Below are 56,086 nucleotides of genomic sequence, written 5' to 3' on the forward strand. Positions count from 1 at the left end.
GGTCGACGAGCGTCGCGACGACCTGATTACCCTGAGCAATGGCTGCGTGTGCTGCAGCCTGCAGGGCGAGCTCTCCGCTTCCATCGAATCGATGATCAAGCGACGCGGAGGGCAGCTCGATCATCTGCTGATCGAATGCAGCGGCGTGTCGGATCCGGAGCGGGTGGTGAACGTACTCCATTATCCGCGCATTCGGGCCAGGGCCCGGCTGGAGGCCGTCATCACCCTGGTCGATGCGGCACTCGATCCTGCCGACCTGAGCCCGGCGCTGCGGCACCTGGTGGCCTCCCAGGTCGACAATGCCGATCTGGTGGTCATCAACAAGACCGACCTAGTGGATGACCCAACCATTGCCCAGCTCGAGCAGGCCATCCTGCTGCCCGGCTCCCGTCACGTGAGAACCACCCAGGCAGCCCTCCCGCCGGAATTCGTCTTCTGGCCGGCAGCGAGCGAGACGCCGATGTTCCGCCGCGTGCGTTCGGGGCCTTCCCCGGCGACCAGCATCGAAGCCCTGGGGCTCGAGACGCTCAGCTGGAAGCGCGAAGGAGCCGTGGACATGAATGAGCTGAGTGCTCTGCTGCATGACATGCCCAGACAGATCCTGCGCTTCAAGGGCGTCGTTCGCCTGGACGACGGTCGTGTGCTGGCGCTGCAGCGGGCAGCGGGGCGATTGACCAGCCGGGAGCTGGAGCACTGGATGAAAGACGAGAGCCAGCTGGTTTTTATCGGCGAGGACTCGCCGGCGCTCTGGGAGTGGCTGACTCAAAGACTGGATAGGTTGTAATCCAGAGCGGTCAGGGGTTCAACCAAGAAACATCAGTAGTGCGCCCCAGGTTAAAGTTAGCCTGGGGCTTTAATCCTATTGCTGCCGAATGGCAATGTCCTTGTTTACAATATCGCCATTGATCAATACGGGGTTGTCGTCGAGAAAAAGAGAGCAATTTCTCATGGGGATGTCGAGATGACAGGCGGTGTCATTTGTTCCGCCAAGCTCATTGTTGGGGCCAGTTGAGAACATGACATTCCCATAAAAGCTTCTGGGTTCCATGCCCATGCCGCCAGGAAACTCTCCTGGAACCATTCTATGCCATTTGGCATCACGGTTCATTCCCCAGCCGACGTGACTCATGCCAAATCCACGTTCATCATTGAAATCTTTCATGTATGATTTGACGATATCGGCATCAAGTCCTCCTCGAATGTCTGTAATCCATCCTTTTTCTATCGTGTAAGTGATCGGCTCGCGGACATAGATGTTTTGTGGCAGCAGGACATCACCGGGAGCTACGACGATCTGTCCATCAACGCCGTCGTCGTCCCCGCCCGTAAAAACGAACCCCGACGGCCAATGATCCCATCGTCCCGGCTCGTCCGTGCAGGCGTACTCTGTGACGGTAGGATAAGTGTTTAGCTTGTATGTGACATCCGTGCCATGAGCCGAGGTGATTCGCATCACCTTTGCTTTAGAAAGGAGCTCGCCGGCAATCTCGACCTTCTCCTTTAGCTCTTGGTTGGGTAGCATTCTGGCCAGAAGCTCCGGAGGCTCTACGACAGTGAGTATGCGCGTCCCCGCTGCCTGTATGGCCATTTGCTCTGGTGAAAAAAGAAGAAATATACAGTCTATCAGCATGTCGCACTGTTTTAGTGCCTCAACTGCATCAGGCATGCTTGATAAGCTGTTTACGCCGACATTCCAGCCTCCAGAAGGTAGTGGGGCGGGCAAGCGCATGTGATACATTTTAGCGCCAATTCTCTGTCCTGCCGCCATGAATGCGTCAGCGTAGTCGATTCTTTCATTTCCCTGTGTTAGAACGATCACTTTTTCGCCTTCATGAACGCCCGACATTTTAAGCTGATGAAGGCAAATTTCTGTAAAGCTCGCCTGATCCATGATGTTCTCCGCTTCAAGTAGGTAGTTGAGGCTCAAGGCTTGGGATACGTCGTGCGAATCTGACTTGAATGAGATTGGTTTTTGGCATTCCTGCCTTTGATCAATGAGCGCTCTAGGAGAGGGGGCAATTTTGCCCCCTGTTGAGTGCTAGTTATGTCACTGTTTTTTGCGTAGTGTGTCCGTGTTGCTACTGGACTTTACTCTGAAGTGAAGGAGGAAATTCCGTCTCGCTTTTATTGGGCTTCAGTGACTTTTTCGAAAGCTCTTCCTTGATGGCTTCCATAAAACTGTCGGCAGAAGATTGGCAAGGTTGGGTAGCAAGGCTTACGCCAACGAATAGCGCGCTGGAGACGATGATCCCCCATACCCCAGCGGGGAGTCCCAGGAAGGAGTTGCCGATGGCATAGACGAACAGAACGAAGGCGCCGGTACCCACCACGCTCACCAGAGCGCCGGCGGCGGTGCCGCGTTTCCAGTAGAAGGCGCCGATGATCGCCGGCACCATGGCCACCAGCCCGGAGGAGGCCGCCACCGACAGTACCGCGATCAGATCGAGCTGTAGCTCGGCGAAGCCCAGCGCCATGAGCGCGATTACCGGAATGACGATCTTGCCGACTAGCAGCTGACGCTTCTCGCTGGCATCCGGTTTGACATTGGCATAGACGTCACGCGCCAGCATCGAGGAGAGGGTCAGCATGATCGAGTCGATAGTGGAGACTGCCGCCGCCATGATGCCAATCATCACGATGACACCCAGCACCGGCGGCACGAACTCGGACGCCAGCAGCGATGGCGTGGCCAGGTCAGCGCCTTCCAGGCTCGGGAAGGCGGCGAGGGCTGAGAAGCCCCAGAGCACTGACACCAGGGTATAGATGAAGCCGAAGACCAGGAAGCCGATCAGCATCTGCCGCATGGAGCGCAGCGAAGAAGGCATGAACAGCCGCTGGCTGACCTGGGGATTGGACAGGCTGAAGAAGAACCAGGGAATGGTCAGGCCGAGGAAGGTGATGAAACTGAATAGGCCGGAGCCCGGTACCGTCAGCGATTGGGGATGCTCGGTGGCCAGGGTATCGAACAGAGCGTCGAAGCCGCCGAGGCCTTGGATGACCAGGAAGGCGACCAGGGTCGAGGCGACGATCATCATGATCGCCTGCAGTGAGTCGGTCCACATGACCGAGCGAATGCCTGCCACATAGGAAAAGAAGATTGCGATCGCCGTGGCCAGCATCACCCCAGTGGTGAAGGGAATAGCGCCGTTGGTGGTGCCTTGCAGCAGGTAGCCGACCCCGGCTAGTTGCACTGCCGCATAAGGTATCAGGAAGATGCAGCTGGCGATCGACACCGCCATGGCGACTCGCTTGCTGTTGTAGCGATGCCCCAGCATCTCGCTCGGGGTCACGAAGTTGAACTTCTTGCCGACGGCCCAGAACTTCGGCCCGAAGATGGCCACCAGCGACACACCCGCGAAGTAGATGATCTCGAAGCCCAAGGCGCCAACGCCACCGGCGTAGGTGAGCCCGGCGAGCCCGACCATCATGAAGGCACTATAGGTCGTCGCACTATAGCTCAACGCCGACACGAATCCGTTCATTTGCCGGTTACCCAGGAAGTAGCCCGACATGCTTTCCGACTTGCCTTGGCGCGACAGGATGGCGATGCCGATGGCAATCAAGAGATAGATAGCGATCGACCACCAGATAAGTGACTCAGTCATTGCTGTGCTCCTCGAAGTCCTTGGTGATGAAGAGGTTCAGAGCGATGACCGCGAGACCGGCAATCGTCCAGAACAGGAAGCTGCCATACCATGCCTGCACATCGTTCAACAGCGTGTAAGGAACCAGGTAGCAGAGCAGGACCACTGCCCAGACCAGCCATATCCACTTACTTCTTTTCATGATCAACCTCGTCTTGTTGTTGCTTCAGGGGTGTAGGAAGGGTTGTTGTTATGCTGGCGAATCGTCGTCACGCGCGACTCGATGTTTCGCCAGGGGGCTTGATCGGGCGCAAAACGCGCCCGTAGATAGGCCGTCAGGGTGACGACCTGGGAGTCGCTGAAACTGTCGGCAAAACCGGGCATATTGCCGAGGCCGGGTACATGGTCGGCATGCACGCCACCCAGAATCGACTGGATGACGTTGTCGGGATGCTGGCTATGTAGGTTGGTATTCAATGCAAGCGCGGTCTGGGCGCTGGTGAAGGAAGGCGCGCCACTATTCATGTGGCAGCCGGCGCAGGCCCCTTCGAATAGACGTTCTCCCTCCTCCATGTCGATGGGGCCGCTTTGAGCTGTGGCGATACGCGCTGCAGCGTCGGCTCGTACGGTTTCGCTATCGCCTGCCGGTGCGCCCATCTGGACCGCCACATAGTGAGCCAGGGCGCGTACGTCATACTCGGGCAGCTCGCCCAGGCCGGCCACCACCGGTGCCATGGGGCCTGAGGCTGCTCCATGCAGTGACGACGCGCCGTGGCGCAGGTAGTCGTAGAGGGAGGCCTCGCTCCAGGGAATCGGCGAGCTTGATAGCCGATTGAGCGGCGGGGCCTCCCAGCCGTCCACCATGGCACCGGCCAGGCTGTGTTCCCCCTTCCGCTCCGCTCCCATGATGTTGCGTGGCGTATGACAGGCGCTGCAATGCCCCAGGCCCTCGGCGAGGTAGGCGCCGCGATTGTAGAGATCGCTCTGGCCAGGATCGGGCTCGAAGGAGCTGGGGGCGTGGTAGAGAGCGTTCCAGCCGGCCATCAGTGGCCGGAAGTTGAACGGAAAGTTGAGAGCATTGGCCGGTCTCTCGGCGCTCACTGCGGGCTGCGCCATCAGGTAGGCATACAGTGCCTGCATGTCGGCATCGCTGATCTTGGCGAAGGCCGTGTAAGGGAAGGCCGGATAAAGATGCTTACCATCGCGGCTGATGCCGTGACGCATGGCACGCTCGAAGGCGGCATAGGACCAGCGCCCGATCCCGGTTCTCTCGTCGGGCGTCAGATTGGTGCTGTAAAGGGTTCCGAAGGGCGTCTCGAAGGCACGTCCACCGGCATTCTCCCGACCTCCCTCGGCGGTATGGCAGGCCGCACAGTCGCCGGCCGCGGCCACCAGGCGTCCGCGTTCGATGGTCTCGGCGGAATAGAGGTTGGCCGCGGGGCGGTTGATCGGAGCAATAGCCCCCTTCCAGGGCCAGGCCATGACCGCTGTGCCGGCCACCGCGGTCAGGGCTGCCGCCTTGAGCCAGCGGCGTCGGGGGCGTTTGGTCGGTCTGCCGGGTGCCTCTTCCTGGAAGGGATTGGCTTGGTCCTGGAGAGCTTGACGTACGCGACCGGCGGTGAAGGGTGGCTGGCGGAAGCGTACTCCGGTGGCATCGAACAGCGCATTGGCGATCACCGCCACGCCGGGGGCAAGATTCACGTCGTCGAGTGTCTGTGGCAGCGAAGTCGTCGCCTCGCCGTATGCGTTCTCCTTGGTTGGCATGTCGGTGCGGGTCGCCAGCGCACCGCCAGTCGTCGAGTCGACATGCCGAGCATCATCGCGGCCATCGCCCCATTCGTCGAAGGCCGGGCCGCGTCCCAGCAGTGGGCGAGCGCTACCCAGAACCCGGGTCTGCAGGGTCTGCTGCAGGCGCTCCGTATCTACCTCGGGGCCGGCGTCCTGGCCGACCACCAGCCGAGTCAGAGTCACGTCGCCGGTAATACGGTTCACCTCTACGTCGGCGATCCAGGCCGAGCGCACGCCTTCGGGGATGCGTTCATGCCGGTCGGGCAGCTGTGAATAGGCGAAGCCGCGACCGCGCATCCGTTCCGGCGATTTGGCGACAGCGGAAGGCAGCGCTTCGCCCCACCGGGCACGCTGCGACACCGAGGCGATCAGCTCGACGCCACGGGCATCGTCGAGGTGACGTAGCCGCAGCGCCAGGGGGTCCTGGCCACTGTCGTGGGCCACCTCGTCCAGGAAGGATTCCCGGGCAAAGGCCTGCTGGATCTCGGCGAGGTTCTCGCTGTGCCGACCGGTGCCATGATCGTCGCGACGGGTGGTCACTTGGGCGTTACTGAAGGCATAAGGCGAGAAGGGTGGTGTTCCGCCACCCTCGGTCCGCCTGGCGGGCGGCCTGCCGCAGAGCCACAGGCCCACGGCGGCGATATCGCCCGAGGCATGGCTCTGATGGTAGCGGTAGTCGGCGATATCGCCGCTCTTCGCCAGATCGGCGCTCAGGGTGATGCGTTGTGCCTGGGCCAGGGCATGCACATCACGGATGTAGGCGGCATCCAGCCATACCGCCACGGGGCAACCCAGATGCCAGGACATCACTGCAGCATCCACGGCGGCATCGTCACCGCAGTGACGCCCCAGGCCGGAGACCCGCGCCGGGGTGGTTCCGTATAGCTCGATCCGCTCGGCCGGTAGGCCGGTGAGCGTCATCAGGTCTTGGATCAAGGCCTCGGGAGTGATCGTTTCCCCCCACAGCCTGAGGCGTTGATCGGAACAATCGGCCACCACCCAGCCGGGGGTATCGCCCCAGCGCAGGCGGCTCGGCCAGCCATAGTCATGGCGATGGACCGAGGCCGCCTCGGCATGTCCAGCCGCCAGCTCCCGGGACGCCGCCTCGGTTGTCGCGGGAAGCGGGGCGGCGTCACCTTGACCAGCAGCGGAGGGAGCCCGCCATTCGAGCTGCAGGTGACGCGCGGCGTCTTTCGCTGCGGAAAGACTGTCGGCTACCACGCCCACGAAATCGCCCTCGTTGACGATTTCAACACAGCCCGGCAGGCCCTCCACACTGGTCCGATCCACGGCTACCAGCCGATCGCTGATGAAGTGTTCGCCGTTCCAGCCATAGTGGGGCGGCCTTACCGCTACGCCGAAGCGCCTGGGCGACGCCAGCGGAGCGGGGAGCTCCATGGGGGTGGAGAGTTGCCGTTCACTCATGGGGTGCCTCCGGCGACTCGGCGGCGTTGATTGCCACGGCGCGATTCGCCGCCTCGAGGATCTCCACGTGAGTGCCGCAGCGACAGAGGTTGTACTCCAGAGCGGCCTGCAATTGGGCCGATGAGGGTCGAGGGGTGTGATTGAGCAGGGCACGCACGCTGATGATCATGCCATTGAGGCAGTAGCCGCATTGGGCGGCCTGGGCCTCGATGAAGGCGCGCTGGACGGGGTCGAGGCGGCCCTCGCTGGCCAGGCCCTCGAGGGTAAGAATCTCATGCCCGACCGCGACCGAAACCGGCAGCACACAGGCCCGGGCGGCCATGCCGTCGATCAGCACGCTGCAGGCCCCGCACTCGCCCAGGCCGCAGCCGTACTTGGGGCCATTGAGCTCCAGGTCATTGCGCAGGACGGTCAGCAGAGGGGTGTCCGGCGGTATTGCCAGCTCGTACGAGCGGCCATTCACAGTCAGGGAGATCGCTTCGGTCATAGGGACTCGTCGTTATTCTTGGCGCTATCCACATTTATCGACTCCTGAAGGAGCCAGTTCAGGCATCACCCTGCGCTTCCCTTTGCGGATCCGGATGTGCTGATTGATTGCAGTGTATACGCTATTAATTTTAGGTTTCTACACATATAGCACCTTGCGTCCTATCTCTGCAAGCTATGATCTGCGTCATGCTTACCCTTCAAAAAATTACCGTTTCATGGGCGTTGATCAAGGTTCTTCTCTTTTTCCCCTGATGTGGGTGCTTGGCGAGACGATCAGGTAAACGGTGCTTGACGTAAAAATAAATGGTGTATACGTTGTAGTTGAGCCTCGTTTTACCCCGGCGTGTGCCCCATGCTGGAGCGCCCCCCGACGAAGAGTCGCTCTGCGCATGCCCTCTGCCCATTGGGCATCGAGGAAGATCAATAAAATCAAATAGGTGGAGTTAATGACCAAGAATCGAAAAATTGCCGTTATTGGTGCAGGTCTCGGAGGCGCTGCAGCGGGTGCGCTCCTGCAGCAGGCTGGCTACGACACCAGGGTCTACGAGCAGGCACCGGCCTTTTCCCGGCTGGGTGCCGGTATTCATCTCGGTCCCAACGTCATGAAGGTGATGCGTCGCATCGGCATCGAGGACAAGCTCAACGCCATGGGCTCCCACCCGACGCACTGGTTCAGTCGCGATGGCAAGAGCGGTGAGTACCTGTCCCGCATCCCGCTCGGCGCTTTCGCCCGCGAAGAGTATGGTGCGGCCTATATCACCGTGCACCGTGGTGACCTGCATGAGTTGATGGTAAGCACCCTGGATCAGGAGCGGCTCTACTTCGACAAGCGGTTGGTGGACGTCGACGACAGCGGCGACAAGGTGGTCATGACCTTCGCCGATGGCACTACCGACGAGGCCGACCTGGTAATCGGCGCCGATGGGGTCAATTCACGCATTCGCGAGAAGCTGCTGGGGCCCGAGGCGCCTATCTACAGTGGCTGGGTCGCCCATCGCGCGATCATCTCGGCAGAGAAGCTCAAGGCCTATGACCTCGACTTCGAGGCGTGCGTGAAGTGGTGGTCGGAGGATCGCCACATGATGGTCTACTTCGTGACCGGCGATGAGAAAGAGTACTACTACGTCACCGGAGTGCCCGAGCCGGAGTGGAATCACGGTACCTCATTCGTGGATAGCTCCCGCGATGAGATGCGCAAGGCCTTCGAGGGTTATCACCCTACGGTCCAGGCACTGATCGACTGCACCGAGACGGTCACCAAGTGGCCGCTGCTCGAGCGCAACCCTTTGCCACTGTGGCATGACAACCGCCTGGTGTTGCTTGGCGATGCTTGCCATCCGATGAAGCCCCACATGGCCCAGGGCGCCGCCATGGCCATCGAGGATGCCGCCATGCTGGTGCGCTGCCTGGATGAGGTCGGCGCCGACCGTTATCGGGACGCCTTCGAGCTGTACCGTACCAACCGCTTCGAGCGCGCCTCCCGCGTGCAGAAGGTCTCCCACGACAACACCTGGCTGCGCCGGGACGAAGATCCCGCCTGGGTATTCGGCTATGACGTCTACGAGGTGCCGCTCAGGCAGCTTCAGCACACCGACGAGGAGAGTCCGGCATGAGCAGCACCTTCCTGTACGGCGCCAACGTCCAGGCCAATGGCATTCGACAGCACTACCTGCGCTATGGCGGTGAGGCATCGTCCACCCGTCAGCCGCTGGTGCTGATCCCCGGTATCACCAGCCCGGCCGTGACCTGGGGCTTCGTGGCCGAGCGCCTCGGTCGTCACTTCGATACCTATGTGCTCGACGTGCGCGGTCGTGGCCTCTCCTCCAGCGGACCCGAGCTCGCCTACGACACCGATACCTGTGCCGATGACGTGAGCGCTTTCATCGCGGCGCTGGGGCTGGAACGTGTCATTCTTGCCGGCCACTCCATGGGCGCCCGCTTCGCCTTGCGTGCCCTGTCCCGGGGCGCTCGGAACATCGACAAGCTGGTGCTGATCGACCCACCGGTCTCCGGACCGGGGCGCCGCGAGTACCCCAGCAAACTGCCTTGGTACGTGGATTCGATCCGCGACTGCACCCGGGGGGCTGATCTCGAGACCATGCGTGGTTACTGCCCGAGCTGGAGCGAGGATCAGCTGCGCCTGCGTGCCGAGTGGCTGCATACCTGCTACGAGCCAGCCATCGTCCAGGCCTTCGAGGAGTTCCACAGCGTGGATATCCACCAGGACCTTCCCGGTGTGACGGTGCCAGCGCTGTTGATCTGCGCCGGCAAGGGAGGGGTGATTCAGGACCAAGATCGTGCCGAGATCCGCGACCTATTGCCATCGATTCGCATCACCACTGCCGAGCGGGCGGGACACATGATTCCTTGGGATGACTACGAGGGCTTCTTCGCCGCCTTCGAGGATTTCCTGGGCACTGAACTCTGAGGGAGGCCTTGCGCCATGACCAAGACATACCGTATCGGCCAGATCGTACCCAGCTCCAATATCACCATGGAGACGGAAATTCCCGCGATGCTGACCGCGAGGCAACTGATTCGCCCCGAGCGTTTCACTTTCCACTCCAGTCGCATGCGCATGAAGACCGTGAGCAAGGATGAGCTGGCTGCCATGGACGCCGAGTCCGACCGCTGTGCGCTGGAGCTCTCCGACGCGGCAGTGGACGTGATGGGCTATGCCTGCCTGGTGGCGATCATGTCCATGGGGCCGGGTTACCACCGCGAATCCCAGCGGCGCCTGCGCAGCCGCACCGAGGAGAACAGCTGCGATACCCCGGTGGTGACCAGCGCCGGCGCCCTGGTGGATGCCCTGGGCGTAATGAAAGCCAAGCGCGTGGTGGTGGTTGCGCCCTACATGAAGCCGCTCACCGAGATGGTAGTGGATTACATCCGTGAGGAGGGCGTCGAGGTGGTCGACTACCGCGCGCTGGAGATTCCCAACAACCTCGACGTGGCCCGCCACGATCCCGCCAATCTGCCGGAAATCGTCGCCGGCCTCGACTACAGCGACGTGGATGCCATCGTGCTCTCTGCTTGTGTGCAGATGCCCTCGCTGGCCGCCGTCTCTAAGGTAGAAGCGATCACTGGCAAGCCGGTGGTCACCGCGGCCATCGCCACTACCTATGCCATGCTCAAGGCCCTCGATCTCGAACCGGTGGTGCCGGGAGCCGGCGCCCTGCTGTCGGGCGCCTACTGAGGAGACCGTCATGACGCAACATGCTCAAGAGGCCAGCGACAACTACAAGGGCGTCTGGGATGGCCGGATCGGTTTCGGCGACAAGGCCGCGCTGTTGGTTGTCGACTTCATGCAGGGCTACACCACGCCGGGCTCGCCGCTCTACGCGCCGGGTGTGGTAGAGGCTGTAGCCAGGATGCCGCGGCTGTTGGCGGCGGCTCGCGAGGCCCGGGTGCCGGTCATCCATACCAATATCCTTTACCAGGCGCCGGATCAACGTGACGGCGGTATCTGGGTCAAGAAGGCACCGGTAATGCGTGCCATGGTGCCGGGCAACCCCTATGCCACATTCTGCGAGGAGGTGGTCCCGTCTGACGATGAGCTGGTGATCACCAAGCAGTACGCCAGCGCTTTCTTTGGTACCTCGCTGGCCTCGACGCTGGTAGCCATGGGAGTGGATACCCTGATCCTGACCGGCTGTTCGACCAGCGGCTGCATTCGTGCCACCGCCGTGGACGGCCTGCAGCATGGCTTCCGCGTGATGGTGGTGCGCGATTGCGTCGGTGATCGCCACCCCGCGCCCCACGAGGCCAACTTGTTCGATATCGACAGCAAGTACGGCGACGTGGTCTCCCTCGACGAGACGCTGAACCACTTGCGGCATGACTGACCCGACCCGGCCGACGGCGGCCGGGTATCCACCTCAGCCGTCGGCGTTCATCTTCTCCAACAGATGCATCAGGGCGATACGTTCGGCAGGGTTGAGGTTGCTCATGGTCTGATCGCTGATCTGCTTGGCGATGGGGACCATGGTCTCGACCAGGGTCTCACCCGCCTCGGTGATGACCACCATTACCTTGCGCTGGTCGCTGGGATCGGTGGTCAGAGTGATCCACTCTCGCGCCTTGAGCCGCTTGATCACCCCGCGGATCGTGGCGGGATCGATGGCGGTGGCATTGACGATCTCGGTGAGCGAGCTTGGTCCGCGCTCCATGACCGTGCACAGGGTGACGAACTGGATCGCGGTCAGCTGTTTGTCACAACTGTAGCGCTGGAAGATTGCCGTATGGCGCTGGTAGGCCTTGCGCAGCAGGTGACCGACCTGTTCGGAGAAGTCATAACCCTGCTCGGCGGGGGTTCGGTGGTCGCTGGACATGGCGGCGTGAGCTGGCGTCTCTGTAGTCATGGAGCATCCTTGGTGTGCTGTCGACGACCTTTGGCTGTCACGGTGTCAACGCCGAGTATGGCCTTGGCGGCGGGGCAGAGCAGCCTCAAGTGTCAACGCAGGCGCGACATAGGCTTGCAGGCGACGGGGAATTCGTGCTTATTTATGGTGTATACACTATAACTAAATGGCGGATAGGGCAAGCTTGTCTGGCCCCTTTCAGGCCGTTCCGCTGCTTCCACCGTATCGCGCTCCTGGCCACCGATAACAGATAAAGAGGCTTGAATGGCGTCCATATCACTGCCGGATAGACACTCGCTCCTCCATGGGACCGACCTGCTGGTGGTCTACCGAGAGCCCGTGGTGCCACCCAAGCCGGCGCCGGGCCAACCGGGCACACACTCTGATTTCATACCCACGGAGCCCGAGCTCTTCATCGCCGTGCTCACGGATGGTCGGGTAATGGCCTTCAACGGCCACGTGGATCTGGGCACCGGCATTCGCACGGCCTTGGCCCAGATCGTCGCCGAGGAGTTGGAGGTCGCCCTCGAGCAGGTCACCATGGTGCTGGGCCATCCCTTCGAGGTCCCCAACCAGGGGCCGACCATCGCCAGCGCTACTATCCAGATCACCGCCGAGCCGTTGCGACGTGCGGCAGCACAGGCGCGCGAATACCTGCTGGATCTGGCGACGGGCCACTTTGGCGTAGAGCGGGACGGTCTGCGTTGCGTCGAGGGAACCATCCTGCCGGCCGAGGGGGATCGTCCCGCCGTGAGTTACGGTGAACTTCTCTACGGCGATCGTCATGCCTTGAAGCTAGCCGATGAGGTACCGCTCAAGCCGGCCGGTGACTATCGGCTGGTAGGGCAGGCGGCGCCGCGGGTGGACATTCCCGACAAGGCCGTCGGCAAGCTGACTTTCGTGCATGACCTGCGATTGCCTGGAATGCTGCACGGTCGCGTGATCCGCCCGCCCTATACCGGCCATGATCGTGGCGACTTCGTCGGCACCAGCCTGGTGGCGGTGGATGAGGCTTCGGTGGCCGGCATGCCCGGGCTGATCCAGGTAGTGGTGATCGGCGATTTCGTGGGCGTGGTCGCCGAGCGTGAGGAGCAGGCCGCGGCGGCGGCCAGGCGGCTCAAGGTCTCCTGGCGCGAGCCGGAGGGCTTGGCCCGGCTCGACGATCTTGAACAGGCTCTGCGAGAGCTGCCGGCCCAACGGCGCTCCCTGCTGGAGGAGGGCGACGTGGAGGAGGCGCTGGCCCGGGCTGCGCAGCGTGTTTCTCGCACCTATGTCTGGCCTTTCCAGCTGCACGGTTCCATCGGCCCCTCCTGCTCGGTGGCCGACTATCGTGCCGACAGGCTGCAGGTGTGGTCCGGCACCCAGAATCCCCATAGCCTGCGTGCTGATCTGTCGCGGTTGATGGGGCTCGATGAGGGTGTGATCACCATCACGCGTATGGAAGCCTCTGGCTGTTACGGTCGCAACTGTGCCGACGATGTAGGGGCGGATGCTGCCTTGCTGTCGCGGGCGGTGGGGCGGCCGGTACGAGTACAGCTGACCCGGGAACAGGAGCATGGCTGGGAGCCCAAGGGCGCGGCCCAGTTGATGGATGTCGAGGGGGGACTGAACGCCGATGGCAGTCCGGCGGGCTATCGTTTCGTCGCCCGCTACCCCTCCAATAATGCCCCGACCCTGGCCCTGCTGCTGACCGGCATCGTCAAGCCCAGCGATATCCCCTTCGAGATGGGGGATCGTACCTCGGTCCCGCCTTATCGATACCTGCATCGGCAGATCGCCTGCGATGACGTGCCGACCCTGGTGCGCGCCTCCTGGTTGCGTGGGGTCTCGGCCATGCCCAACACCTTCGCGCATGAGAGCCATATCGACGAACTGGCCCAACTGGCCGGTGAGGATCCGGTGGCCTACCGGCTGCGCTACCTGGCCGACCCGCGCGCGGTGGAGCTGACCGAGGCCGTAGCCGAGCGAGCGGGCTGGCAGCCCCGGGTGGCCCATTCCGCGCCCCGGTTGGTCGAAGGTTGGCACCATGGGCGAGGGGTGGCCTATGCCCAGTACGTACACAGCAAGTTTCCCGGCTTCGGCGCGGCTCTGGCGGCCTGGGTGGTGGAGCTGAAGGTGCACCCCGAGAGTGGACGCATCATCATCGAGCGGCTGGTCGTGGGCCAGGATGCCGGCCTCATGGTCAATCCGGCCGGCGTGCGTCATCAGGTGCATGGCAATGTCATCCAGACGCTGAGCCGGACCCTCAAGGAGCGGGTCACCTTCGAGGATGGCCTGCCGGTAAGCCGGGAGTGGGGCGGCTATCCGATCCTGCGATTCTCCGAGCTGCCTGATATCGACGTCATGTTTCTTGAGCGCCCTGAGGCACCGCCGCTGGGAGTAGGGGAATCCACTTCCCTGCCCGGCGCTCCGGCCATCGCCAACGCCCTCTATGATGCCACCGGGGTACGCTTCACCCGTCCCCCCTTCACACCGGAGGTGGTGCGCCGCACCCTGGCTGCTGCTCGGTCGGCTCCGGTTGAGGCGATCGGCTGATGCAGCATCTCGATCTGCAGGTCATCGAGCGCGCCCTGCAGTGGGCCAACCGGGGCCATCGTCTATGGCTGTGCACGGTGCTGGCCACCTTCGGTTCGTCCCCCCGGGAGCCTGGCGCCATGCTGGTGGCCCGTCAGGACGGTGAGCATCTGGGATCGCTCTCCGGTGGCTGTGTGGAAGAGGACTTTCTCGAGCGGCTGCGCCAGGGGGAATTCAGCGAGCCGGTGCAACGGATCCGGTATGGCGGCCAGGGGGAGGCTCCGGGGTCGAGCCGTGTGCGGTTGCCCTGTGGTGGCAGCCTGGAGGTGCTGGTGGAGCGGCTGGAGCCCGACGCGGCCACCCTGACCCATCTGGAGGTGGTGCATGCCACCCTGCTCGGCCGGCGAGCCCTGATTCGGCGTGTGCCGCTGGATGGTCGCGGGGCGCACTTCGCGCTGGCTGAGGCGCCGGGGCCTGCCATTCTGCGGGAGGAAGGCGTGATCGGCGTGCGAATTGGCCCGGCGCTGCGCCTGATCATCGCGGGTATCTCACCGGTCTCCCAGGCCTGTGCCAGCTTCGCCAGTACCCTCGGCTTCGAGGTCATCGTCTGCGATCCTCGAGAGGAGGCGCGCAGGGAGTTTGCGGTACCGGGGGTGGAGGTGCAGGCAGTATTGCCCTCCACCTTCATTGCCTCGGGTGCCTGCCATGCTGCCACCGCCGTGGTGGCCTTGACCCATGACCCCCGCATCGATGATCTGGCGATGATCGAGGCCGTTCGCACCGACGCCTTCTATGTCGGCGTCATGGGGTCGCGGCAGACCTCGCGTCAGCGCGAGGCACGACTGCTCCGCTCTGGAGGGCTCGGCCCCGAGCAGGTCGCCCGGATCACCATGCCCATTGGCCTTGGTCTCGGCAGCAAGACGCCGGCCGAAATCGCTCTAGCGGTCATGGCCGATATCGTTCGGGTCCATCGGGGCAAGGCGCGGAATGCGCTCTAAGCACTCATTGGCCCTGATCATGGCGGCAGGGTACTCCCGGCGCTTCGGCAGTGACAAGCGACTGGCGCGTCTCGCCGACGGTCGCACGCTGCTCGCCACTACCCTGGCCGCCGCCATGGATGCCTTCGAGCAGGTGAGGGTGGTGGTGAATACCCGCGTAACCCCCGCCGATCTGGGTATTCCCGAGGCCATGGCGCTGGTCATCCGTCCCGCTGCTCCGGTGGGACTTGGAGGCAGCATCGCCCATGCCTTCCGGGAGCTCGACCAGCCGCTGTCGCGCTGTGGATACCACAGCGTCGCCATCTGGCTGGGTGATATGCCTTGGGTGAGGCCCGAAACCTGCCAGCGACTGGCCCGGCGAGCCGCAGCCGACACCATCGTCAGACCCCTCTACCGCGATATGCCCGGACACCCGGTCTTCTTCGGTCGTGACTTCTGGCCTGCCCTGGCCGCCAACCAGGATGATCTGGGGGCCAGGCCGGTTATCGCCCGGTTCGCCGATAGGGTGATTGCCGTGCCGGTTGCGGATCCGGGGGTAATTCGCGATATCGACTATCCAAGTGCGATGCCGGGGCCCGAGTCGGCGCCCTGAGCCGTGGAAACCGGCCTGACCGGGCACCTGGAGTGTCCGCTCAGCTAGCTGCCGTCACGGATATCTCGCAACTCGGTGCCCACCACAACGCCTGGCGGGTCCTTGCAGCTCTCTATTGATGAGTTCAGACACGGGTGGAGTCATGCCTGGGTGGGGTGAAGAAAGCCACCTTAACTCCGGTGCGGCTCAGCCTTGCTTGTCGCCATCTTGATACTCAAGTGCCTCAAATTCTCAAAGAGTGTGGATCGTTATCCGTACCATGAACCGTCTTCCTCCTGAGGCTGTATAAGGAATACAGCGCATCGGCAAGCAGTGACCCCGTGGCATGCGAATTGATGCTGTTGCTGTGCGGTTTCGATGACTTGCGCTCCGGCCAAGGCGTTGAGTGGAAACCGAAGCCGGGGCGGTTGCTTGGTTGCCAAAGAAAATCAAACGGGAAGATGGGTCGTAATCGACCCTGTTGGGAGGGAAATGCCATGCGAATGCTATCTATTGGACTGTTGACCGGTGTGTTGGCCCTGGGACTGACTGGCTGCGGCACCACCACCGGCGAACGAGCGCTGAGTGGCGCCGGCCTGGGGGCAGCCGCCGGCGCCGGTACCGCCTACATGACGGGCGGCAGCGTGACCCGGGGCGCGATGATCGGTGGCGGCCTGGGCGCTGCCGTCGGTGCGGCCACCAATCGCGATGACATCGACCTGGGACGCTGGCGTCGCTAAGGAAGCGCTGAACAAATCGGCGAGCGGGATGAAGCACAAGGCGCACAGGAACAGGAGCATATGGGGTATATGTGATGATTCCGCGCACCGCGCAACGCAGTGATTCGCTCGCGCAGGCATTTGTGCAGCGTTTCCCTAACGCCACTCCAGGTCCACCGCGATCGGATCATGGTCCGAGGAGCGGAAGGGATCAGGACGGAAGTGGGGTGCTGCGCTGTCCGACCCGTCATAGCCGAGGAATGGCGGCTCGTCGGCATTGATGTGCCACGGCCGCACCTCCGTCACTGCCGCGGCCAGTTCGGGGCTGGCCAGGGCATGGTCCAGGTAGCCCGACTCGCCGCGAAACACATAGCTGTAGCGTCGCTCCGGCGGCAGTTCGCGGGCGATCAAATTGATCAGCCCTGCGTGGGTCAGGGTGCGGATCGGGTCCTCGGCGCCGTAGGCGTTGAGGTCGCCGGCCAGCAGCAGGCGCTCGTGTCCCTCGGCAGCAGCCAGGCGGTCGAGGAAGGTGTTCATGGCCTCGGATTGTTCTATCCGGCGCTGATTCCAGCAGCCCTGGCCGCGATCGATATCGCCGCTGGGCGGACATCCGGACTTGGACTTGAAGTGGGCGGTCACGACGCCGAAGGCCGGGCCGCCGTTCACGCTGCGGAAGAAGGCTGCCAGCGGCGGGCGATGATGGGCAGGGTCGTTGTCGGCATAGAGCTCGCTCACGGCCTCTACCCGGTCCGGCCGGTAGATCAGAGCGAGCTTGATGGCATCGCTGCCGCGGTCGGCATCCCCGCCCACCGCACGATAGCGAACGCCGGTACGCTCGCTGAGCTGCTCGACCAGGTCGGCCAGGGCACGCGGGTCGTTCTCCACTTCCACCAGGGCCAGAATGTCGGCCTGCAGGCCCTCGACCGTAGCGGCGAGCTTGGCCCGCTGGCGCTCCAGCGATGCGGCGTTGTCGGCGCCGCGCTGGCCCAGGCTGATGAAATAGTTCTCCATGTTGAAGGTCGCCACCCGTAGCCGCTCTCCCGGCGCCGGCAGCGGCTGCGGGCGGGGGTTGGTGTTCTCGAATCGTGGCTCGCGGGTCGGGTGCAGGCGGTAGGCGTCGAAGGCGTGGGTGAGAATTCCGGTCAGGCCCTGAACGGTGCTGCCGACACGACGGGTGCCCTCCGCATCCAGATAGAGAATGGGGCTCGGATAGGTACGGTAGCTGCCGTCATCCAGCACGAGGATGTCCCGTTGCTGGGCCTCGCCGGGTGTATTCGTGGGTCGGAACAGGCGCTCGGTGGCCAGCCCCAGGGAGCCGTAGCGGGCCAGCTCGTCGTTGCCGGTGACGGTCAGCGTCTGCGGAAACGACACAAGCAGCCCTTCCTGGCGTGACAGCTGCTCCTCGCTGAGCGGCCAGTCGGCTGCAAGCGGCTCGGGTAGTTGGTCGCTAGCACAGGTCTCGACCCGTTCGACACGCTCCAATTGCACCTGGCCGCGGTACTCACCGGTCCGGGCGTGGAGTTGCAGGTGGCTGCCGGGAGCGATGAGCGCCCCATCGCTCGGCGTGGCGCCAGGCATGTAGACGAACAGGCCGACGGGGCCGTGCTCCGTCGCCTGCTGCAGATAGAAACCGTTCAGCCGCTCGCGGCCGAGAAACGCGCCCGTCACCACGCCGTCGACGACCACTTCCCGGCCGGCGGGCAAGGCCGTGCGCTCGCCAACGCCCTTGATGGCGGCCAAGTCGGTGCTGGAGGGATCGGGGCAACCGGCTGTCGCCGGTGAGCTCGCCAGCAGCAGGGTCAACAGCAGGGCGAGTGGTCCTGTCTGGCGGGTCACGGCATGGGATCGGCGCTGGTCGGATAAAGTCATGGAATAGCGCTCATGAGATAAGCACCATCACCACGCCGTAGGCCGCCACGCCCGCGGCCACCGGCCAGCCCAGGGTGCGCTTGTACCACCATACGGCCAGGGTCGCCAGTACGCCGATGGCGGTGGCCAGCCAGGAGGTGACACCGGGTGTCACCGGCATCAGCGACACGCCGAACAGGGCGGCGATCATCAGCGGACCGAGCAGGCCCAGCCACTGGGGCATGGCCTCGAGGCCGTCATCGCCGCCCTGGCGTTCGAGACGGCGCTGCATCCACAGCAGTGGCAGCAGGCGTATCAGCAGGGTACCCAGCGCCGAGGCGAGCACGGCGATCCACAGGGCGCTACTCATGTCGCTCTCCTTGCGTGTGCTCAGTCTTTTGGCAGTGGTCGAACTTGACGAGCTGGAAGCATAGCGCGCCGCAGACGGCGGCGAGGGGAACCGCCACGTTGGTCAAACCCAGCAGCGTCAGCAGCAGGGCGCTGGCAATGGTCAGGCCAAGAGCCAGGCTCCAACGCCGCGAGGTGAAGCGCGGTGCCACCAGCACCAGGAACAGCGCAGGCAGGGCGAAGGGCAGGATCTCACCCATCAGGGCCCAGCGTGCGACGAGTTCACCGCCGGCCACCGCACCCAGCGCCGTGCCGCCGATCCAGCTGAGCCAGGCCAGCAGCGCGGCGCCGGTGTACCAGCCGAGGCGCTGGGCGGCGGGCAGTTGCGGCAGACGAGCGTGGGCCAGGGCGAAGATCTGGTCGGTGAGGCCGTGCATCAACCAGGGCCACAGGCGGCTGGTGGGCAGCCAGGGGGCCAGGTTGGGGGCGTAGACCACATGGCGCAGGTTGATCAGCAGGGTCATGGCCACTACCAGCCAGAGCGGCGCACCGGCGGCCACCATGCCGACGAACAGGAACTGCGAGGCACCGGCATAGATGAGCGTCGAGATCGCCACGGCTTCCCAGGCGCTGAAGCCGGCTTGGGTGGCGATCAGCCCGAAGGAGATAGCCACCGGGATATAGCCGCCGAGCAGCGGGATGGCCTCGCTCATGCCGGTCAGCCAGGGGCGGGTAGGCGAGGCAGCTTGCAGGCTCATGACGCGGGTTCCTCGTGATAGACGACGCTGAGCAGCAGCGTGGCCCAGGTGTCTCCGGTGCGGTAGAGATGGGGACGGTCCGCGGCGAAGGTGTGGGTCTCGCCGGCTGCTAGGGTGCGGGTGTCGCCTTCCGGCCCGGCCTCCAGGGTGCCGCTGATCATGGTGAGCGTTTCCCGGGCGCCGGGGGTGTGGGGCTCGGCAAGGCGCAGGGTATGTGGTGCGCAGCGCATCCAGTAGGCATCGACCTGAGGATGATCCTTGCCCTGGTCGAGCAGGCGGACCTCAACGCCGTCCTCGCCCAGGGGCACGGCGATCGGTGCGACTAGGGTGCCGAAGGGCACCTTCAACTGCACTGCCAGGCGCCAGATGGTATCCAGGGTGGGGTTGCCGTTGCCCTGCTCGAGGCGACACAGGTTCGACTTGGCGATGCCGGCGGCAGCGGCCAACTGCGATAGCGACATGCCCTGCGCCTGGCGCAGTTCCTGCAGGTGTCGGCCCAGGGTGCCGAGCGCGAGCTTGTCCAATGGAGTTTGCCTCCGGCTGTTCCTTTTAATGAACGTTCTATAAAAGGAACAGCTGGCTGTCAACTCTCATTTTCAGCTTCCATAGGTCAGCTCCCGTCTCTCGGCCCATGCATCGTGATGCGTTCGTGGCGTTAGGCTCTGTCTGAAAAGTCGGTGAGCGCAGCCAGTTTTCAGGCAGAGCCTAGACGAACTCCGAATCGTCGGTCCTGACGGTCACGCCGCCTTCCTCGCCCGGCACCATGACCATGAACTCGCCGTTACCGAGGTAGGTGACGTCGTGACCGTCATGGGTGCGAAAGAGAGGCGTGTCGCCGGTAGCGCCGGCGTGCTGAAGTTCGCTGAGTTCGCGTGCGCTGGAGAAGATGTCGATCATGTATTCGCGGCCCTGGTCGTCGAAGGCCATCACGGTTCTTTCGTGCTGGGTCATGGCGTAAGCCTCTCGAAAAGTGTCTCCCTTACCCATAGCACACGGCGTCGGCTTGGCGAGTGCTCCGCATCATCTAGGCTGTAGGCGTAACGGGTCATTTCGACGCCAAAGGAAACATCATGCGCAAGGTGAGGCGACTGAAAGGCAAGGGAATCTGGCTGGTCTGGGGCGTGGTAGCGCTGTGCTATCTAGTGCCCTACACCCTGCTCAGCGACGTGGCGCGCTGGTACAGCAGTTTACTGTTCTGGGCGACGCGGTGCCTTATACCGCCTGGCCGCGGCTTGCCGGGTGCAGGAAGTTGCGCCCCGGGTGGTCGCGGATCGCCGCGGGCGCTAGCCTGACAGGCACGGGCAAGCATCTCGAATCACGCAAACGGAAGGTGACATGGGCAAGACCTATCGCGAAGGGCCGATCATCCGCTCCCTGCTGGATACCGACTGGTACAAGCTGACCATGATGCAGGGGGTGCATCACCAGTACCCCAATGCCAGCGTCACCTGGGAGTTCCGCTGTCGCGATGCCGAGCCCCTGGAGCGCTACATTCCAGAGATTCGCGAGCAGATCGATCGCCTTGCTACGCTGCAGCTGTCCCGCGAGGAGTCGGCCTACCTGGCGAGCTTTCCCTACATGTCGCCCGACTTCATTCGCTTCCTGGAGCTGTTTCGCTTTCGGCCGGAGTACGTCCGGGTCGGCATGCAGGGCAGCGAGCTGTGCATCGTCATTGATGGGCCCTGGTCGCACAGCATCCTGTTCGAGATCGTGATACTGGCAATCATCAGCGAGGTGCGCAATCGCACGCTCTACCCGGATGTTCAGGTCGACCAGGCCGTCGCGCAGCTGCGGCGCAAGCTCGCGGCACTGCGCGAGGCCTACACCCCCGAGCAACTGGCGAGCTTCAACCTGGCCGACTTCGGCACGCGACGGCGGCTCTCCCAGCCGGTGCAGGAGGCGATCGTCGAAGTCATGGAGGCTGAATTTCCGGGCAACTTCGTCGGCACCAGCAACGTCGACATCGCGCGTCGCCATGACATCAGCCCGATGGGCACCATGGCCCACGAGTGGGTCATGGCGCATCAGCAGCTGGGCAGTCGCCTGATCGACAGTCAGCGGGCCGCGCTGGAAGCCTGGGTGCAGGAGTATCGCGGCTACCTGGGCATCGCGCTGACCGATACCGTCACCCTCGATGCCTTCCTGCGCGACTTCGATCTCTACTTCGCCAAGCTCTTCGACGGGTTACGCCATGACAGCGGCGACCCGCTGTGGTTCGCCGAGAAGTGCATTCGTCACTACGAGTCCCTGGGCATCGACCCGAAGACCAAGACGCTGATCTTCAGCGACAGCCTGACGTTCGACAAGGCCATGCGAATCAAGACGGCGCTGGAAGGACGGATCAGGACCAGCTTCGGCATCGGCACCAACCTGACCTGCGACGTGCCGGGGGTGAAACCGATGAACATCGTGATCAAGATGGTCTCGTGCAACGGCCAGCCGGTGGCCAAGATATCGGATTCACCGGGCAAGACCATGTCGCGTGACGAGAGCTACGTGAGCTATCTCAAGCACGTCTTTGGCGTGAAGGAGTGAGGGGGCCCTAAGGCAGAAGCGTTCGGTGTGAGAGGTGGCAGGCCGCTGATCGGCCCGCCGTGAGACAACAAGGCGTTAGCCCGCCTTCTTGTTGATGTCCTGCTTGGCCAGCTTGCTCAGCTTGTCATCGGTGGACTTCTCCTCCTTGAGCGTCTCGGCCAGGATCTCCTTGGCCTTGGTATGGCCCAGCTGTTCGGCCAGCTCGCATAGCGTGCCATAGGTGGCGATCTCGAAATGCTCCACCTTCTGGGCGGCGGCGATCAGTCCGGCATCGCGCAGGGGCCCCTTCTCGGTGGCGTCGACCAACTCTTCCCCCTCCTGGATCAGGCTCTCCATGGCGTGACTCTTGAGCCGCTTGATCCGGATATCGGGAATGGAGTCGGCCGCCTGCTCGATGCGCTCCAACTGGCCCTGGGTCTCCTCCAGATGATGCTCGAACGCCTCGACCAGCTTCGGGTCATCGGCAGCGCGTGCCATCTTGGGCAGTGCGCGAGTGATCTGCTTCTCGGCACTGTTGGTTTCCGACAGCATGCGCATGAACAGTTCCTGAGGGCTAGCGATCTTCATGGATCCTCCTTTTTGCTTGGTAACCATTCCTTTGTGTGGCCCGTTCAACGTAGCAATGCTTCAGGCTTTACACGGTGTCCATCGGTTGCTTTATGTGACGCCAGCGTTGTGCGACGAGCGATATCGACTCAGGCGCCGTCGTCCTCGAGTGGCGCCAGGCGGATCAGCTTGCCGTCCGCTTCGTCGGTGAGTACGTAGACTCGGCCATCCGGCCCCTGCTCGACGTCGCGGATGCGAGCGCCGAGCGGAAGGCGCTCCTCGTTCGCTACCTCATTGCCATTCAGGGTGAGGCGCACCAGCCCCTGCTCCGAGAGTCCGCCGATCAGCATGCTGCCCTGCCACTCCGGCAGGGCATCGCCGGTGTAGAAGATCATGCCGGAGGGGGAAATCACCGGCGTCCACTGCTTGACCGAGCCGGCGTAGTCGCCCTCGTCGCTGGGGTCGGGGATCTCCTCGCCGTCGTAGTGCTTGCCCCAGCTCACCTCGGGCCAGCCATAGTTGCGTCCCGCCTCGGGCCGGTTGAGCTCATCGCCGCCCAGCGGGCCGAACTCGGCGACCCACAGCTCGCCCGTCTCGGGATGGATGGCGGCGCTCTCGATATTGCGGTGGCCGTACGACCAGATCTCGTCGCGGGCCTCTTCGTCATCGAGGAAAGGGTTGCCGTCGGCTGGCGTACCGTCATCGTTGAGGCGCACGATGGTACCCAGATGGTTGGACGGATCCTGGGCCGGGTCGAACTGGAAGCGTTCGGCCAGGGTGAGGAAAAGCGTCTCATCGTCGGCAAAGACGATGCGGCCACCGAAGTGGTTCTCGTGCTCGACTCGCGGCTCCATGCGGAAGATCACCTCGAAGTCCTCGAGCCGGTCGTCGTGCAGTCGACCGCGGCCCAGCGCGGTGGTGGCGCCCCCACTGCCGGGGTCGGCGAAGGAGAGGTAGACGTACCGATTGGAGGCGAAGTCGGGATGCAGGGCGACATCCAGCAGCCCGCCCTGGCCCTGATTGAACACCTCGGGAACGCCCTCGAGCGGCTCGGACAGGGTTTCATCCTGCGAGAGAAGACGCAGGCGACCCTCACGCTCCGTGATCAACAGTCGGCCGTCGGGCAGAAACGCCATGCCCCACGGATGAACGAGCCCGTCTACCACGGTTTCGAGACCCAGGGCGCCGGCCTCCGTCTGTACGGACTCTTGCGGCTGCGCCAGGGCGGGTGACGACAGGGAGAGGGCCGCGGCAGCCAGGCCAAGCGCGGCGGTAGTGACGGTACGTGTCATGGTTTCCTCCTTGGAAGGGCATTACCCTCAAGGTAATCGCTGTGTCCGAGGTAACAAGCGCAGCGTCATGAGGTACAGCAACCCCAGCCTGGGCGATCTTGCGCAGCCTTCAAAACCGATGCGTGTAGTTGAGCATGGCAGCTATCTCATCGTCGGCATTGCGGTCGTGTCCCGGTTCGATGGAATAGAGCAGATTGAGCTGCAACCGGGTGTGTTCCGAGGGCAGCAGCGCATAGCCGAACTCGAGATCGCGTTGCTGCCCGGAGGGAGCCAGCGAGACCTGAACGTCGTCGCGCAGCACCTTGCCGTCCAAGGTGCGTCCGGTGGGTATTTGCAACTCCGCCTCGCCATCGGCAAGACGCATCGGCTGGCGCAGGGCGAAGGCAGCTTGATGGCCTTTACCGTGCCACTGCAGGCCGAACGTGGTTTCCCGGGTACGGATGCCCTCGATGGACTGGATCAGCCCACTACCGCTCATCTCGCCGCGTCCTTCCTCATGGCTGGCGAAAGCGGTGAGTGAGTCGCCAAGGCGATAGTCCAGTTGAACGCGATGCAGGTCCAGCCGGTTATCCTCGCCCATTGCCAGAGCTCCCGTACCCTGGGCACCGAGCAGGCCGCGATCTTCGCGCCTGACCCCGGCGCCTGCCGTCAAGGTCAGGCGTTCGCTCAGCGCCAGGGCCAGGGAAATGCTGGAGCGGTCGGCATGATAGCGATCCGTCAGGGGTGTCGTTTCTTCAGGCGAGCTGCCGGACCAGTGCTCGGCCAGCAGCGACACGTGCTGATTGAAATCGAGGCGATGACGAACACCGGCGATCCGGTCTAGCCCGCGGGTGATGGCCGTGCCGCCCTGGAAGGAGAGCATCGGCATGAAGCCGGCTTCGACTTGGGGGCTCATGGGGTTAGGCTCATCGCCGCGGAACTGGAACAGCGACCAACGGTGCCGGCCGATGCGACCGTCCAGCCTGGCGGCGGCGGTGTCGCCGAAGGCGTCATGGCGTGCAAAGAAGCTCATATTGTCGAACTTGCCGCGCGTCTCTTCACGATGCCCCTGGGTTGCTACCGCCATGTGTTCCATGCGGCGATGCATCGAGCGGTTGCGCTCGATGCGTTGCGATACATGGCCTGAAAGGTCGGTGCGGTAGTCGCGACCGAGCTCGTCGAAGACGGCAACTTCCTTCAGCACGCCTGACGTCTCCAGCGCATCGCCATAGGCGGCCGAGAGCTGGGCAGCACTCCGCTCGAGCGGTTGTCCGCCCTGGTCGACGCTGTCGCCGGTCGGCATGACCAGTTCTCCTTGAGGCTCGAGGGCATCCTCGAGGCTGGCCTCGCCCTGGCCCAGATAGAAATAGCCACAGTTCACGTTGCCGCTCTCTCCGCAGTCGTTTCGGGCATAGAGCGGCGATGTCCGGTCGGCGGTGTCCAGCAGCAGCTGCGACACCTGCGTGGCGTCCAGGTGCGGCCACAACTCGATGATGGCGGCCGCATAAGCGCTGACCCGCGGGGCCGAAAACGAGGTGCCCTGGCCCCAGCCGTAGCTATCGTCGGCGTCGTCCAGCGCCACCAGCGTCCGCCAGGGGGCGGTGAGAAATCGCGACTGCCAATTTGCGTCGGTACCGGGAAAATTGCTGAGTGGGGCTTTTTCCACCTCATTCGTGTCGCTTCGGGTCGAGCCGCCGACGATCAGCATGCGCTCGAAGAGATCGGTATGCTGGTGAATCGGACGTTCGGCCTGCAGCGCTTCGCCCTGGTTGCCGGCGGCGACCACATACACCGAGCCCAGGCCGTCGTTGGCGGTTACCATGCGGCGCAGCGAATCGAGGGATTTACGCCCCAGGTAGCTTGCCGTTGTGCTGGGGGCTTCGAGGCGACCGCTATAGCTATGATTTATCACGCGTGAACCCAGGTCGGCGAGATAGCCGGTGCTGTAGTCCATCACGTTGGCATAGCTATGTGTCTCGTCGTCTCGATTGACCTTGGCCAAGTGGAGACCATGATCGCCGGGCGCCAGGTCTCGGGTATCACGCGATAGGCTCACCACCGACGCCACCGCCGTGCCGTGCCGGCTCGCTGTGCTGACGTCGGGGTCATCGGGTTCGGCGACGTTACTAACCGTCGCCAGCCGTGGCTGTAGGCTTTCATGAGAGAGGCGAAACCCTGAATCGGCCACACCGACGAATACCGAATAGCGGCCATCGGGGGACTCGACATCCGGGTCGGGATCGACGGGGCTCGGTTGCAGGTCGTGCGGTGGCGGGGAGGGAGGGGGAGCGTCTCCGTTCGATGGCGAGCTGCCGCCGCCGCTGCTGCACCCGGCCAGCGATAGGGCGAGCAGCATCCCTGCCAAGCGGGCATTGGTGTCGCGTCCTTGTGCCATGCTTGCTCCTAAGTCCTTGTCGTTATTGCGGTACTGTGGCGAGAGTGGCTGCCAGGCGCTGCCAAGTACACCGCATCTGACAAGCATAGGAGGAAGGCGACGGTAACTTCGTCACCCCTCGGTGACGAAATATCTCGCCCGGTAAGCGTCGTTAGCGGACCTCCGACAGGGCATCTATAACTGTGGACAGGCAAGTAACGAAAGGAGTCGTTATGCAAGCGATATGGACGCTGGGCAGCAGAGGCGTGGCCGAACATCCGCCCCTGGTCGAGGATGCCGAAGTGGATGTCGCCATCGTCGGCGCCGGCATCACCGGGCTGACCGCTGCACTGCCACTGGCCGAGGCCGGTCTCAAGGTCATGGTACTCGAGGCGGGTACGGTGGGAAGCGGGGCTACGGGGGGCTCTACCGGCAATCTCTACACCACGCTGGCCTCTGGGCAGGCGCCGCTGCGCCACAAGTGGGGCGATGAGGTGGCCGCCGAGGTGGTACGAGCCAGGACCGAGGCGCTCGACCACATCGAGGCGCTGGTGCAGCGCTTCGTCATCGACTGTCAGTTCCAGCGCCAGCCGGCCTATCGCCTGGTGACCGAGGAGCGTCAGCACGCCGGGCGTGATTTGAACGAAGAACTCGATGCGCTGGTCAGCGCGGGGCTCGATGTCGAGACGGTTGAGGAGGCCGGATTACCCTTCGATAGCTGGGGCGTTCGTATCGCCCACCAGGCCCAGTTCAACCCGCTGCGCTACGTCGAGGGGTTGGCCGATGCGCTGCTCGGCGAGGGCGTGCTGATTCTTCAGCACAGCCCGGTGCGAGAGATCGACGCTGACAAGGGGCGACTCAGGACCGACACAGGCAGCATCAGTGCGAAGCACATCATCCAGGCGACCCACACGCCGAAGGGCATCAGCCTGGTGCAGGCGGGTATGCCGGTGTCGCGAGAGTATGCGGTGAGTGCCCGGCTACGCAGCGGCGACTATCCCGAGGGCATCTTCTGGGTGCTCGATCCCTTCCACTCGCTGCGCAGCTACCGCCACGGCGACGACCACTACCTGATGGTCATCGGCGAGAAGCACCCGCTCGGCCATCACCAGGTCGAAGCCTATCGCAACCTGCGTGACTATCTCGACGCCCGGTTCGACGTGGAGAGCTTTGCTCAGCAGTGGTCGGCCCAGCAATATACCTCACCGGACGGGCTGCCCTACATCGGCCGCATGCATGGCCACGACAACCTGTACATGGCCACTGGTTTCGCTGCCGACGGCCTGGTCTGGGGTACCCTGGCCGGGATGATCATCGCCGACCAGGTCCTCGAACGCGAAAATCCCTGGGAGGCACGCTTCGGGGCGCGGCGCATCACCCCAGGGAAGTCCGCACGTCAGTACGTCAAGGAGAACGTCAGCGTCACCAAGCATATGGTGAAGGACTACCTGGGCACCGAGAAGCTCGAGAGCGTCGAGTGCATCGGACCGGGGCAGGGTCGAGTGGCGACCGTCGATGGCGAGAAGCTTGCCATCCACCGCACCGAAGCAGGCGAGCTCAAGGTGCTGTCCGCGGTGTGCCCGCACATGAAGTGCATCGTGCATTGGAATCCCAGCGAAGCGTCGTGGGATTGCCCCTGCCACGGCAGCCGCTTCGATACCGACGGCGAAGTGATCGAAGGCCCCGCGTACCATTCCTTGGCCAAGTGCGGTGGACGCGACTAGCGGGTTCGTCTCGTAGTACTCCGAACGTCCCCGGCGCACCGCGCTGGCGATGACCCGATTACGCGAACGCTACTTCGAGATGCGTGCGGGCGGAAACCTCACCTCGAAGCCCCGGGCATCGAGATAGCGGATGTCGCTGGGGCACCCCTTGTCGTCGAAGTCGACGATGCCGATGCCGCTGCCGTTCCACAGCCGTTCACCCGCCTTGGCGCGGTCGGGGTCGCGTGGGTGGATGACCAGGCGGCGACGCTTGGTGAACCAGTTGAGCGGGGAACGCGGGGCATAGAGCCAGCGATTGAGCCGGTCGAACCAGTCGAGCAGGGTGTCGGGAAAGGCGTTCTTAATGCCGCTGGAGGTGATCTGCCAAAGCCTCGGTCCCGACCGGCGATGGCGCAGTTCGATGTCGTAGGCGAAGGAGTAGTGAACGTCGCCGGAGAGAATCACGTAGTTGCCCGGCGTACGGGAGTGACGAAAGATGTTGAGCATGACGCTGGCGGCACCGCGATGCGCCATCCAGTTCTCGGCATCCACCACCAGCGGCTTGCCGGCCAGGGTGAAGAGCCGCTGCACCGCCTCGATGAGCTTGACCCCAAACATGGGGGCGGGGGACACGATGATCGCCGAGGGCGCGTCGAGCATGCCCTCCTGCAGCTCGATCAATGCCTCCCAGTCCATCAGGCCCGAGGGGCGTGAGGGGTGGCGTTCGCTGCGCCAGCGACGCGTGCGCGTGTCCAGCACCAGCAGGGGGGGCGTGCCGGGAATACGGTACTCCCAGCCCTGGAAGCGCAGCACCTGCTGCAATAAGGCATTCTGCTCCTCGAACGGGAGACGCCCCTCGTTCTGGCTGGCCCGTTCCATCAGTGCGGCACTGCGTGTCGTGAGTTCGGCCATGCGGTCGGGGTCGTTGCCCCAGCCCTGGCAGAGTAAGTAGGCGAGCAGGGCATTGCCGATGATGCGACGCGAGAAAGGATGCCCATAGGCGATCTGCTCCCAGTCGGCGGTCAGGTTCCAGTCGTCGGTCACGTCATGGTCATCGAAGATCATTAGCGTGGGCAGGTGTGCCAGCAGCCGGGCGCAGGCGGGCAGGTCGGCCACGAAGCGCTCGATGATGGCTTGCTCGTCCAGGAAGCGCTGGTGGTCTTCGCCGTCGAGCGAAGGAGGGTTTGTCTCGATCAGACGCCATGGCACCGGCGACCACACCAGCAGATACATGGCGATGATCTCGGCGAAGCTGATCAGGTGATTGTGGGCGTTGGCCGTGGTGAAGACCGGCTTGCGCACGCCACCGAAGAAGCGCTCGCGCAGGGCGGTACCACTCTCGGTGTCGGGCAGCAGCGCCTCGCGCCGGTAATAGGTCGCCGCGTCGCGATAGAGCGCCTGGCTGTCGGGCACCGTGGCGCCTTCCAGTTCCTCGTCGAACAGCCCCAGGCGTGCAATCAGGGCATGGATGGCGACCAGCATCGGGCCGGCCACGTCGTCGGCGTAGATCTGGTCGCCGGTCAGCAGCAGCCAGGCCGGCCACTCCTGCGGCTGCCGATGCCGCTCGGCGAGCCAGCCATCGGCGTGGGCCAGTCCATCGGGGCCGTCATGGTGGGGCTTGCGACAGGAGCCGTGCAGCAGCCGGTGGTGGTGCTCGGCCAGCACGAAGCGGGGATAGCTTGCACCTTCATGAAGCAGGTGCGGCGCCCACTCGGCGATGCCGCGCTCGGTCGTGTCAGCGACTATCTTGAGGTCGTAGTCGATGGGAGTGCCGGTGGGTAGCGGGGTGGCCAGCGAGACATCGATCAAGTGCAGCCAGGCGTGGCGGCCCACGGGGATACGCTGAAGCCGCTCCTCGCCCAGTGGCAAGCGCCGAGGTGGCAGGCCCGCGGGGTGCAGCATGAGCGCGAGTTCCAACGGCTGTGAGGCCACCAGCCACAGGGTCAGACGCTCGGGCGCCAGGCGTCGCAACAGAGGGCCTGCCAGCACGTCTGGCAGGGGCGGGGCCGCTTGGGTCATCGAATCCTCCTCGTGAGTCGCCTGCCTGGTCAGGCGCGTACATGATGCGATGGCTGGCGCTGAACAGTCCAAGTGAGTAGGCTGGGCAGCGATTCGTTCAATTCTTGCTGATGGAGGCATTGCCGTGTTCGTGATGATCGTGGGTCTCGTGATCTTTCTTGGCATGCACTCCATACGCATCGTTGCCGATGACTGGCGCGGTGCGCAAATTCGCAAGATGGGCGAGATGCGCTGGAAGGCACTGTTCTCGGTCGTGTCCATCGTCGGCCTGGCGCTGGCCATCTGGGGCTACGGTCACATGCGCCTCGACCCGACCTGGGTCTGGCACCCGCCGACAGGGATGCGTCACGCCGTGGCGCTGCTGATGCTGCCTGCCTTCATCCTGCTGGTGGCGGCCTACGTCCCCAACAACCACATCAAGGCCAAGCTGGGCCATCCCATGGTGTTGGCGGTCAAGGTCTGGGCATTCGCACACCTACTGGCCAACGGCCGCCTCGGCGACATCGTCTTCTTCGGCGCCTTTTTGCTGTGGGCCGTGCTCGACTTCCGCTCCGCGCGGCGGCGTCAGCCGGCGCCGGCCGTGTCGCCGCGTATGTCCGGTACCGTCATCACGCTCGCTGTTGGTCTCATCGCCTACTATCTGTTCGCCTTCCATCTGCACGTTTGGGTGGCCGGCGTACCGGTGATGTAACGTAGTGGGGCAGTGCTTCCGTTCGCTTAGCCGAAAGTCATGACGTGGATCAAGGCGCTCCGGCCGGCATTGGACGAACCTGGGGGACGATGCCGCTCGGCGGCTACACGTCCATGAGGAGACACCCATGCCTGCCATGATGAAAGCGGCGATATTCGTCGAGCCGGGGCGCATCGAGATCGACGACAAGCCGATTCCCGAGATCGGCCCCAACGACGCCCTGATTCGCGTTACCACCACCACCATCTGCGGCACCGACGTGCACATCCTCAAGGGCGAGTACCCGGTCGAGAAGGGGCTCACCATCGGTCACGAGCCGGTCGGGGTGATCGAGAAGCTGGGTGCCAACGTGCAGGGGTATCGGGAAGGGCAGCGGGTGATCGCCGGCGCCATCTGCCCCAGCTTTACCTCCTACGCTTGCCAGGACGGCTGCTGCGCCCAGGACGGAGGTCATAATGCCCACGGCTACAAGCCGATGGGCGGCTGGCGCTTCGGCAACACCATCGACGGTGCCCAGGCCGAATACCTGCTGGTGCCCGACGCCCAGGCCAACCTGGCACCGGTGCCCGACGGTCTGACCGACGAGCAGGTACTGATGTGTCCTGACATCATGTCGACCGGCTTCGCCGGCGCCGAATCGGCGGGCATCCGGATCGGCGACAGCGTGGCGGTATTCGCCCAGGGACCGATCGGCCTATGTGCCACGGCAGGAGCCAGGTTGCGCGGCGCCGGGCTGATCATCGCCGTTGACGGCGTCGACGAGCGCCTGGCCATGGCCCGGCAGATGGGTGCTGACGTCACCCTCGACTTCCGCAAGGTCGACGTGGTCGAGGAGATCCTGCGTCTGACCGGCGGGCGCGGCGTGGACGCCTCCATCGAGGCGCTGGGGCTGCAGTCCACCTTCGAGTCGGCGCTGCGGGTGATCAAGCCGGGCGGCACCCTGTCGAGCCTGGGCGTCTATTCCGAAGATCTGACGATCCCGCTCGGGGCGTTCTGCGCCGGATTGGGCGACCACAAGATCGTCACCTCACTGTGCCCCGGCGGCAAGGAGCGCATGCGCCGGCTGATGCAGGTGATCGAAACCGGGCGACTGGACCTCGGCCCCCTGGTCACTCATCGCTATGCGTTGGAGAACATCGTCGACGCGTACGACCTCTTCTCGCACCAGCGCGATGGAGTACTCAAGGTGGCGATCCAGGCCGGCTGAGGCGCTAGGTTAGGCCGTGTCGGGGCGGAACCCCGCCCCGCTCTGGCAGGCTTCGTATTTCGCCAGGCAGTAGCCGTTCTTCTCCGCGGATTTCACCCGATACATGGCCATGTCGGCACGGTGGACGATGTCGTCGACGCTCATGCCCGGGTAGGGGAACAGGCACACGCCGATGCTGGCCCTGAGGGTAAAGGGCTCCGGTACGTCGGCCAACGGCAGGCTGAGGTTTTCCAGCAGCTTGGACGCCAGTCGATGTATGTCTTGCTCGGCATCCAGGTCACGGGCTAGCACGAAGAACTCATCCCCGCCGATTCGCGCCACCGTGTCGGTCTTGCGCACGCTGGCCGACAGGCGGCGGGCGACCTGCTCGAGCAGCTTGTCTCCGGTTCGGTGGCCGAGACGGTCGTTGATCTGCTTGAACCCGTCGAGGTCGATGAACAGCCCGCCCTGCAGTTTTCGATGACGCTGGCTGGCGACCAGGGCCTGCTCGATGCGGTCGTACAGCAGCTCGCGATTGGGGAGTCCTGTCAAGGGGTCGTGCAGCGAGCGCTCGCGATGAAAACGTCGTTCCTCCTCGAGTTCCTTCTCACGCAGGTACAGCTGACGCCTCTGGCGCTCTGTCAGATAGCCCGTGGTGCCGCCGATCAAGTTTGCCGAGACGATGAAGACGTTGTGGCTGAAGAGAATATGCACGGGATAGTCGAGCAGCACGCCGAAGACCAGGTTGTAACTCGCCAGCAGCAGGGCATCGATGCCCAGGGCATAAGGGAAGCGAACCCCGATGAAGTTGTAGGTGTAAAAGGTCAACATCACCATGGCGGGGTAATAATAGGGGGTGTTCTCGAGTGGCACCTGTGACTGGATGGCGATCAGGCCGAACCCGGCCGCCACGCAGACGGCCAGCAGCCACCACTGCACCAGGCGCTGAAAGGCCGAGGTGAAACTGATCGCCAGCAGCAAGCTCGGCACCATCAGGGCCGTGAGGCGAGACTGCCAGACGCTCCACCTGGCTTCCGGCGGGACGTGCCAGATGTCGAGCAGTCCGCACAGCAGGTAGACGAGCACGCCGACCAGCATCGCCGCGCGCGCCTGGATCAGGGTGCGCGGCAAGGTCTCCTGCCGGTAGGCATGTTCCCGTTGCGGGTCGCAGAAGCGCAGACTGAAACGCCTCAGCGGGGGGCTCGCGCCCTGCGTAATGGCCGACATGGGGCGTTGTCCCTCAGCGTGTCAGGTCGACGGGGCCGTGCGCTCGCCGCGTTTGGCCAGCGGGCGCACTTTTTTTCGTTGATTTTCGGCAGGCTACCAGCAGGCGTAGGTTACGGCCAGCCGCTGGGGTGGGCCATGCTCGCTGCGGCGCATAGAGCCAAGCACCTTCATTCACGCCGACACCCTCGGCCGGCGTCACAGAGGAAATGCAGCGTTGAATCGGCCTACGGAGTTTTTCCTGGCGGCTGCTACTCTTTGTTACATGAGAGTTGAACGGTCATTCAATGTTCATCTCATCGTCATGGAGTCGCGCGATAAGGGTCGGGGGCCAAGCCACTGACCCCTGTCACCCTGTGCAAGACCCTCATGGAGAACCGTCATGTCGTTTACACGTCGCCGTTTCCTCAAAGGCACCCTGGCTGCCGGCGCTGCCGCTACCGTGCCGTCGTTCTACATCAACAAGGTGTTGGCTCAGGAACAGACCCTGCGCATCTACGCCTGGGCGGGCTACTTCACCGACGAGATGCTGGCCGACTTCACCGAGAAGACCGGCATTCGGGCGACCTTCACGCCCTACGGCACCAACGACGAGCTGATGAACTCGCTGCGGGCCACCGACGGTACCGGCTTCGACGTGATCATGCCCACCGTGGATCGGGTGCCCGGCTACCTGGACTATGACCTGGTGCAGCCGCTGGATGAGTCACGCATCAACTGGTCCGGTGCGCTCGACAGCGCCATCGAGGGCTCCGAGGTCGGCGGCGTGGTCGACGGCAAGCGTTACTTCGCGCCCAGCGACTGGGGCACCGAGGCGATCACCTGGCATCGCCGCGACGCCAAAGTCGACCGCGCCAATCTCAGCTACGCCGACCTGTGGAATCCCGAACACGGCCAGGGCGTGACCGTACGCGGCCATTCGGCGCTGGTGGGCATCGGTCTGTGGCTCGAGCGCGAGGGCCGGCTGCCGCATCCGCTGCTCGACTCCTACAAGAGCGAAGAGGCGATGCGCGCCAACTTCGATGTCATCCTCGAAGAGGCGGTCAAGCACAAGCACATGCTGGTGCAGTTCTGGGATACCGAGAACGATGCCCAGGCGGCCTTCCGCACCAACGGCGCCATCATCGGTCAGACCTGGGACTCCACCGCCTTCCGCCTGCAGCAGGAGGGCGAGGACATCGCCTACGGCGCGCCCAAGGAAGGCGCGCTGGCGTGGATGGAAGGCTTCGTGATTCCCAAGAATGCCCAGAATCCGGACGCCGTCTACGAGCTGATCAACTGGTACTACACGCCCGAGGCGGGTGCCCTGTTCGTCAAGGCGACCGGCTACAACTCCACCTCCAAGGGAGCCACCGAACTGCTGCCCGACGAGACGCGCCAGTTCTTCACCGACTCCTACACCGAGCAGGATCTGGCCAACCTGTGGTGGTGGCCTATCCAGGAGCCGTGGTACGTGGCGCTGCGCAATGAGTACCAGGATCGCTACTTAAGTGCCTAGGTGATGCTTTCACCTTCCGCAAGCGGCTTCGATGTCAGGTCGAAGCCGCTCCGCTGCATTGATGGAACAAGTACGTAATTAAAGGCAAAGACTTGATGGACGGTAGCGTCAGATTGGATGAGGTGGTGATGCGCTTCGGCGACTTCACCGCTATCGAGAAGACTTCGCTGGCGATAGGCTCGGGCGAGTTCTTCAGCTTCCTCGGCCCCTCAGGCTGCGGCAAGACCACCTTGCTCAACATCGTCAGCGGGTTCCTCACGCCAAGCGAGGGGCAGGTATTCATTGGCGAAGAGTCCATGGCCGGCGTGCCGGTGAACCGTCGGCCCACGGCGATGATCTTCCAGAACCTGGCGCTGTTCCCGCTGATGACCGTGTTCGAGAACATCGAGTTCGGCCTCGAGGTGCGCGGGGTCGACAAGCGCAAGCGGCGTGATGTTTCCGAGCGGCTGCTGGCGCTGGTGGCACTGGAGGGCAGCGGGCCGAAGAGGGTGACCGAGCTTTCGGGTGGGCAGAAGCAGCGCGTGGCCATCGCCCGGGCGCTGGCGGTGGAGCCGCGAGTGTTGCTGCTCGACGAGCCGCTGTCGGCGCTGGATCTCAAGCTACGCCAGCACATGCGCACCGAACTCAAGGCGATCCAGCGCAAGACCGGTATCACCTTCATCTATATCACCCACGACCAGGGCGAGGCATTGAACATGTCCGACCGGGTGGCGGTGATGTCGGCCGGTCGCATCCAGCAGGTCGCCGATCCCATGACGCTCTACCGCGAGCCGGCCACTGGTTTCGTCGCTTCCTTCGTCGGCGAGAACAACCGCCTCCAGGCGTGCGTGACCGACCGAGAAGGGGAGCGGGTGCGTCTCGACGCTGGCGCGCTGGGCGAGCTGGCCGGACGGGCGGGCCGTGAGACGCGTCTGACCAACGGCCAAGCCGCGGCGCTATTCCTGCGTCCCGAGCACCTGCGCCCAGTGGCGGCGGATGCCGCGGGGCCGAGGCTCGAGGCGGAAATCGAGGCGGTGCACTTCGAGGGCGCCTGGATGATGCTCGAGACGCGGCTGGTGGCCTCGGGTGAAAAGCTGCGCGTGCAGCTGGGCCACGAGGTGTCGCGTGGCCAGGCCGGGGCGCTTGCCATCGGCCAGCGCATGACCTTCGGTTTCGATCCGGCCGACGCCGTGGTGCTGCCCGACGACGGCAGCCCGATGGTGGACGAGGAGACCGGCGAGGTGGTGGACGGCGACAGGACGAAGGCCGGAGGGACGCATGTTTAGGCAACTGCAGGCCCGCTTCGGTGGGCCGCTGGCGATGGCCATCGTCACCCTGCTGGGGATCTGGCTGATCGTGATGGTGACGCTGCCGCAGCTGCAGATGATCGAGTACTCGCTCAAGCCCAATCTGCTGCCGGCCCAGATCGGCGGGCCCGACGATCGGTTCACCCTGGCCAACTATGCCACGCTGTTCGACAACGACATCCACCGCACCATCTTCTTCAAGACGATCTGGTCGAGCGTGCTGGTCACGCTGCTGACGCTGGCGGTGAGCTATCCACTGGCCTGGTACCTGGCCAAGGTCGCCACCCCGCGGCAGGCAGCGCTGTGCATTCTGCTGCTGATCGTGCCGTTCTGGATCAATGAGATCCTGCGCACCTACTCCTGGTTCATCATCCTGGCGTTTCGCGGCCCGCTCAACGAAGTGTTGATGATGCTGGGGCTGATCGAGCGGCCGATACGTTTCCTCAGCGGCAACGGCGGGGTGATGGTCGGCATGGTCTACGCCTACATCCTGTTCATGGTGTTTCCGGTCTACAACGCCATCGAGAGCCTTGACGACAATCAGGTGCGTGCGGCGCGCGACCTGGGGGCGGGCACCGTGCGCACTCATCGGCGCATCGTCATTCCCCACGCCAAGCCGGGGATCGCCACCGGCTGCATCATGACCTTCATGCTGGCGGCCGGCAGCTACGCCGTGCCGGCACTGCTCGGCTCGCCGGGCAGCCGCTGGTTCACCCAGATCATCTACAACTGGTTCTTCGAGGGCGGCAACTGGAACCAGGGCGCGGCCTACGCCTTCCTGCTGCTGGTTTTGTGCATCGGCTTCATGTCGCTGGTCATGAAAGTGTTCAAAGTGGGCTTGGGGGACATTGGGAGATGAGTTCGCAACGCTTCCTGGCCTTCGGCCTGCGCTTCTACGTGGTGATCTTCTTCGCCTACCTGTTTCTGCCGCTGATCATCATGGCGGCGGCCACCTTCAACGACAGCCGCTTCCCCACCGTGACGCCTTGGGACGGTACCACCCTGCGCTGGTTCGGCGAGCTCGCCGCCGACCGCGGCATGTGGCAGGCGCTCGGCAACAGCCTGATCGTGGCCGCCGGCGTGCTGGTCGTCGCCGTGCCCATCGGCATCGCCACGGCGCTGTTCCTCAACACCGTGACGAGCCGCGCCAAGCCGTTTCTCTATGCCCTGATCCTCTCGCCGCTGCTGACTCCCGGCGTGATCATCGGCATCTCCACGCTGATCTTCTGGCGCCAGTTTGGTGTCAGCGGCGGCATCTTCCTCACCGTGCTGGGTCAGGCCACCTTCATCGCCGCCTACGTGATGTTGATGGTCACTGCACGCCTGCAGCGCTTCGACCGCACCATGGAGCGCGCGGCGCTGGATCTCGGCGCCAGCCAGTGGCAGATGTTCCGGCGCATCCTGCTGCCTTACCTCAAGCCGGCGCTCTACTCGGCGGCGGTGATCGCCTTCCTGCAATCCTTCGAGAACTACAACACCACGCTGTTCGTGGTCGGCTACGACACCACGCTGACGGTCTACATCGCCTCCAAGGTGCGCACCGGCCTCACCCCGGCGGTCAATGCGCTGGGGCTGACCCTGATCCTGATCACGGTGCTGTTCGCCGTCGTCTACGAGCTCAAGCGGCGCAGAGAGGCGGCGCAGTTGGTGAAGGGCGTCTAGTCCATCCTGGCCGGCATCCCGGCGAGCGGTTGGGCCGGCAGCCATACCCGGGCGGAAAGGCCGCCGAGGGGAGAGGTGTCCAGCACCAGCCGGCCGCCGTGCAGGGCCGCCAGATCGGCGACGATGGCCAGCCCAAGCCCGCTGCCGGAGCGCTGCTCGTCCAGTCGGGCGCCGCGACCCATGGCAGCCTGGCGCTGGGCCGCGTCCATGCCGGGGCCATCGTCCTCTACGCTGAGCCAGAGTCCATCGTCAGCTTCGTAGCCATTGAAGCGAACCCGGCGGTTGGCCCAGCGCAGGGCGTTGTCCAGCAGGTTGCCGACGAGCTCCTGCAGGTCCTGGGGCGCCATCCTGACCCGGAGGCCTTCCTCTACCCGGTGCTCGAGAGTAGCGCCGCGGCGCCCGGCGAGGCGTCCCAGCCCTTCGAGGATCGGGGCCAGGGTCTCGGCGATGGCTATCCTGGGAGCCAGGCCGGCATCGCCTGCTGCGGTGGCACGGGCCAGGTGGTGGCGTACGGCGCTGTCGATGCGGGCGAGTTCGTCGCGAACGCGGCTGCGGCGTGGCTCCTCGATGCCATCGGCCAGGGTGGTCAGTACGCTCACCGGAGTCTTCAGCGCATGTGCCAGGTTGCCTGCAGCATGACGTGCATGCGCCATCAGGCGCCGGTCGCGCTCCAGGACGGCGTTCATGGCCCCGGCCAGGCGAGCCAGTTCGGCGGGCAGGCGGGTGTCGAGGCGTTCAGCGTCACCGTTCTCGACCTGCGACAGGTCGCCCTGCATGCGCCGCAGCGGCGCCAGGCCCCAGCGCACCTGCAGCGCCAACATCGTCAACACCAGCAGCCCAAGGCCGGCAAGCGATAGCGCCACCAGCCGGGCGAAGCGATCCAGTTCGAGATCGAGCGTCTTCCGCGGTGCTGCCACGCTGACGTGCAGTGGCGTCTCGAGCGGTGCTAGCTGAATATCGCGCTCGATGACCCGCAGCGGCATATCGCGTGGGCCCACTTGGTCGTGGTGGAGTACGTCCACGGTGCTGCGCACGGGCAGGCGCTGATCCCATAGCGAGCGTGAGGTCAGTACCCGTTCGCCGCCGTCGCTGACCTGCCAGTACCAGCCGGAGAACACCTGCTCGAAGCGCGGGTCGCCGAGGTCGCGCTCTTGTACTAGCCGCTGCTGCACGTCATCCCAGGCGATCCCGGCGATCACCACGTTGAGCAGTGCCTCCAGCTGGCGATCGAAGGCCCCGGTGGCGGTGGTGCGAAAATGCTGGGCGAGGCCGAGACCGGCCAGCGGCAGGGTAATCGTCAGCACCAGCAGGGTGGCCAGTATCAGCCGGCTGGCCAGCGACAAGCGGCGTAGGCGGCTCATGACGCCTCGGCGTCGCCGTTGAGCCGGTAACCCTGGCCGCGACGGGTCTCGATGCGCTCCGCTCCCAGCTTGCGGCGCAGGCGGCTGATCTGCACGTCGATGACGTTGGAGTCGGGTTCGTGATCACGATCGTAGACGTGCTCGACGAGTTCGCTGCGGGTGACCACTCGCGGGGCGGCGTGGGCCAGGTAGGCGAGCAAACGGGACTCCTGGGCGGTCAGGCTCACCGGGCGACCCGCCAGGGTGACGCTGCCGGTGTGGGTGTCGAAAGCCAGCTCGCCGATGCGCAGCACCGGATGGGCGTGGCCGTGGCTGCGGCGTACCAGGGCGCGCAGGCGAAACAGCACTTCGGCGGTCTCGAACGGCTTGGTCACGTAGTCGTCGGCACCGGCGGAGAAACCGGCAGCCTTGTCGGCCCAGCGGGTGCGTGCGGTCAGCACCAGCACCGGCAGTTCAATGGCCTCCTCCCGCCACTGGGCAAGCCAGCGGCTGCCGTCGCCGTCGGGCAGTCCCAGGTCGAGGATCACGGCATCGTAGGCTTCGGTATGGACCAGGAAGTCGGCCTCGCTGCCGCTGCCGACCCGCTCGACCAGCACCCCGGCCTCGTGCAGCGCCTCCGCCAGTGCTGTGGCCAGCGCTTCGTCGTCTTCCACCAGCAGCACTTTCATTGCGCCTCCTCGTTGCGCCGCATGCCGTCGATATTGACGCCTTCCATGCCGATCAGCTCGCCGCTCTCGGCGTCGAACTCGAACTCCACCACCTGGCCCTGGGGGCCGAGCATCTCGATTTCGTAGACCGGCCGGCCATCGTCGCGCTCCAGTTCCACTTCGAGCACATGCCCCTCGTAGCGGGCTTCCAGCCAGTCGAGGATCTCCGGCAGCGCAACCAGGCGTCCGCTGCGTACGGCTTCGTGGAGGTCGCGCCAGTGCTCATCGGCCAGGCCATGGCCAGCGATCAGGCCGAGGAGTGCCGACAGCAGCAGAGCTCGCAGCGCTCGACGAGCGAAGGCGAGGGAGGAGCTGGATCGCAGGAGGTGTGTCTTCATGTCGCCAAGGATGCCGCGCCCGACATGAACACAGCATGAACGCCACCGTCAGCTTCGGGCAAGGTGGACGGTGATAAAACCTGATCTGTGTCCAGAAACAGGACGCCTAGAACGTGACCATGAATGGAGATGAGACCCATGAAACGCAAGATGATCCTGATCGGTTCCCTGGCCACCCTGATGCTCGCCGGCACCACGGTGCAGGCTGACGATGGTCACCTGGCGGCGGACCGCATCGACGAGGCGCTGAAGCAGGGTACGACCTTCGGCTTTCAGCACTTCCAGGAGATCGAGGCCAAGGAGCGCGACACCATCGAGATCGAGGGCTGGCTCGATGAGACATGGCAGGCCGACGTGCGCCTGTCGCTGGAAAATGGCGAATCCCTCGAAGAGCAGCGCAATCGCCGTGACGGTGGCGCCTGGGGCATGAACGAGGAGGACGTGCGCCTGGCCATGCAGGCGGCGGTAGCCGAGGGCCTGGTCGAGTTCGAGGAGATCCAGGTCGACCGCGACGGCCGTGTCGAGATCGAGGGCATTGACGCCGACGGTCGCGAGATCGAGGTGCGAACCCAGCAGGGCGAAAGCGGCTTGGTGGAAGTGGAGCGCGACTGACCGCATTCGCCAGGGCTGCCCGCAGCGGCGCTCAGGCTAGCTCAGATGCAACAGCTATAACGGGCAGGGCCCGGCGCGGAATTCGCGGCGGGCCCTGGTGCTCAGGGCTGGTTGCCCCACACCTCTTCCAGCACTTCCAGCGCCGTGGCGATGGCAGGCTCTTCCCTACGCTCGCGCTGCCACACGAAGCACAGCGCGCAGGGCAGGCGCACGCCCTCGACGACGACCAGCCCTCGCTCCTGGCGCTCGGCCATCGCCAGGGCGTCGCGGGCCAGGCTGAGGCCCACGCCGGCGCGCACCAGATCGAGCATGCACGCCTCCTGATCCACCTGTGCCACACCTTTTGGCATGACGCCGAGCGGGTCTAGCATGCCGTGCAGCAGCCGGTGATGGGCCGATAGCGTCGGCGTGACGATCCACGGCAGGGCGGCCAGGCTCGTCCAGTCAGGATTGGCCACACGGCTGCCCCAGCCCGGCGGGGCCACTACATGATAGTGGAAATGAGTTAGCTCGCGGTGGGCGATTCCCGGTGTATCAGGTCCGGGGCCTTCGCCGGGAGGCGCGAGAAAAAAGCCGACATCCAATTCGTCGCGACGTATCCATTCCAGCACGCTGCCGCTCATGCCGTGCTGCAGCTCGGTCTCGAGCTGCGGAGCACGCTCCACCAGGCGGTGCAGGAAAGCGCCCAGACGAATGAACTCGGGGTCGACGATGGTGCCGATGCGCAGCCGGCCGCGAAGGGTGCTGTGCAGGGCGCGGGCGCTCTGCTCGAAGGCGGCCATGGCGGCCAGCGCCCGCTCAGCCGGGGGCAGCAAGGCGTGACCGTCGGCGGTCAGCGCCAGACCCTGGGGGCGGCGACGAAACAGCGTCAGTCCCAGCGCTTCCTGCAGGTGCTTGAGCTTTAGGCTCACCGCCGGCTGGGTCAGATGCAGACGCTCGGCGGCGCGGGAGACGCTGCCCTCGCGAGCCACGGTGACGAAGGCGCGCAGGGCGGGGAGATCATGCATGGTGGTGTCCTGCCTGGATATAAAAATACCTTATATCTTGCTTTTGGATTTCTCAATTGATCGTGACGCTAGGCGCGGTAGGCTAGATGGTCACAGCTTTATGCCTGCTCGCTGAGAGCGACGGATGACGCGGCACTCAACCGAACGCTGCCAACGACAAGAGAGGGTAACTCATGACTCAGAACACGATCGCACATTATATCAATGGGCAAATGACGGCCGGCGAATCGGGCCGTTCCCAGGAGGTCTTCAACCCGGCCACCGGGCAGGTGTCGGGGCATGTGGCGCTCGCTTCCCGCGGCGACGTGGCGACCGCCGTTGCCGCGGCCAAGGCTGCCTTCCCGGCCTGGGCCGATACCCCGCCGATCCGCCGCGCGCGGGTGCTGTTCAAGTTCCTCGAGCTGCTCAACGCCCACAAGGACGAGCTGGCCCGCGCCATCACCTTGGAGCACGGCAAGGTCTTCACCGACGCCCAGGGCGAAGTGGCCCGCGGCATCGACATCGTCGAGTTCGCCTGCGGCATCCCGCAACTGCTCAAGGGCGACTACACCGAGCAGGTGAGCGGCGGCATCGACAACTGGACCGTGCGCCAGCCGCTGGGCGTGGTGGCCGGCATCACCCCGTTCAACTTCCCGGCCATGGTGCCGATGTGGATGTTCCCGGTGGCCATTGCCGCCGGCAACACCTTCATCCTCAAGCCGAGCCCCACCGACCCCAGCGCCTCGCTGCTGATCGCCGACCTGCTCAAGCAGGCCGGTCTGCCCGACGGCGTGTTCAACGTGGTGCAGGGCGACAAGGAGTCGGTCGACGCGCTGATCGAGCACCCCGACGTGCAGGCGCTCTCCTTCGTCGGCTCCACGCCCATCGCCAACCGCATCTACGAGAACGGTGCGCGCCACGGCAAGCGAGTGCAAGCCCTGGGCGGTGCCAAGAACCACATGGTGGTGATGCCCGATGCCGACCTCGACAAGGCCGTCGATGCCTTGATCGGCGCCGCCTACGGCAGCGCCGGCGAGCGCTGCATGGCGATCAGCGTCGCAGTGCTGGTCGGCGACGTCGCCGACAAGATCGTTCCGCGCCTGGCCGAGCGCGCCCGCGCGCTGAAGGTCAAGAACGGCCTCGAGCTCGACGCCGAGATGGGCCCCATCGTCACCGCCCAGGCCCACCAGCGCATCACCGGCTACATCGAGAAGGGCGTAGCCGAGGGCGCCGAACTGGTGGTCGACGGGCGCGAATTCGATGCTGCCACCACCGGCGACGGCTGCAACGAAGGCTTCTGGATGGGCGGCTCGCTGTTCGATCACGTCACTCCGGAGATGACCATCTACCAGGAAGAGATCTTCGGCCCGGTGCTGGCCTGCGTGCGGGTGCCCGACGTGGCCACCGCCATCCAGCTGATCAACGACCACGAGTTCGGTAACGGCGTGAGCTGCTTCACCGAGAGCGGCAGCGTGGCCCGCGAGTTCGGCCGTCGCATCCAGGTCGGCATGGTCGGCATCAACGTGCCGATCCCGGTGCCCATGGCCTGGCACGGTTTCGGCGGCTGGAAGCGCTCGCTGTTTGGCGACACCCACGCCTACGGCGAAGAGGGTGTGCGCTTCTACACCAAGCAGAAGTCGATCATGCAGCGCTGGTCGGACTCGATCAACGCGGGTGCCGAGTTCGCCATGCCGACCCATAAATAATCCTTACCAGCACATTTGCAGGATTCGAAAGACGTCAGTGAGAGGCGCCGAGGGGAGACCGAAGAGGAGGTCATTTGCCATGGATGGCAAATGTAGCGCCCAGGGATGGGTTCACAGCGCCTCCTCGCAGGTCTTCCCCTCGGATCAGCCTCGAACGGGGCATGTCGAGGGAGCACGCCATGGCAGAGCAGGAATTCGACTACATCGTGGTGGGCGCCGGTACCGCCGGCTGCTTGCTGGCCAACCGTCTCAGCGCCGACCCGGCCAACCGGGTGCTGCTGATCGAGGCGGGCGGCCGCGACAACTATCACTGGGTGCACATCCCGGTGGGCTATCTCTACTGCATCAACAACCCGCGCACCGACTGGTGCTTCAAGACCGAGCCCGACGAGGGCCTCAACGGCCGCTCGCTGATCTACCCCCGCGGCAAGACCCTGGGCGGCTGCTCGAGCATCAACGGCATGCTCTACATGCGCGGCCAGGCCCGCGACTACGACGGCTGGGCCGAGCTGGTGGGCGACGACGACTGGCGCTGGGCCAACTGCCTGCCGGACTTCATGAGGCACGAAGACCACTACCGCCTGGACGAGGGCGGCGACGGCGATGCCGCTCACCGCGACTATCACGGCCACGGCGGCGAATGGCGCATCGAGAAGCAGCGCCTCAAGTGGGAGGTGCTCGACAGCTTCGCCGAGGCGGCGGTGCAGGCGGGTATCCCGCGGACACGGGACTTCAACCGCGGCGACAACGAGGGCGTCGACTACTTCGAGGTCAACCAGCGCGACGGCTGGCGCTGGAACGCTGCCAAGGCCTTCCTGCGTCCGGTGTGCGAGAAACGCAGCAACTACACCCTGTGGCACTCCGCTCAGGTCCATCGCCTGTTGTTCGACACCGCTGAGGGCGGCAAGCCCCGCGCCAACGGGGTCGAGCTCGAACGCGACGGCGTGATTCAGCGGGTGAGGGCGAAGCGCGAGGTGATCCTGGCCGCCGGTGCCATCGGCTCGCCGCAGCTGCTGCAGCTCTCCGGAATCGGCCCCGCGGCGCTATTGGCCGAGCATGGCATTCCGCTGGTTCACGAGCTGCCCGGCGTCGGCGAGAACCTGCAGGACCACCTGCAGATCCGTTCGGTCTACAAGGTGACCGGCGCCAAGACCCTCAACACCCTGGCCGCCTCGTGGCTGGGCAAGGCGAAGATCGGCATGGAGTACTTGCTGCGTCGCACCGGGCCGATGAGCATGGCCCCTTCGCAGCTGTGCATCTTCACCCGCAGCAGTGAGGAGTACGAACACCCCAACATCGAGTACCACGTGCAGCCGCTCAGCCTCGAGGCCTTCGGCCAGCCGCTGCACGACTACCCGGCGATCACCGCCAGCGTATGCAACCTGAACCCCACCAGCCGGGGCAGCGTGCGCATCAAGAGCCGCGATCCGCACCAGGCCCCGGCCATTGCCCCCAACTACCTCAGCACCGAGGAGGATCGTCGCGTGGCGGCGGACTCGCTGCGGGTCACCCGGCGTATCGCCGAGCAGCCGGCCTTTGCCAAGTACCGCCCCGAGGAGGTCAAGCCCGGCGTGCAGTACCAAAGCGACGAGGATCTCGCACGGCTGGCCGGTGACATCGGCACCACCATCTTCCACCCGGTGGGTACGGCGAAGATGGGCAAGAGTGACGATCCCATGGCAGTCGTGGACAGCCACCTGCGTGTGCACGGCGTCGAGGGGCTGCGGGTGGTGGATGCCAGCATCATGCCCACCATCACCAGCGGCAACACCAATTCGCCCACGCTGATGATCGCCGAGAAGGCGGCAGGCTGGATTCTCGCGGGTAGGTAAAGAATGGGCCGGTAAAAATTACGTCATCGATGCAAAATAGTATTTGACGTGGGTGCCTGAACAGAGCAAGATGCGTGCAGTTGGTTAGCAAGTCGAACATCGCAGGTGGTCATCGAAACGCTCATGGCGTCTTGATTTCCCGGTGAAAAGTTTCTTGTTTTACCCACTGCAACTCGGGTATTTCCCGGAAAATCAATGCTATTAGAGGAATTCGATAATGGCTACCGGTACTGTCAAGTGGTTCAACGACACCAAGGGCTTCGGCTTCATCTCTCCGGACGACAACGGCGACGACCTGTTCGCGCACTTCTCCGAGATCCAGGCTGACGGCTTCAAGACCCTCCAGGACGGCCAGAAGGTTTCCTTCGACGTCACTCAGGGCAAGAAAGGCCTTCAGGCCTCCAACATCAAGGTCATCGGCTAACCGCCAACTGACATTGATGTGACTGCGTAAGCAGCTCAGAAAAGGTCCGCTCAGGCGGGCCTTTTTCGTTGTGCTCGTGTGTGGCAGGAGAGCTTTTCTTTCTCGCTCCTTATGTTTTTTAGTTATTTTTGAATTTCTAAAAATAACTTTTTAGAATAAGTAGCGGCAGTGCACAATAGCTCGACGTTCCCATGTGCACGGACCCTTTCCCATGCCGCTGGATGCCTGGCTAGCTCTCGTCATCGTCCTCGCCGTCTTTCCTCTGATGGCGTTCTCACGCCTCGGCCCCGATATCGTGCTGCTGGGCGCGGTCATTCTGCTGCTGACCCTCGGTGTCATCGAGCCGGCCCAGGCGCTGGGCGGCTTCTCAAGCACCGGCCTGTTCACCGTGGCCTTCATGTATGTGCTGGTGGCCAGCATTCGCGAGACAGGCGGCATCGACTTGATCATTCGCCACGTGCTGGGACGACCTCGCGTCGAGAGCGGCGCCTTGACTCGTCTGGTGGTTCCGGTCGCTGCACTCAGCGCTTTCCTCAACAACACGCCGGTCGTGGCCACCTACATCCCCGCGGTGCTGAGCTGGAGCCGACGCCTGCAGCTCCCGGCGCATCGCCTGCTGATGCCGCTCTCCTTTGCCTCGATACTCGGCGGCACCATCACGCTGATCGGCACCAGCACCAACCTGGTGGTGCATGGCCTGCTGGTGGAGCGTTACCCGGCGCTTGCCATGCGGCTGTTCGACCTGGCCTGGGTAGGGTTGCCCGTGGCCGTGGTCGGAGCGCTCTACCTGGTCCTGGTTGCGCCGCGCCTGCTGCCGCAACGCCGCGGTGCGGCCTCGGCCTTCGAGAATCCTCGCGAGTACACCATCGAGATGGAGGTCGACCCGGCGGGGCCGCTGGTCGACCGCACGGTGGAAGAGGCGGGCCTGCGCCATCTGCGAGAGCTGTTCCTGGTTGAGATCGAACGCGACGGTAACGTGGTCAGCGTGGTGGGGCCGGGAGAGCGTCTCAAGGGGCATGATCGGCTGGTCTTCGCCGGTACTTCCGACGGTGCCGTGGAACTGCAGCAGATTCGTGGCCTGGTGCCATCGCACCATGGCGCATCGAGCCTGGAAAAGGAATTCAAGGAGCGGCGCCTGGTCGAGGCGGTGGTCTCGGATCAGTGCCAGTTCGTCGGCAAACGCATTCGCGACGGCCATTTCAGAACCTTGTATGGCGCCGCCGTGCTGGCGGTATGCCGAGGCGGCGAGCGGGTGGCCGGCAACCTGGGCCAGGTACGACTGCAACCTGCCGACGTGCTACTGCTGGAGGCGCGGCCTCCCTTCATCGAGCGTCACCGCCAGTCGCGCGACTTCCTGCTGATCAGCCAGGTCAATGGCCAGGCACGGCCCAACCACGAGAAGGCATGGCTGGCCTGGAGCATCCTGGTGGGCGTCGTGGCACTCGCCACCTTCGGCGTGATGAGCATGATGAACGCCGCCATGCTGGGCGCGGTGGCAGCACTCGCCAGCGGTTGCTGCTCGGTGGGGGCGGCCAAGCGCGGGCTCGATACCCAGGTACTGCTGACGATTGCCGCCTCGTTCGGCCTGGGCGCCGCGCTGGAGAGTTCGGGCGCAGCGGCGACCCTGGCCGGTCTGGCACTGGGACTGGCCGACGGCAATCCCTGGCTGCTGCTGATCGGCAGCTATCTGCTGGTGGCGCTGTTGACCGAGCTGGTCACCAACAACGCCGCGGCGGTCATTACCTTCCCGGTGGTCATGGCCAGCGCCGAGAGCCTCGGCGTCAATCCCATGCCCTTCGTAGTGGCGGTGATGTTCGCCGCATCGGCGAGCTTCCTCACGCCCATCGGCTACCAGACTAACCTGATGGTGCACGGTCCTGGCGGCTACCGCTTCGGCGATTTCCTGCGCGTGGGCGGGCTGCTCAACATTCTGACGGCGATCGTCGCGCTGGTGCTGATTCCGCTGGTGTGGCCGTTCTGAAGAGCGCCGCTCTCGCCGTGGTCACGGGTTTGCGGTAGGGTGTCGGCTTTGCCCAGACTGCGACGAAGGAAGCCCAGCCATGAGCCATCCCGGCGAACTGATCATCGAGCCGAAGAGCGGCCGTCCGGCCGATGCCTGTGTCTTCATCCTGCACGGCCTGGGAGCCGATGGACATGACTTCGAGCCTCTGGTCCCGGCGCTGCCGTTGAAAGCGGGACTCGACGTGCGCTTCATCCTGCCCCATGCGCCGCGGCTGCCGGTTACCATCAACGGCGGCATGGTGATGCCGGCGTGGTACGACATCCACGAGATGAGCCTCGACCGTCGCGTCGACACGGCACAGCTGGTGGCCTCCGCCGAGCGCATCCAGGCGCTGATACAGGAGCAGATCGATCATGGCATCGACAGCCGGCGCATCATCCTGGCCGGTTTTTCCCAGGGCGGGGCGGTGGCCTACCAGGCGGCGCTCTCCTTCGATGCACCGCTGGGCGGCCTGCTGGCCATGTCGACCTACTTCGCCACTGCCGAGACGATCGCACTGGCCGAGGCCAACCGTGAGCTGCCGGTCGAGATTCACCACGGTACCTTCGATCCGGTAGTGCCCGAGTCGCTGGGCAAGGCGGCCTACCAGCGCCTGCAGGGGCTGGGCTACGCGGTGCACTACCAGAGCTATCCCATGGCGCATGCGGTCTGTCCGCAGCAGGTGGGCGACATTGCTACCTGGCTCAACGAACGGCTGGGTTGAAGCTGCTTGGACACGTCTGTCGGAATGCCGGCTGCGCTTCGCGCCTGCCTGCGCAGCAGCCGGCCGAACTTCCTGATCCTGGCGCCGCTGTGCGCGGGCCTGGCAATGACCGCGGCCCGGGCCGACGGCCATGCATTCGCGACTCTCGATGCGCTGCTGGTATTGCTCGGCGCACTGCTGGCCCATGCCGCGGTCAACCTGTTCAACGAGCATCATGACTTTCAATCCGGCCTGGATGCGCTGACCGAGCGCACGCCGTTTTCCGGCGGCAGCGGATCGCTGCCCGAGCGGCCCGAGGCCGCTCATGCCGTGTGGGTAGCGGCCTGGACCTGCCTCGCGGGGGTAATGTTGATCGGCGCCTGGTTCCTGTGGCGGGCGGGACCGGTCATGTTGCTGTATGGCCTGGTAGGCCTCGTCCTGGTGGTGGCCTACACAGGCTGGCTGACGCGCCGCCCCTGGCTCTGCCTGCTGGCGCCCGGAGCCGGCTTCGGCCTGCTGATGGTGCCGGGGGCCTATCAGGCGCTGACCGGCACGCTAACGGCCACGGCGGTGGCGGCTGCCCTGGTTCCTACGCTGCTGGTCAGTGCACTGCTGCTGATCAATCAACTGCCCGATATCGACGCCGACAGGCGGGTGGGGCGCGACCATCTGGCGATCCGTCTGGGGCCGCGCCGGGCGGCCCGGCTGGTGACGCTGTTGCTGGCGTCGGCCTATGCCGTGGTGCCCCTGGCCTGGCTGATCGGGGTGCTACCCGCCAAGGCCTGGCTGATGTGGCTGACGCTGCCGGCCCTGGCCTGGCTGCTGCGCGGCCTGTGGTCATTGCCGCCAGCCGTGGAGCAGGGCGATCTGGCGCCGCTGCTGCCCATGATGGGCCTCAACGTCTTGACGCTGCTGGCAAACTTGATCCTGCTCAACGTGGGGCTGTTTCTTGCGGCCTGAAGCGGGCTTGGCACCAAGGTCTGCCTCGACAGGGGGAGTGGCGCTGGGCAAGATGTCCCGACGCTAATCTTCCTACCGTCAGGATCGATCCATGAGCACTTCGCATTTCGCCAACCTGCCCGATGCCCAGGGCTTCTTCGGCCGTTTTGGCGGCCAGTTCATTCCGCCCGAACTCAAGCGGGTCATGGACGAGATCGACGCCGCCTACGAAGAGATTCGCCAGCGTGACGACTTCCAGCAGGAGCTGGCCGAGCTGTTCGCCGACTACGTCGGCCGCCCCAGCCCGATCTTCCATGCCCGGCGTCTCTCCGAGCAGCTCGGCGGCGCCCAGATTCATCTCAAGCGCGAGGACCTGAACCACACCGGGGCGCACAAGATCAATCACTGCCTGGGCGAGGCCCTGCTGGCCAAGTTCATGGGCAAGACCAAGGTCATCGCCGAGACCGGCGCCGGTCAGCACGGCGTAGCGCTGGCCACCGCCTGTGCCCTGGTGGGGATTCCCTGCGAGATCCACATGGGCCAAGTGGATATCGAGAAGGAGCACCCCAACGTCACCAAGATGAAGATCCTCGGCTGCAAGCTGGTCGCGGTCACCCGTGGCACGGCGACGCTCAAGGATGCCGTGGACAGCGCGTTCGAGGAGTACCTCAAGGATCCGCAGAACTACATCTACGCCATCGGCTCGGTGGTGGGCCCGCACCCCTTTCCCAAGATGGTGCGCGACTTCCAGTCGATCATTGGTCGCGAGGCGCGTGAGCAGTTCCTGGCGCGCCATGGGCGGTTGCCCGATCACGTCACCGCCTGCGTGGGCGGCGGTTCCAACGCCATCGGCATGTTCACCGCCTTTTTCGATGATGATGACGTGCACCTGGTAGGGGTGGAACCAGCCGGCGAGGGCCTCGACACGCCGCGCCACTCGGCGACATTGACCCTGGGCAAGCCCGGCGAGATCCACGGCATGGCGTGTTACGTTCTGGAAGACGAGCAGGGCAATCCGCTTCCGGTTCACTCGATCGCCTCGGGGCTCGACTATCCGGGTGTCGGCCCGCAGCACAGCTACCTCAAGGAGACCGGGCGGGTCGATTACGAGGCCGCCACCGACGACGAGTGTCTCGACGCCTTTCTGACTCTCTCGCGGGTCGAAGGCATCATTCCGGCACTGGAGAGCGCCCACGCCGTGGCCTGGGCGATGCGCGTGGCGCCGACGATGGCCAAGGAGGAGCATATCCTCGTCAACCTCTCGGGTCGCGGCGACAAGGATGCCGATTACGTGGCAGAAAAGCTCGGACTCTGACAGGCTTAGGTCAGGGGCGACTGCCCCGGGGACCTTGGGGTTGAGTCAGGCAAGACTGATCCCAAGGTGTACCTCTAGACCTGATGAATCAGCACAAGGAGACCGTGATGATGCCCGATATTTCCGAGGAGCTGCGTTTGCCGGTGGCGTGTCCGAGCTGCGGCAGCCACCTGTATCGCGTGTCGAAGGTGCACAACCCTGACGACAAGGTATTCTGCGCCTCCTGCAAGCGCTTCCTATGCCTGTACAGCGAAGCGCAAACCATGCTGGAGCGTGGCCCGGGTGACGAACTCGAGGCGATGATTGAAGAGGTCGTCAACCGAAACCACCACTAAAGGCGCCCTTTCGGATGCCGCCTTTCGATGAGTTGCTGCTGGCAGTTATGTTGCTGCTGCTGGCGGCGGCTTCGCTGTTCGACCGCCATCTGGTCAGGGCGTGTTGCTGGTTCGTGACCTTTGCCTTGGCGGTCGCCCTCTCCTGGGCCTGGCTTGGGCTGGTGTGGCTGGCGCTGCTCGAACTGGTGCTGGGGGCCGTACTGACCGGTGCCTTCCTGTTCCATGCCCTGGGGGTGATGCCTACCGCCACACAGCCACGGGGCCTCCTGACCCACTGGCACGATCCCGTTGCGCTCCCCTGGCCACGGGTCCTGATGCGGCTGTTCCCGGCCCTGGCCGTGTTGGCCATGCTCGGCCTGGCGCTGATGGAAGTCAGTAGCGGTTCGCTGCGTCCTGCCGGGCTGGGTCTGCTCGGCATGGGGCTGTGGGCCTTCGCCCTGCACCACCATTTACTGCGGCGTCTGCTGGCGTTCAACGTGATCGGCACCGGCATCTTCCTGATTCTCATGTCGCTGATCGACTCCCGGGCGCTGGCTGTTGCCCATGGTCTGGTCGTCACCGGCCTGGCGGTGGCCCTGCTGGGCACGGCGCTGGGGGCGTTGCTGATCCGACGGCTGGAAGCCCTGGAGGCGTCTCACCATGTGGTGTACAGGACGAATGGGCGCCCGACATGATCGAGCGTCTGGGACTGTCACCCGCGGCAACGCCGATGGAGAACGAGGCCGCGCTTTGGCTCGTGCTCGTCCTGCCGCTGCTGCTAGGTGTGCTCGGCGCCATCGCGCGACCGTCTCGCGCCTGGCCGGTTGCCGTCGCCGGGTTGCTGCCGCTGCTGGCCCTGGGCTGGCTGTCTTCGCAGGTGGCGGGCACGACGGGCAAGAGCGGCGTGGTCGAGCTTGGTGACCTGGTCCTGTACTGGCGGGTCAATGGGCTGACGCTGCTATTGCTGTTGCTGACTTACCTGATCGGCCTGGCCAGCGCGCTGTATGCCCCGGCATACCTGCGCGAGGATGTACAGGCGCTGGCGCGGGGACAGGCCTGGTTTTGGCCGCTGCTGGGCTTGCTGATCTCGAGCCTGGCGCTGATCTGGCTGGCTGCCGACCTGTTGTCGCTCTACATCGGCCTCGAACTGATGGGGCTGACGGCAGTGGGGCTGATGCTGCTGCCGGGCAAGGTCGAGGCGCTGGTGGCCGGGCTACGCTACCTGCTGCTGGCGTTGGTGGGCTCGCTGGCCTTCCTGCTGGGGGACTCGCTGATGTTGGGTGCCTGGGGACGGCTGGATCTGGCGGGTCTGGCCGAGGTGGCAGAGCCTGGGGTGCTGCTGTGGGTGGCCATGGCGCTGCTCACCGGTGGGCTGTTGCTCAAGGCCGCAGCCTTCCCGTTGCACGTTTGGCTGGTGCCGGTGCACGCCTGGGCCTGGATTCCGGTCAGCGCCATCCACGCCGGCCTGGTAATCAAGGCCTCCTTCTTCATTGCCCTGCAGCTGTGGCTGCTGCTGGTACCGGAGGCGACCGTCGCGGCCTGGATGATCGGTGGCCTGGCCGGTGCCGCGGTGGTGTGGGGCGGGGTGAAGGCCTGGCGCTCGGCCAAGCTCAAGGAAGTGGTGGCGTGGTCCACCGTCTCTCAGTTGGGCTACCTGCTGCTGGCCTTTCCGCTGCTGATCGGCACGGACGCGGCCGTGGCCGATCTGGCCTGGAAAGGGACCTGGCTGCAGTTGATGGCTCATGGCCTGGCCAAGGCGGCCATGTTCCTGGCGCTAGGCAATCTGATCCTCGCGACCGGCGCCGCTAGGGTGGAGGGGCTGGCCGGCGCCAGCCGACGTTTCCCGCTCTCCCTGCTCAGCTTCGGCATGGCCGCCATCAGCGTGGTCGGGCTACCGCCCAGCATGGGGTTCACCGCCAAGTGGCTGCTGTTGCATGCTGCCCTGTCGGGAGGCCACTGGGCTTGGATGATGGTGCTCGCCGTAGGTACGCTGCTCAGCGCCGCCTACGTGTTTCGCCTCTTTCATTACTCTTTCATCGAGGATGCCCCTGAGGCCGAGTTTCGCCGGGTGCCCTGGCCCATGGAGACCGTCGCGTTGCTGTTGGCACTGGCGGCGCTGCTATTGGGGCTGGCGGCCGAGTGGCCACTGACCCTGCTGCGCGGTGCGGGAGACGAGCCATGAGCCAGGGCTGGCTGCCGGTCCTGACGCTGGCCACCTCGCTGTTGGTGGCCCCGCTGATCTTCGCCCTGCCGGAGCGAGCCTGGCGGGCGCGGGCGGTGGTCAACCTCTCGGCCGCCGTGCTCAAGATCCTGCTGGTTGCGCTGTTGGTGCTGGGCTTCTATCAAGGGCGCGACTTCGTCTTCGGCTTCACGGTGGTGGAAGGCGCCAGCTTCCTGCTCCAGGTCGATGCGCTGGGGCTGATGTTCGCCGGTCTCTCGTCGCTGCTGTGGCTGGCCACCACGATTTACGCCATCGGTTACCTGGAGGACTCGCCCAACCGCAAGCGCTTCTTCGGCTTCTTCAGCCTCTGTGTAGCGAGTACCGCCGGCATCGCCCTGGCCGGCAATCTGTTCACTTTTCTGTTGTTCTATGAACTGTTGACGCTTTCGACCTATCCGCTGGTGGTGCACCGCGGGCATGCCAAGGCGCTGGCGGCAGGCAAGGTCTACCTGCGCTATACCGTGACCGGCGGGCTGGTACTGCTGCTCGGCGTGGTGGCGCTGCACGCTCTGGTAGGCGACGTGGCCTTCGGTCAGCGCGAGAGGCTCGCCGACCTGGGAGCCGACGCGTATCCCATGTTGACCGTGCTGTTCCTGATCCTGCTTGTCGGCCTCGGGGTCAAGGCGGCGCTGGTGCCGTTGCATGGCTGGCTGCCACGAGCGATGGTGGCCCCCGCGCCGGTCAGTGCGCTGCTGCATGCGGTGGCGGTGGTCAAGGCCGGGGCGTTCGGTATCGTGCGGCTGGTGTACGACGTCTACGGCATCTCGCTGGTGCACGAACTGGGCCTGCTGATGCTGCTCGCTGCGATCGCCAGCGTCACCATCCTCTTCGGCTCGATACGCGCCCTGTCGCAGCAGGAGCTCAAGCCGCGGCTGGCCTATTCGACCATCAGCCAGGTCTCCTATATCGTGCTCGGCATCAGCCTGTTCGGGCCCTTCGGCACGATTGCCGGCCTCGTGCACCTGATGCACCAGGGGTTGATGAAGGTCACCCTGTTCTACTGCGCCGGCAACTATGCCGAGGAGCTCGGCATCCATCGGATCGATGAGCTCGATGGCGCCGGACGCCGCATGCCCCTCACCAGCCTGGCCTTCACCGTGGGGGCGCTGGGCATGATCGGCCTGCCGCCGGTCGCCGGCTTCATCAGCAAATGGTACCTGGGCATTGGCGCGGTGCAGGCCGACATGTCGTGGGCGATTGCCGTACTGGCCGCCAGCAGTCTGCTCAACGCCGCCTACTTCCTGCCGATCGTGCATCGGCTGTGGTTTCGCCAGGGCCCGGCACACGGCCGTGGCCGCTGGCCGGAGGAGCGCCATCTCGGACGCTTCGAGACCAGCACCTGGCTATTGCTGCCGACTGCCGCGACGGCGCTGTTCAGCATTCTGGTCGGCCTGCTGGCAGGGGTGCCTTTCAGCCCGCTGGATCTGGCGACGTTCATGGCGACAGTGGAGTACTTGCCATGAACCTGCTGCTTCCCGTGGCGCTGCTCTGGCCGTTGCTGGTGATGCTGCACGGTGGGCTGCGGCTGGCTCTGGTGAAGCAGGAGGGGCGCAACTCCCGGTCGCGCCTGGAGCTGCTTGGCGTCGGGTGGTGGTCGGCCCCGCTGCCGGCCCTGCTGCTGGCTCTGTGGCCCGGCGAGCTGAGCGTGTCGATGCCGGGCTGGATGCTTGGCGGCCTGTGGCAGCTCGATGAGGCGCGCCGGCCCTGGCTGCTGTTCGGCGCTCTGCTATGGCTGCTGGCCGGCTGGTATGCACGTGGCTATCTGGCCGATGAGCGGCGCCAGGCGGGGGAGGGCGATGCGAATGCCCTTGGTCGCCTGATGGGCTTCACGCTGCTGTGGCCGCTGACGTTGGCAGGCAATCTACTACTGATCCTGGCCGAGGATATCCCCAGCTTCTATCTGGGTTTCGTGACCATGACCCTGGCCGCCTACGGCCTGGTAGTGCACCGCCGCGACCGCGAGGCCAGACTCGGCGGGCTGGCCTACATCGTCCTGGCACTGATCGGCGAGGGGATGATCCTGGCGGGCCTGCTGTGGTCGGCAGGCAGTACGGAGGCGCTGACCCTGACCGAGTTGCGGGTGGCCATCGGCGAGGCCGAACGGGGTGTGTGGATGGCCACCCTGCTGTGGCTGGGGTTCGGCGTCAAGGCGGGGGTGATCGGTCTGCACGTCTGGCTACCGTTGGCGCACCCGGTGGCGCCTACGCCGGCCAGCGCCGTGCTCAGCGGGGTAATGGTCAAGGCCGGCGTGCTGGGCTGGCTCAGCACGCTGCCGCTGGGGAGCGGCGAGGCGGGGCTGGCGCGGCTAGGTGACGTCATCATCGTGGCAGGGCTGTTCGGGGCCTTCGGAGCCGCTCTGCTGGGCGTGATCCAGCGCCATCCCAAGGCGGTGCTGGCCTACTCCAGCGTCAGCCAACTGGGCATGCTGGCCAGTCTGGTGGGCGTGGGGCTGGCGGCGCCCGACGCGTGGCCGGCACTGCTGGCGCCGGTGACTCTGTTCGCCGGCCACCATGGCATGACCAAGGGCGCCTTGTTCTTCGGCGTGGGAATCAGCGAGCATCCGCCGCGGTTGCCGGCGTGGCTGATCGTGACGCTGTTGGCGCTGCCGGCGCTGTCGCTGGGAGGCGCCTTGACGTCGGGACTGATCGCCAAGGGATTCATCAAGGAAGCGCTCAAGGAGAGCGAGTATTCGAGCCTGGTGAGCTGGCTCAGCGTGGCGGCGGTGGGTAGCACCCTGCTGGTGGCCCGTGCGTTGTGGCGACAATGGCGGCGACGGGGCGAGCCCGGCACCCCGCTGCGCTCACCGATGTGCCTGGCCTGGTTGTTCGCCGTGCTGGCCGCTGCTGCGGTGCCGCTCTGGTTGCCCTTGGGCGAAAGCGTGCACTGGCCGATGCTGTCGGACCTCCCTGGGTTGCTGTGGCCGGCGGCGCTCGGGTTGGGACTGTCGGGCCTGGCACTGCTGGCGGCAAAGCTGGGGGAGGGCGAGTGGAGGCTGAGTTCGCATCTCCCGCCGGGCGACCTGTGGTGGGGGTATGCGGCGCTGGCGCGCAGGATGCGCTCAGGCTTGGTCACGGCAGGGGGCATGCTGGAGTCCCGCGGTCTGCAGCTGCGCGCTCGCCTGGTGGCGTGGGAACATCGTGCTATCGCTCGGCTGGATGGGCTTGCCCGCTACGAGCGACGTTTCTCCCGCCTCGCCGTGCCGTTGATGATCGGGTTGGCATTGCTGTT

At 64.7% G+C, this 56,086-nt stretch carries 51 protein-coding genes (2 of these 51 cut by a window edge); 31 read left to right on the plus strand and 20 right to left on the minus strand.

Features of this window, described 5'->3' with window-relative positions:
- A protein-coding gene (locus HNO53_RS05725) for a CobW family GTP-binding protein (protein WP_209476894.1) crosses the window boundary here: on the plus strand, window positions 1–784 show its 3' portion. It extends 149 nt beyond the left edge of the window; only the last 784 of its 933 coding nucleotides appear in the window; its start codon lies off the left edge, out of view; the stop codon is at window positions 782–784.
- Between the two features lie 75 nt (window positions 785–859).
- On the opposite strand, the gene HNO53_RS05730 is transcribed toward HNO53_RS05725, so the two are convergent.
- The 5 genes from HNO53_RS05730 to HNO53_RS05750 all read right to left on the minus strand — a co-directional run bounded on the left by HNO53_RS05730 (window position 860) and on the right by HNO53_RS05750 (window position 7,284).
- A complete protein-coding gene (locus HNO53_RS05730; RefSeq protein ID WP_209476896.1) occupies window positions 860–1,891 on the minus strand; it encodes a 2,5-dihydroxypyridine 5,6-dioxygenase NicX family protein in 1,032 nt (343 codons plus the stop codon).
- Between the two features lie 187 nt (window positions 1,892–2,078).
- Complete coding sequence (locus HNO53_RS05735) at window positions 2,079–3,605, minus strand: sodium:solute symporter family protein (protein ID WP_209476897.1); 1,527 nt, start codon at window positions 3,603–3,605, stop codon at window positions 2,079–2,081.
- Window positions 3,598–3,786, minus strand: coding sequence for a hypothetical protein (locus HNO53_RS05740; RefSeq protein WP_209476899.1), 189 nt, complete (start codon window positions 3,784–3,786; stop codon window positions 3,598–3,600). The genes HNO53_RS05735 and HNO53_RS05740 overlap by 8 nt, the downstream gene beginning before the upstream one ends.
- Before the next feature lie 2 nt (window positions 3,787–3,788).
- Window positions 3,789–6,797: a c-type cytochrome gene (locus tag HNO53_RS05745; protein ID WP_209476901.1), complete on the minus strand. Its 3,009-nt coding sequence runs from the start codon at window positions 6,795–6,797 to the stop codon at window positions 3,789–3,791.
- Window positions 6,790–7,284, minus strand: a complete 495-nt coding sequence (locus HNO53_RS05750) for a (2Fe-2S)-binding protein (RefSeq protein WP_209476903.1) — start codon at window positions 7,282–7,284, stop codon at window positions 6,790–6,792. The genes HNO53_RS05745 and HNO53_RS05750 overlap by 8 nt, the downstream gene beginning before the upstream one ends.
- A gap of 448 nt (window positions 7,285–7,732) precedes the next feature.
- On the opposite strand from HNO53_RS05750, the gene HNO53_RS05755 reads away from it, so the two are divergent.
- From HNO53_RS05755 to HNO53_RS05770, 4 genes are read left to right on the plus strand one after another with little or no spacing between them, the layout of a single operon-like run.
- Window positions 7,733–8,899 (plus strand): FAD-dependent monooxygenase, encoded by a 1,167-nt coding sequence (locus tag HNO53_RS05755; protein ID WP_209476905.1) that lies wholly within the window; start codon window positions 7,733–7,735, stop codon window positions 8,897–8,899.
- Window positions 8,896–9,714: an alpha/beta fold hydrolase gene (locus HNO53_RS05760; RefSeq protein WP_209476907.1), complete on the plus strand. Its 819-nt coding sequence runs from the start codon at window positions 8,896–8,898 to the stop codon at window positions 9,712–9,714. The genes HNO53_RS05755 and HNO53_RS05760 overlap by 4 nt, the downstream gene beginning before the upstream one ends.
- Window positions 9,715–9,729: 15 nt before the next feature.
- Window positions 9,730–10,482: a maleate cis-trans isomerase family protein gene (locus tag HNO53_RS05765; protein ID WP_275951358.1), complete on the plus strand. Its 753-nt coding sequence runs from the start codon at window positions 9,730–9,732 to the stop codon at window positions 10,480–10,482.
- Window positions 10,483–10,492: 10 nt separating this feature from the next.
- Window positions 10,493–11,131: an N-carbamoylsarcosine amidohydrolase gene (locus HNO53_RS05770; protein ID WP_209476909.1), complete on the plus strand. Its 639-nt coding sequence runs from the start codon at window positions 10,493–10,495 to the stop codon at window positions 11,129–11,131.
- Window positions 11,132–11,164: 33 nt separating this feature from the next.
- Here the strand turns inward: HNO53_RS05770 and HNO53_RS05775 are convergent, their stop codons facing one another.
- The gene (locus HNO53_RS05775; RefSeq protein ID WP_275951359.1) at window positions 11,165–11,647 is read right to left on the minus strand and encodes a MarR family winged helix-turn-helix transcriptional regulator; all 483 of its coding nucleotides are present in this window, start codon (window positions 11,645–11,647) and stop codon (window positions 11,165–11,167) included.
- A 264-nt stretch (window positions 11,648–11,911) separates the two neighbouring features.
- Here HNO53_RS05775 and HNO53_RS05780 point away from each other — a divergent pair, with 264 nt between their 5' ends.
- From HNO53_RS05780 to HNO53_RS05795, 4 genes are all read left to right on the plus strand, one after another.
- Window positions 11,912–14,182 (plus strand): xanthine dehydrogenase family protein molybdopterin-binding subunit, encoded by a 2,271-nt coding sequence (locus HNO53_RS05780; protein ID WP_209476911.1) that lies wholly within the window; start codon window positions 11,912–11,914, stop codon window positions 14,180–14,182.
- Window positions 14,182–15,159: an XdhC family protein gene (locus HNO53_RS05785; protein ID WP_209476913.1), complete on the plus strand. Its 978-nt coding sequence runs from the start codon at window positions 14,182–14,184 to the stop codon at window positions 15,157–15,159. Before HNO53_RS05780 ends, HNO53_RS05785 begins: the two co-directional genes overlap by 1 nt.
- The gene (locus tag HNO53_RS05790; protein ID WP_209476915.1) at window positions 15,149–15,751 is read left to right on the plus strand and encodes a nucleotidyltransferase family protein; all 603 of its coding nucleotides are present in this window, start codon (window positions 15,149–15,151) and stop codon (window positions 15,749–15,751) included. Before HNO53_RS05785 ends, HNO53_RS05790 begins: the two co-directional genes overlap by 11 nt.
- 482 nt (window positions 15,752–16,233) lie before the next feature.
- A complete protein-coding gene (locus tag HNO53_RS05795; protein ID WP_209478532.1) occupies window positions 16,234–16,470 on the plus strand; it encodes a hypothetical protein in 237 nt (78 codons plus the stop codon).
- 135 nt (window positions 16,471–16,605) lie between these two features.
- Here HNO53_RS05795 and HNO53_RS05800 read toward each other — a convergent pair whose 3' ends face one another.
- The 5 genes from HNO53_RS05800 to HNO53_RS05820 form a co-directional block, all read right to left on the minus strand.
- The gene (locus HNO53_RS05800) at window positions 16,606–18,318 is read right to left on the minus strand and encodes an ExeM/NucH family extracellular endonuclease (protein WP_209476917.1); all 1,713 of its coding nucleotides are present in this window, start codon (window positions 18,316–18,318) and stop codon (window positions 16,606–16,608) included.
- A gap of 10 nt (window positions 18,319–18,328) precedes the next feature.
- Window positions 18,329–18,667 (minus strand): AzlD domain-containing protein, encoded by a 339-nt coding sequence (locus tag HNO53_RS05805; RefSeq protein WP_209476919.1) that lies wholly within the window; start codon window positions 18,665–18,667, stop codon window positions 18,329–18,331.
- Window positions 18,660–19,403 carry an AzlC family ABC transporter permease gene (locus HNO53_RS05810; protein ID WP_209476920.1) on the minus strand — a complete coding sequence of 248 codons (744 nt, stop codon included), beginning with the start codon at window positions 19,401–19,403 and terminating at the stop codon, window positions 18,660–18,662. The genes HNO53_RS05805 and HNO53_RS05810 overlap by 8 nt, the downstream gene beginning before the upstream one ends.
- Window positions 19,400–19,927 carry a helix-turn-helix domain-containing protein gene (locus HNO53_RS05815; RefSeq protein ID WP_209476922.1) on the minus strand — a complete coding sequence of 176 codons (528 nt, stop codon included), beginning with the start codon at window positions 19,925–19,927 and terminating at the stop codon, window positions 19,400–19,402. Before HNO53_RS05815 ends, HNO53_RS05810 begins: the two co-directional genes overlap by 4 nt.
- A 181-nt stretch (window positions 19,928–20,108) precedes the next feature.
- The gene (locus HNO53_RS05820) at window positions 20,109–20,354 is read right to left on the minus strand and encodes a hypothetical protein (RefSeq protein ID WP_209476924.1); all 246 of its coding nucleotides are present in this window, start codon (window positions 20,352–20,354) and stop codon (window positions 20,109–20,111) included.
- 119 nt (window positions 20,355–20,473) lie between these two features.
- Here HNO53_RS05820 and HNO53_RS05825 point away from each other — a divergent pair, with 119 nt between their 5' ends.
- Together HNO53_RS05825 and pncB are read left to right on the plus strand one after the other, a co-directional pair.
- Window positions 20,474–20,695: a hypothetical protein gene (locus tag HNO53_RS05825; protein ID WP_209478751.1), complete on the plus strand. Its 222-nt coding sequence runs from the start codon at window positions 20,474–20,476 to the stop codon at window positions 20,693–20,695.
- A gap of 43 nt (window positions 20,696–20,738) precedes the next feature.
- Window positions 20,739–21,938, plus strand: coding sequence for a nicotinate phosphoribosyltransferase (gene pncB, locus HNO53_RS05830; RefSeq protein ID WP_209476926.1), 1,200 nt, complete (start codon window positions 20,739–20,741; stop codon window positions 21,936–21,938).
- 75 nt (window positions 21,939–22,013) lie between these two features.
- Here pncB and HNO53_RS05835 read toward each other — a convergent pair whose 3' ends face one another.
- From HNO53_RS05835 to HNO53_RS05845, 3 genes are all read right to left on the minus strand, one after another.
- Window positions 22,014–22,505, minus strand: a complete 492-nt coding sequence (locus tag HNO53_RS05835) for a YciE/YciF ferroxidase family protein (protein WP_209476928.1) — start codon at window positions 22,503–22,505, stop codon at window positions 22,014–22,016.
- Window positions 22,506–22,633: 128 nt separating this feature from the next.
- Complete coding sequence (locus HNO53_RS05840) at window positions 22,634–23,776, minus strand: PQQ-dependent sugar dehydrogenase (RefSeq protein WP_209476930.1); 1,143 nt, start codon at window positions 23,774–23,776, stop codon at window positions 22,634–22,636.
- Window positions 23,777–23,885: 109 nt separating this feature from the next.
- Window positions 23,886–26,150 (minus strand): S8 family serine peptidase, encoded by a 2,265-nt coding sequence (locus HNO53_RS05845; RefSeq protein WP_209476931.1) that lies wholly within the window; start codon window positions 26,148–26,150, stop codon window positions 23,886–23,888.
- A gap of 212 nt (window positions 26,151–26,362) precedes the next feature.
- On the opposite strand from HNO53_RS05845, the gene HNO53_RS05850 reads away from it, so the two are divergent.
- A complete protein-coding gene (locus HNO53_RS05850; RefSeq protein ID WP_209476933.1) occupies window positions 26,363–27,853 on the plus strand; it encodes an FAD-dependent oxidoreductase in 1,491 nt (496 codons plus the stop codon).
- A gap of 69 nt (window positions 27,854–27,922) precedes the next feature.
- Here the strand turns inward: HNO53_RS05850 and HNO53_RS05855 are convergent, their stop codons facing one another.
- Window positions 27,923–29,851: a metallophosphoesterase family protein gene (locus HNO53_RS05855; RefSeq protein ID WP_209476935.1), complete on the minus strand. Its 1,929-nt coding sequence runs from the start codon at window positions 29,849–29,851 to the stop codon at window positions 27,923–27,925.
- 133 nt (window positions 29,852–29,984) lie between these two features.
- Between HNO53_RS05855 and HNO53_RS05860 the strand changes: the two genes are divergently transcribed.
- Window positions 29,985–30,542 carry an NnrU family protein gene (locus HNO53_RS05860; protein ID WP_242597619.1) on the plus strand — a complete coding sequence of 186 codons (558 nt, stop codon included), beginning with the start codon at window positions 29,985–29,987 and terminating at the stop codon, window positions 30,540–30,542.
- A 127-nt stretch (window positions 30,543–30,669) separates the two neighbouring features.
- Entirely contained in the window at window positions 30,670–31,749 is a 1,080-nt protein-coding gene (locus tag HNO53_RS05865) for an NAD(P)-dependent alcohol dehydrogenase (RefSeq protein WP_209476938.1), read from the plus strand.
- A 9-nt stretch (window positions 31,750–31,758) separates the two neighbouring features.
- Here HNO53_RS05865 and HNO53_RS05870 read toward each other — a convergent pair whose 3' ends face one another.
- The gene (locus tag HNO53_RS05870; RefSeq protein ID WP_209476940.1) at window positions 31,759–32,955 is read right to left on the minus strand and encodes a GGDEF domain-containing protein; all 1,197 of its coding nucleotides are present in this window, start codon (window positions 32,953–32,955) and stop codon (window positions 31,759–31,761) included.
- A 379-nt stretch (window positions 32,956–33,334) separates the two neighbouring features.
- On the opposite strand from HNO53_RS05870, the gene HNO53_RS05875 reads away from it, so the two are divergent.
- From HNO53_RS05875 to HNO53_RS05890, 4 genes are all read left to right on the plus strand, one after another.
- Window positions 33,335–34,450: an extracellular solute-binding protein gene (locus HNO53_RS05875; RefSeq protein ID WP_209476942.1), complete on the plus strand. Its 1,116-nt coding sequence runs from the start codon at window positions 33,335–33,337 to the stop codon at window positions 34,448–34,450.
- 95 nt (window positions 34,451–34,545) lie between these two features.
- Window positions 34,546–35,715, plus strand: coding sequence for an ABC transporter ATP-binding protein (locus HNO53_RS05880; RefSeq protein ID WP_209476944.1), 1,170 nt, complete (start codon window positions 34,546–34,548; stop codon window positions 35,713–35,715).
- Window positions 35,708–36,595, plus strand: coding sequence for an ABC transporter permease (locus HNO53_RS05885; RefSeq protein WP_209476946.1), 888 nt, complete (start codon window positions 35,708–35,710; stop codon window positions 36,593–36,595). Before HNO53_RS05880 ends, HNO53_RS05885 begins: the two co-directional genes overlap by 8 nt.
- Window positions 36,592–37,398, plus strand: coding sequence for an ABC transporter permease (locus tag HNO53_RS05890; RefSeq protein WP_209476948.1), 807 nt, complete (start codon window positions 36,592–36,594; stop codon window positions 37,396–37,398). Before HNO53_RS05885 ends, HNO53_RS05890 begins: the two co-directional genes overlap by 4 nt.
- Here HNO53_RS05890 and HNO53_RS05895 read toward each other — a convergent pair.
- From HNO53_RS05895 to HNO53_RS05905, 3 genes are read right to left on the minus strand one after another with little or no spacing between them, the layout of a single operon-like run.
- Window positions 37,395–38,759, minus strand: coding sequence for a sensor histidine kinase (locus HNO53_RS05895; RefSeq protein ID WP_209476950.1), 1,365 nt, complete (start codon window positions 38,757–38,759; stop codon window positions 37,395–37,397). The genes HNO53_RS05890 and HNO53_RS05895 overlap by 4 nt on opposite strands.
- Window positions 38,756–39,427, minus strand: a complete 672-nt coding sequence (locus tag HNO53_RS05900; protein ID WP_209476951.1) for a response regulator transcription factor — start codon at window positions 39,425–39,427, stop codon at window positions 38,756–38,758. Before HNO53_RS05900 ends, HNO53_RS05895 begins: the two co-directional genes overlap by 4 nt.
- Window positions 39,424–39,804, minus strand: a complete 381-nt coding sequence (locus HNO53_RS05905) for a PepSY domain-containing protein (RefSeq protein WP_209476953.1) — start codon at window positions 39,802–39,804, stop codon at window positions 39,424–39,426. Before HNO53_RS05905 ends, HNO53_RS05900 begins: the two co-directional genes overlap by 4 nt.
- Before the next feature lie 138 nt (window positions 39,805–39,942).
- On the opposite strand from HNO53_RS05905, the gene HNO53_RS05910 reads away from it, so the two are divergent.
- On the plus strand, window positions 39,943–40,416 hold the full coding sequence (locus HNO53_RS05910; protein WP_209476955.1) for a PepSY domain-containing protein: 474 nt from the start codon (window positions 39,943–39,945) through the stop codon (window positions 40,414–40,416).
- Between the two features lie 101 nt (window positions 40,417–40,517).
- On the opposite strand, the gene HNO53_RS05915 is transcribed toward HNO53_RS05910, so the two are convergent.
- The gene (locus HNO53_RS05915) at window positions 40,518–41,423 is read right to left on the minus strand and encodes a LysR family transcriptional regulator (RefSeq protein ID WP_209476957.1); all 906 of its coding nucleotides are present in this window, start codon (window positions 41,421–41,423) and stop codon (window positions 40,518–40,520) included.
- A 173-nt stretch (window positions 41,424–41,596) separates the two neighbouring features.
- Here HNO53_RS05915 and HNO53_RS05920 point away from each other — a divergent pair, with 173 nt between their 5' ends.
- From HNO53_RS05920 to HNO53_RS05975, 12 genes are all read left to right on the plus strand, one after another.
- On the plus strand, window positions 41,597–43,108 hold the full coding sequence (locus HNO53_RS05920) for a CoA-acylating methylmalonate-semialdehyde dehydrogenase (protein WP_209476958.1): 1,512 nt from the start codon (window positions 41,597–41,599) through the stop codon (window positions 43,106–43,108).
- A gap of 179 nt (window positions 43,109–43,287) precedes the next feature.
- The gene (locus HNO53_RS05925; RefSeq protein WP_209476960.1) at window positions 43,288–44,940 is read left to right on the plus strand and encodes a GMC family oxidoreductase; all 1,653 of its coding nucleotides are present in this window, start codon (window positions 43,288–43,290) and stop codon (window positions 44,938–44,940) included.
- Between the two features lie 217 nt (window positions 44,941–45,157).
- Window positions 45,158–45,364, plus strand: coding sequence for a cold-shock protein (locus tag HNO53_RS05930; RefSeq protein WP_010629501.1), 207 nt, complete (start codon window positions 45,158–45,160; stop codon window positions 45,362–45,364).
- A 211-nt stretch (window positions 45,365–45,575) separates the two neighbouring features.
- The gene (locus tag HNO53_RS05935) at window positions 45,576–47,345 is read left to right on the plus strand and encodes an SLC13 family permease (protein WP_209476962.1); all 1,770 of its coding nucleotides are present in this window, start codon (window positions 45,576–45,578) and stop codon (window positions 47,343–47,345) included.
- A gap of 79 nt (window positions 47,346–47,424) precedes the next feature.
- Window positions 47,425–48,090, plus strand: coding sequence for an alpha/beta hydrolase (locus HNO53_RS05940; RefSeq protein WP_209476964.1), 666 nt, complete (start codon window positions 47,425–47,427; stop codon window positions 48,088–48,090).
- A 24-nt stretch (window positions 48,091–48,114) separates the two neighbouring features.
- Window positions 48,115–49,029, plus strand: coding sequence for a prenyltransferase (locus HNO53_RS05945; RefSeq protein ID WP_209476966.1), 915 nt, complete (start codon window positions 48,115–48,117; stop codon window positions 49,027–49,029).
- Window positions 49,030–49,120: 91 nt separating this feature from the next.
- A complete protein-coding gene (gene trpB, locus HNO53_RS05950; protein WP_209476968.1) occupies window positions 49,121–50,323 on the plus strand; it encodes a tryptophan synthase subunit beta in 1,203 nt (400 codons plus the stop codon).
- 83 nt (window positions 50,324–50,406) lie between these two features.
- Entirely contained in the window at window positions 50,407–50,658 is a 252-nt protein-coding gene (locus HNO53_RS05955; RefSeq protein ID WP_242597550.1) for a hypothetical protein, read from the plus strand.
- A 14-nt stretch (window positions 50,659–50,672) separates the two neighbouring features.
- Window positions 50,673–51,332 carry a hypothetical protein gene (locus HNO53_RS05960; RefSeq protein ID WP_209476970.1) on the plus strand — a complete coding sequence of 220 codons (660 nt, stop codon included), beginning with the start codon at window positions 50,673–50,675 and terminating at the stop codon, window positions 51,330–51,332.
- Window positions 51,329–52,819 (plus strand): complex I subunit 5 family protein, encoded by a 1,491-nt coding sequence (locus tag HNO53_RS05965; RefSeq protein WP_209476972.1) that lies wholly within the window; start codon window positions 51,329–51,331, stop codon window positions 52,817–52,819. Before HNO53_RS05960 ends, HNO53_RS05965 begins: the two co-directional genes overlap by 4 nt.
- A complete protein-coding gene (locus tag HNO53_RS05970) occupies window positions 52,816–54,321 on the plus strand; it encodes a complex I subunit 5 family protein (protein ID WP_209476974.1) in 1,506 nt (501 codons plus the stop codon). The genes HNO53_RS05965 and HNO53_RS05970 overlap by 4 nt, the downstream gene beginning before the upstream one ends.
- On the plus strand, window positions 54,318–56,086 hold the 5' portion of the coding sequence (locus tag HNO53_RS05975) for a complex I subunit 5 family protein (RefSeq protein WP_209476976.1). The gene runs 25 nt beyond the window's last position; only the first 1,769 of its 1,794 coding nucleotides appear in the window; its start codon is at window positions 54,318–54,320; the stop codon falls past the right edge of the window. The genes HNO53_RS05970 and HNO53_RS05975 overlap by 4 nt, the downstream gene beginning before the upstream one ends.

The organism is Billgrantia antri, from assembly GCF_017868935.1.
GTDB lineage: Bacteria > Pseudomonadota > Gammaproteobacteria > Pseudomonadales > Halomonadaceae > Halomonas > Halomonas antri.

Bases quoted from the DNA above. Each gene is read 5' to 3' on its own strand.
- HNO53_RS05730 (WP_209476896.1), bottom strand. From the start codon at position 1,891: ATGGATCAGGCGAGCTTTACAGAAATTTGCCTTCATCAGCTTAAAATG.
- HNO53_RS05735 (WP_209476897.1), bottom strand. From the start codon at position 3,605: ATGACTGAGTCACTTATCTGGTGGTCGATCGCTATCTATCTCTTGATT.
- HNO53_RS05740 (WP_209476899.1), bottom strand. From the start codon at position 3,786: ATGAAAAGAAGTAAGTGGATATGGCTGGTCTGGGCAGTGGTCCTGCTC.
- HNO53_RS05745 (WP_209476901.1), bottom strand. From the start codon at position 6,797: ATGAGTGAACGGCAACTCTCCACCCCCATGGAGCTCCCCGCTCCGCTG.
- HNO53_RS05750 (WP_209476903.1), bottom strand. From the start codon at position 7,284: ATGACCGAAGCGATCTCCCTGACTGTGAATGGCCGCTCGTACGAGCTG.
- HNO53_RS05755 (WP_209476905.1), top strand. From the start codon at position 7,733: ATGACCAAGAATCGAAAAATTGCCGTTATTGGTGCAGGTCTCGGAGGC.
- HNO53_RS05760 (WP_209476907.1), top strand. From the start codon at position 8,896: ATGAGCAGCACCTTCCTGTACGGCGCCAACGTCCAGGCCAATGGCATT.
- HNO53_RS05765 (WP_275951358.1), top strand. From the start codon at position 9,730: ATGACCAAGACATACCGTATCGGCCAGATCGTACCCAGCTCCAATATC.
- HNO53_RS05770 (WP_209476909.1), top strand. From the start codon at position 10,493: ATGACGCAACATGCTCAAGAGGCCAGCGACAACTACAAGGGCGTCTGG.
- HNO53_RS05775 (WP_275951359.1), bottom strand. From the start codon at position 11,647: ATGACTACAGAGACGCCAGCTCACGCCGCCATGTCCAGCGACCACCGA.
- HNO53_RS05780 (WP_209476911.1), top strand. From the start codon at position 11,912: ATGGCGTCCATATCACTGCCGGATAGACACTCGCTCCTCCATGGGACC.
- HNO53_RS05785 (WP_209476913.1), top strand. From the start codon at position 14,182: ATGCAGCATCTCGATCTGCAGGTCATCGAGCGCGCCCTGCAGTGGGCC.
- HNO53_RS05790 (WP_209476915.1), top strand. From the start codon at position 15,149: ATGCGCTCTAAGCACTCATTGGCCCTGATCATGGCGGCAGGGTACTCC.
- HNO53_RS05795 (WP_209478532.1), top strand. From the start codon at position 16,234: ATGCTATCTATTGGACTGTTGACCGGTGTGTTGGCCCTGGGACTGACT.
- HNO53_RS05800 (WP_209476917.1), bottom strand. From the start codon at position 18,318: ATGACTTTATCCGACCAGCGCCGATCCCATGCCGTGACCCGCCAGACA.
- HNO53_RS05805 (WP_209476919.1), bottom strand. From the start codon at position 18,667: ATGAGTAGCGCCCTGTGGATCGCCGTGCTCGCCTCGGCGCTGGGTACC.
- HNO53_RS05810 (WP_209476920.1), bottom strand. From the start codon at position 19,403: ATGAGCCTGCAAGCTGCCTCGCCTACCCGCCCCTGGCTGACCGGCATG.
- HNO53_RS05820 (WP_209476924.1), bottom strand. From the start codon at position 20,354: ATGACCCAGCACGAAAGAACCGTGATGGCCTTCGACGACCAGGGCCGC.
- HNO53_RS05825 (WP_209478751.1), top strand. From the start codon at position 20,474: ATGCGCAAGGTGAGGCGACTGAAAGGCAAGGGAATCTGGCTGGTCTGG.
- pncB (WP_209476926.1), top strand. From the start codon at position 20,739: ATGGGCAAGACCTATCGCGAAGGGCCGATCATCCGCTCCCTGCTGGAT.
- HNO53_RS05835 (WP_209476928.1), bottom strand. From the start codon at position 22,505: ATGAAGATCGCTAGCCCTCAGGAACTGTTCATGCGCATGCTGTCGGAA.
- HNO53_RS05840 (WP_209476930.1), bottom strand. From the start codon at position 23,776: ATGACACGTACCGTCACTACCGCCGCGCTTGGCCTGGCTGCCGCGGCC.
- HNO53_RS05845 (WP_209476931.1), bottom strand. From the start codon at position 26,150: ATGGCACAAGGACGCGACACCAATGCCCGCTTGGCAGGGATGCTGCTC.
- HNO53_RS05850 (WP_209476933.1), top strand. From the start codon at position 26,363: ATGCAAGCGATATGGACGCTGGGCAGCAGAGGCGTGGCCGAACATCCG.
- HNO53_RS05855 (WP_209476935.1), bottom strand. From the start codon at position 29,851: ATGACCCAAGCGGCCCCGCCCCTGCCAGACGTGCTGGCAGGCCCTCTG.
- HNO53_RS05860 (WP_242597619.1), top strand. From the start codon at position 29,985: ATGATCGTGGGTCTCGTGATCTTTCTTGGCATGCACTCCATACGCATC.
- HNO53_RS05865 (WP_209476938.1), top strand. From the start codon at position 30,670: ATGCCTGCCATGATGAAAGCGGCGATATTCGTCGAGCCGGGGCGCATC.
- HNO53_RS05870 (WP_209476940.1), bottom strand. From the start codon at position 32,955: ATGTCGGCCATTACGCAGGGCGCGAGCCCCCCGCTGAGGCGTTTCAGT.
- HNO53_RS05875 (WP_209476942.1), top strand. From the start codon at position 33,335: ATGTCGTTTACACGTCGCCGTTTCCTCAAAGGCACCCTGGCTGCCGGC.
- HNO53_RS05880 (WP_209476944.1), top strand. From the start codon at position 34,546: ATGGACGGTAGCGTCAGATTGGATGAGGTGGTGATGCGCTTCGGCGAC.
- HNO53_RS05885 (WP_209476946.1), top strand. From the start codon at position 35,708: ATGTTTAGGCAACTGCAGGCCCGCTTCGGTGGGCCGCTGGCGATGGCC.
- HNO53_RS05890 (WP_209476948.1), top strand. From the start codon at position 36,592: ATGAGTTCGCAACGCTTCCTGGCCTTCGGCCTGCGCTTCTACGTGGTG.
- HNO53_RS05895 (WP_209476950.1), bottom strand. From the start codon at position 38,759: ATGAGCCGCCTACGCCGCTTGTCGCTGGCCAGCCGGCTGATACTGGCC.
- HNO53_RS05900 (WP_209476951.1), bottom strand. From the start codon at position 39,427: ATGAAAGTGCTGCTGGTGGAAGACGACGAAGCGCTGGCCACAGCACTG.
- HNO53_RS05905 (WP_209476953.1), bottom strand. From the start codon at position 39,804: ATGAAGACACACCTCCTGCGATCCAGCTCCTCCCTCGCCTTCGCTCGT.
- HNO53_RS05910 (WP_209476955.1), top strand. From the start codon at position 39,943: ATGAAACGCAAGATGATCCTGATCGGTTCCCTGGCCACCCTGATGCTC.
- HNO53_RS05915 (WP_209476957.1), bottom strand. From the start codon at position 41,423: ATGCATGATCTCCCCGCCCTGCGCGCCTTCGTCACCGTGGCTCGCGAG.
- HNO53_RS05920 (WP_209476958.1), top strand. From the start codon at position 41,597: ATGACTCAGAACACGATCGCACATTATATCAATGGGCAAATGACGGCC.
- HNO53_RS05925 (WP_209476960.1), top strand. From the start codon at position 43,288: ATGGCAGAGCAGGAATTCGACTACATCGTGGTGGGCGCCGGTACCGCC.
- HNO53_RS05930 (WP_010629501.1), top strand. From the start codon at position 45,158: ATGGCTACCGGTACTGTCAAGTGGTTCAACGACACCAAGGGCTTCGGC.
- HNO53_RS05935 (WP_209476962.1), top strand. From the start codon at position 45,576: ATGCCGCTGGATGCCTGGCTAGCTCTCGTCATCGTCCTCGCCGTCTTT.
- HNO53_RS05940 (WP_209476964.1), top strand. From the start codon at position 47,425: ATGAGCCATCCCGGCGAACTGATCATCGAGCCGAAGAGCGGCCGTCCG.
- HNO53_RS05945 (WP_209476966.1), top strand. From the start codon at position 48,115: ATGCCGGCTGCGCTTCGCGCCTGCCTGCGCAGCAGCCGGCCGAACTTC.
- trpB (WP_209476968.1), top strand. From the start codon at position 49,121: ATGAGCACTTCGCATTTCGCCAACCTGCCCGATGCCCAGGGCTTCTTC.
- HNO53_RS05955 (WP_242597550.1), top strand. From the start codon at position 50,407: ATGAATCAGCACAAGGAGACCGTGATGATGCCCGATATTTCCGAGGAG.
- HNO53_RS05960 (WP_209476970.1), top strand. From the start codon at position 50,673: ATGCCGCCTTTCGATGAGTTGCTGCTGGCAGTTATGTTGCTGCTGCTG.
- HNO53_RS05965 (WP_209476972.1), top strand. From the start codon at position 51,329: ATGATCGAGCGTCTGGGACTGTCACCCGCGGCAACGCCGATGGAGAAC.
- HNO53_RS05970 (WP_209476974.1), top strand. From the start codon at position 52,816: ATGAGCCAGGGCTGGCTGCCGGTCCTGACGCTGGCCACCTCGCTGTTG.